Raw genomic sequence first — 55736 nt, 5'->3', positions numbered from 1 at the left:
CCCGGTGGACGCGGTCGGCGTGACCGTCGGCCGCCAGGGCGGCCCGGAAGCCGCCGCCCGCGACGCCCGGTACGCGGCGCTCGACGCCGCGGCCGACCGGCGCGGCGCGGCGGCGGTCCTGCTCGGCCACACCCGCGATGACCAGGCAGAAACGGTGCTGCTCGGGCTCGCCCGCGGCTCCGGGATCCGCTCGCTCTCCGGCATGGCCGCGGTCTCGGGGGCGGGTGGCCGCTACCGGCGGCCCTTCCTGCTGCTCGACCGCGACACGGTCCGGCAGGGCTGCCTCGCCCAGGGCATCACGGTCTGGGAGGACCCGCACAACCACGACCCCGCCTACACCCGGTCCCGGGTCAGACACGAGGCGCTCCCGGTGCTGGAGAAATCCCTCGGCAAGGGTGTCGTCGAGGCGCTGGCCCGTACCGCCCAGCTGTCGAGGGACGACGCCGACGCGCTCGACCAGTGGGCGGCGGACGCCCAGGCCGACGCGGCGGGCGACGACGGCAGCCTCGACGTACGCCGGCTGGCCGCGCTGCCCGCGGCGGTGCGCCGCAGGGTCATGCGCAGGACGGCCATCGCCGCGGGCTCGCCGCCAGGGTTCCTTTTCGCCCGGCACATCGAGGAGGTGGACCGCCTGGTCACCGGCTGGCACGGGCAGAAGGCGCTCAACCTGCCGGGCGGCGTCGCCGTGCTGAGGGCCAATGGCAGACTGGTGTTCTCGCCGTCGTAGACGCGCCGACGTGGACCCGAGCAGCTGAGGGACGTACCAGGCAGTGAACGAGACCGACATGGGCACCGACCTGGAGAAAGTGCTCATCTCCAAGGCAGAGATCGACGCGAAGCTCGTGGAGCTCGCCGCGGAGATCGACCGGGACTACGCGGGCAGGGACCTGCTCATCGTGGGCGTGCTCAAGGGCGCCGTCATGGTGATGGCGGACCTGGCCCGCGCCCTGTCGAGCGAGGTCACGATGGACTGGATGGCGGTGTCCTCCTACGGAGCCGGAACCAAGTCGTCCGGGGTGGTGCGCATCCTCAAGGACCTGGACACCGACATCGCCGGCCGGGACGTGCTGATCGTCGAGGACATCATCGACTCCGGGCTGACACTGTCCTGGCTGATCAGCAATCTCGGCTCGCGCGGCCCGGCCTCCCTGGAGGTCTGCACCCTGCTGCGCAAGCCCGAGGCGGCCAAGGTCGAGCTCGACGTGAAGTACACCGGGTTCGACATTCCCAACGAATTCGTCGTCGGATACGGCCTGGACTATGCCGAGAAGTACCGGAATCTGCCCTTCGTCGGCACCCTGGCCCCGCACGTCTACGGCGGCTGAACGGCCCCCCGGCCCTGCCGGGGAACCGATGCCGGGGTCGCGGCGTTGGAGCAGGGGAAAGCGGGTTGGTTAACAGTCGGCGGCGCCCTCGGGTGACAATGCTGGGGTACCGTCCGAAGGTCGGGTCATTACAACACCGGATGCACGCGCCCTCCACGGGCGTAGGTGCCTCACTGTGGCAGGAGGGACGGGGCGGTTTCGCCCCGCATGGATGGACGTGAAGCGCTATTTCCGTGGGCCAGTGATGTGGATCGTGCTGGCTGTCCTCGCCGTGGTCGTGTTGATGCAGGTCGTCGGCTCCGGCGGCGGCTACAAGACGGTGGACACCGGCGCGGTCTTGCAAGCGATCGATACCAACAAGGCCAAATCAGCCGAGCTGACGACCGGAGACGACAACTCCATCAAGGTCCAGCTCAGGGACGGCACCAAGATCGAGGGCAGCTCCAAGGTCCGGGCCAGCTACATCGGCGACCAGGGCGCCGCGATCGCGGCCGACCTGCAGCGGATCGTGGACGGCAAGGTCCCGGGAGTCCAGCTCCCGGACAAGTACACGGTCTCGCAGTCGAAGCAGAACGCCTTCCTCGGCATCCTGCTGTCGCTGCTGCCCTTCGTCCTGATCGTGGTGGTCTTCCTCTTCCTGATGAATCAGATGCAAGGCGGCGGCTCTCGCGTCATGCAGTTCGGGAAGTCCAAGGCCAAGCTGATCACCAAGGACACCCCCAAGACGACGTTCTCCGACGTCGCGGGCTGCGACGAGGCGGTGGAAGAGCTCCAGGAGATCAAGGAGTTCCTCCAGGAGCCCGCCAAGTTCCAGGCCGTCGGCGCCAAGATCCCCAAGGGCGTGCTGCTCTACGGCCGTCCTGGCACCGGCAAGACCCTGCTGGCACGGGCCGTCGCCGGTGAGGCGGGCGTCCCGTTCTACTCGATCTCGGGTTCCGACTTCGTCGAGATGTTCGTCGGTGTCGGCGCCAGCCGGGTGCGCGACCTGTTCGAGCAGGCCAAGGCCAACGCGCCGGCGATCGTCTTCGTCGACGAGATCGACGCCGTCGGCCGGCACCGCGGTGCGGGCCTCGGCGGTGGCCACGACGAGCGCGAGCAGACCCTGAACCAGCTGCTGGTCGAGATGGACGGCTTCGACGTGAAGGGCGGCGTGATCCTGATCGCCGCCACGAACCGGCCCGACATCCTCGACCCGGCACTGCTGCGCCCGGGCCGTTTCGACCGGCAGATCGCGGTCGACCCGCCGGACCTCCAGGGCCGCCTGGAGATCCTCACGGTCCACCAGAAGGGCAAGCCGATCGCGCCGGACGTCGACCTCATGGCCGTCGCCCGCCGCACCCCCGGCTTCACCGGTGCGGACCTGAGCAACGTGCTGAACGAGGCGGCGCTGCTCACCGCACGCAGTGACAAGAAGCTCATCGACAACGGCACCCTCGACGAGGCCATCGACCGCGTCGTGGCCGGGCCGCAGAAGCGCACCCGCATCATGTCGGACAAGGAGAAGAAGATCACCGCGTACCACGAGGGCGGACACGCCCTGGTCGCGGCGGCTTCGCCGAACTCCGACCCGGTGCACAAGGTGACGATCCTGTCCCGCGGCCGCGCCCTGGGCTACACGATGGTGCTTCCCGACGAGGACAAGTACTCGACCACGCGCAACGAGATGCTCGACCAGCTCGCCTACATGATGGGCGGCCGGGCGGCGGAGGAACTGGTCTTCCACGACCCGACCACCGGCGCGTCCAACGACATCGAGAAGGCCACCACCACGGCACGCGCGATGGTCACCCAGTACGGCATGACCGAGCGCCTCGGCGCGATCAAGTTCGGCTCAAGCGACTCCGAGCCCTTCCTCGGCCGTGAGATGGGCCACCAGCGCGACTACTCGGAAGAGGTCGCCGGGCTGGTGGACGAGGAGGTCAAGAAGCTGATCGAGACGGCGCACAACGAGGCCTGGGAGATCCTGGTCGAGAACCGCGACGTCCTCGACAACCTCGTGCTGGCCCTGCTGGAGCGGGAGACGCTGAACAAGGAGGAGATCGCCGAGATCTTCGCCCCGATCGTGAAGCGCCCGGCCCGTCCGGCCTGGACCGGCTCCGCCCGTCGTACGCCGTCCACCCGGCCCCCGGTGCTCTCGCCGAAGGAGCTGGCGCTGACCAACGGCGTCCAGCCCGCCAACGGCAACGGCCCGGCGGCCATCTCCACGGCCAAGCCGGCGGTGGAGCCCGTCGACCTGCCGGAGGACGGCAGGTCCGACAGCTGACAGGCTGCAGGTCCGGGTTCGTCCCGGAATGAAGGCCGCGACCCCGGGGTTTTACCCTGGGGTCGCGGCCTTTTCGTCGTCGCGGCACCGGCCGACCCCACCAGCAGCAGGAACGAGGCACCATGACGGACCCCGTGACACTCGACGGCGAGAGCCAGATCAACCGATTCGACGAGAAGCGGGCCGCTGCCGCCGTACGCGAACTGCTGCTGGCCGTCGGCGAGGACCCCGACCGCGAGGGCCTGCGGGAGACCCCGGAACGGGTCGCGCGCGCCTACCGGGAGATCTTCTCCGGCCTGTGGCAGGAGCCGGAGGATGTGCTGACCACCACGTTCGACCTCGGGCATGACGAGATGGTGCTGGTCAAGGACATCGAGGTGATGTCCTCCTGCGAGCACCACCTGGTGCCCTTCGTCGGCGTCGCACACGTCGGCTACATCCCCGCCTCCAGCGGCAAGATCACCGGCCTGTCGAAGCTGGCCCGGCTGGTCGACGTCTACGCCCGCCGCCCGCAGGTGCAGGAACGCCTCACCACGCAGATCGCCGACGCGCTGATGCGGATACTCGAACCGCGGGGCGTGATCGTGGTCGTGGAGTGCGAGCACATGTGCATGACCATGCGGGGCGTACGGAAGCCCGGCGCCAAGACGATCACCTCCGCGGTGCGCGGCCAGCTGCGCGACCCGGCCACCCGCTCCGAGGCGATGAGCCTGATCATCGGCCGCGGCTGAGACGGCCGCTGAGACGGCCGCTGAGGAAGCGGCGGCTGAGGCAGCGGGCGGGAACCGCTGCGTAGGCGCCGACACCCCCTCCCCCCGGGCCCTCACGCCGAGAGGTGGGCGCTCAGCCACGCCAGGGCGGCAGGGATCTCCCGCGACCAGGTGGTGAAGTTGTGGCCGCCGCTCGGGAGGATGATCGACGACACCCGGGTCGGCCCGCCGGCCAGCGCGATGAAGCGCAGGGTCGCCCGGTAGTCGTGCTCGCCGTGCCGGCTGCTGGTTACCAGCAGGTTCACCGCCGGGTGCGGGAGGTGGCCCAGCCGCCACATCAGGTCGTTCCCGCGGCGCCGGTCCGCGTCGCCGCCGTAGAGGTCCCCGGTCGTCGCGTCCTTCGGGGCGCCGTAGTCCGCGGACAGTCCCACCGCCGACCCGTAGCAGCCGGGGTCGCGCAGCGCGAGCTTGAGCGCGCAGTAGCCGCCCGTGGAGTCGCCGATGACTCCCCAGCCCGCCGCGTCCGTGCCGACCCGGTAGCGGGTCGCCAGCGACCTCCGCAGGTCGGTGGCGAAGAACGTCTCGGTCCGCGGGCCGCCCGGCACGTCCGTGCACTCCGTGTCGCGCGGCGGCGCGACGGTGGGCCGCATCATGACCAGCACCATCGGGCGGGCCGTCCCCCGCCGTACCTCGGCGGCCGCGACCGCCGGATACCTCAGCTTCCCGTACAGCGCCTCCGCGGTGCCCGGGTAGCCGGTGAGGACCAGGGCCGCGGGGAAGCGCCGCCGCGGCTGCCTGAAGTACTCGGGCGGCAGGTAGACGTACGCGGTCGTCGTGATGCCGGACACGCCGCCGGTGATCGCGACCCGCTGGATCCGGCCGCCGATCCGCGGCACCGTGCCGCCCGGGCCGCCGGTGTGGACGGTGCCCAGTACCTGAACCGCACCGTCGGCCGGCGGCCCGCCCGCGCGGTCGAGCACCACGCCGGGGGCGGTGTCCCGGCCCAGGAGGTCGGCCCACGAGGCGTAGAAGCCGAAGGAGTCGTTCGCCACCAGGGCCAGCGCCGCGATCAGCGACAGCTGGGTCGCCAGCAGCACGCCGACCCTGCCGAGCACCGGCAGCGGGCCGCGCCGCGCCAGCCGCGGCCACAGCCACACGGTGGCGGCGAACAGCGCTGTGGCGAGCAGCGCGGCGGCCAGCAGCACCTTCTCACTCGTGAGACCCATGTCGGCAGGTGTACTTTCTGCGTCGGCATCCAGTCGCGCCGACCGGGAAGGAACCCGGACGGCAGAGTTCGCGTCCTAGAGGACGCAAATTCTTCGTTCTGGAGCAGATTGCGGGATATACCCGTGATTTTCGGTGATGCTGTGGTTTGGGGACCCATGTCCGTACTGGTAGAGGGCGAAAGCCCGGTCCGGGTTCCGCCGGCGGTGGACGATGTCCGCTGAGCGGCAGCCCGCCCCACGCCGCCACCGCTGGCCGGTGCGGTCCTCGGCCGTGCCCAAGATCATCGGGTCCGCCACGGCGGTGATCGGCCTGCTCGACGTCGTGTCGGCGGTCTTCCCCGCCTTCCGCAACGGCCGCATGCACCACATGGCCGCGGTCTTCCCCGGCACCGTCAGCTCGCTCGCCGCCGCCACCTCCGTGGTCACCGGCATCCTGCTGCTGATGCTGGCGCACGCACTCAAACGCGGGAAGCAGCGGGCCTGGTGGGCCGCCGTCGCCCTGCTGCCGGTCGGCGCCGCCACCCAGCTCATCTACCGGCACTCCCTCTTCGGCGTCGGCGTGTCCCTCGCGCTGATGGGCGTACTGCTGCGGAACCGGCGGGAATTCACCGCGCTGTCCGACCCCCGCACCCGCTGGCGCGCGCTGCTCAACTTCGTCGGCCTGAGCACGGTCGCCTTCTCCCTCGGCCTGGTCATCACCAGCGCCCACCCCGCCTCGGAGCGCGGCAACCCCGGCCTGCTCGACCGCTGCGAGCACGTACTGCTCGGCCTCTTCGGCGTCGAGGGACCCGTCGCCTACACCAGCGACCGGGTCAACGACCTGGTCGGCTACTCACTGGGCGGCCTCGGCCTGCTCATCGCGATCTCCACCGTCTACCTCGCGCTGCGCCCGGCCCGCCCGGTCGCCGAGCTGAGCGAGGCCGACGAGGACCGGCTGCGCGCCCTGCTGGCCCGGCACGGCGCCCGCGACTCGCTCGGCCACTTCGCGCTGCGCCGCGACAAGTCCGTGGTCTTCTCCACCAGCGGCAAGGCCGCGGTCTGCTACCGGGTGGTCTCGGGCGTGGCCCTGGCAGGCGGCGACCCGATCGGCGACGTCGAGGCCTGGCCGGGCGCCATCGAGCGGTTCGTGGAACTGGCCCGCGCTCACGCCTGGCTGCCCGCCGTCGTCGGATGCAGCGAGACCGGCGGCGAGGTGTGGACGAGGGAGACCGGCCTCGACGCGCTGGAACTCGGCGACGAGGCCATCGTCAACGCGGCGGACTTCACCCTCGAAGGCCGCGCCATGCGCAATGTGCGGCAGATGGTCAAGCGCATCGAGCGCTCCGGCTACGTCTGCCGGGTGCGCCGGGTGCGGGAGCTGACCGAGGGCGAGAAGCAGAAGGTCAGGCTCGCCGCCGACGCCTGGCGCGGCACCGACACCGAGCGCGGCTTCTCCATGGCGCTCGGCCGCTTCGGCGAGGACCTGGACGGCGACTGCGTCGTCGTCACGGCCCACAAGGACCGCGAGTCCGGCGCCCCGCACCCCGAGCTGGGCGACCTGCGGGCCGTCCTGCACTTCGTGCCCTGGGGCACGGACGGCATGTCGCTCGAACTGATGCGGCGCGACCGCAGCGCCGACCCCGGCCTGAACGAGCTGCTGATCGTCGCCGCGCTCCAGCAGGCGCCGGCGCTCGGCGTGGTCCGGGTGTCGCTGAACTTCGCGATGTTCCGCTCCGCCCTGGCCCGCGGCGAGCGGATCGGCGCGGGGCCCGTGCTGCGCGGCTGGCGCGGCCTGCTGGTCTTCCTCTCCCGCTGGTTCCAGATCGAGTCGCTGTACAAGTTCAACGCCAAATTCCAGCCCGACTGGGTGCCGCGCTTCCTGGTCTTCCCCAACTCCCGCGACCTGCCGAGGATCGGCTTCGCGATCATGCAGGCCGAGGGCTTCGTCACCCTGTCGCTGCCGCTGCCCGCCCTCGTCCAGCGCTTCCTGCCGGGGCGCGCCGCCCGGCCCCCGCACCGGCACCGCACGGGGTACGCGGCCGAGCCCGGCGCCGGCACCCGCTTGTCGGGGGACTCGGGCAAGCGGAGTGCGGTCGCCTGACCCCTACCGCCTACGCTGGGCGCATGAGTACCCACCTGGGTCCCACCGGACCCGTCGGACTGCCGGAGTGGGACCGCTGCGCGGTCATGGGCGTGGTGAACGTCACGCCCGACTCGTTCTCCGACGGCGGGCGGTGGTTCGACCCGGACGTCGCGGTCAAGCACGGGCTCGACCTGGTCGCCGAGGGCGCCGACATGGTCGACGTCGGCGGCGAGTCCACCCGCCCGGGGGCCGCCAGGGTCGACGAGGCGGAGGAGCTGCGGCGGGTGATCCCCGTGGTCCGCGAACTGGCCGCCTCCGGGGTGCTGGTCAGCGTCGACACGATGCGGGCCGGCGTCGCCGAGCAGGCGGTCGCCGCCGGGGCCGTACTGGTCAACGACGTCAGCGGCGGGCAGGCCGACCCGGCGATGATCCCGGTGGTGGCCGCGGCGGGCGTGCCCTTCGTGGTCATGCACTGGCGCGGCCAGAGCATCGACATGAACAACCGCGCCGTCTACGCCGACGTACTCGCCGAGGTCGTCGCCGAGCTGCGCGGCAGCCTCGACCGAGCGGTGGCCGGCGGCGTCGCCCCGGAGCGCATCGTCCTCGACCCCGGCCTCGGCTTCGCCAAGGAGGCCGGCCACGACCTCACCCTGCTCGCCCACCTCGGCGCGCTGCGCGCACTCGGCCGGCCGCTGCTGGTCGCCGCCTCGCGCAAACGCTTCCTCGGCCGGGTCCTGGCCGACGGCGCCGGCGATCCACCGCCCGCAAGGGAACGCGACGCGGCCACCGCCGCCGTCACCGCCATCGCCGCCCGCGAGGGCGCCTGGGCGGTCCGGGTGCACGAGGTGCAGGCCAGCGCCGACGCCGTACGCGTCGCGCGGGCCATCGAGGCCGCCGCGGGGGCCGGCGTATGACGCCGCGCACCGCGGAGGCGCGCGCGGTCGAGCGGGCCAACCAGGCGTTCTACGACGCCGTCGAGAACTCCGACCTCGACGCGCTGGAGGCGGTGGTGCTCGACGGCCCGCTCGCCGAGTCCGTCGCCGTCGTCCACCCCGGCTGGCCCGTGCTGCGCGGGCGCCGCGAGGTGATGCGGTCCTTCGCGCTCATCATGGCCAACACCGACTACATCCAGTTCTTCCTCACCGACGTGGAGGTCGGCGTGGACGGTGACGCCGCCGTCGTCACCTGCACCGAGAACATCCTCACCGGCGGCCCCGCCGAGGACGACGGCTCGGCCGGCTCCCTCGTCGGCGGCCTGGTGGTGGCCACCAACGTCTTCCGCCGCACCGCGGAGGGCTGGCGGCTGTGGGTGCACCACGGCTCGCCGGTGCTCGCCGAGGACGAGGACGAGACCGAAGAAGCGGAACACGAGGAGTGACGGTGGACCGAGTCGCGCTGCACGGCCTGAAGGTGCACGGAAACCACGGGGTCTTCCAGCATGAGCGGGAGAACGGCCAGGTCTTCGTGATCGACCTGGTGATGGGCCTCGACACCTCGCCGGCGGCGGCCGGTGACGACCTCGGGAGAACCGTGCACTACGGTGTGGTCGCCGAGGAGGTCGCAGCCGTCGTGTCCGGCGAGCCCGTCGACCTCATCGAGACCCTTGCCCAGCGCATCGCCGACACCTGCCTGGGGCACGAGGCGGTGCAGGAGGTCGAGGTCACCGTGCACAAACCCGACGCCCCCATCACCGTGCCCTTCGACGACGTGACCGTGACCATCACCCGGAGGCGCCCGTGACCGCCGAATGGCCGGAGCAGTCCGCAGACCCCACCGTGCAGCCCGTACCCGCCTCCGTCGTCGCCGCGGTCGACGCGGCGGACAGCACCCTGCATAACCCGAGGACGGCCGTCATCGCCCTCGGCGGCAACCTCGGCAACCGCCTGGAGACGCTCCAAGGCGCCGTGGACGCCCTCGAGGACACCCCGGGCGTCCGGGTCAAGGCCGTCTCCCCGGTCTACGAGACCGAGCCGTGGGGCGTCGACCCCGGCTCCCAGCCCGGCTACTTCAACGCCGTCGTCCTCATCCGCACCACGCTCCCGCCGGTCGCGCTGCTGGAGCGCGCCCACGCCATCGAGGAGGCCTTCCTGCGGGTGCGGACCGAGCGCTGGGGCCCGCGCACCATCGACGTCGACATCATCGCCTACCAGGGTGTCGTCTCCGACGACCCGGTGCTCACCCTGCCCCACCCCCGCGCCCATGAGCGCGCCTTCGTCCTCGTACCGTGGTACGACGTCGACCCGTCCGCTGTCGTCCCCGGCCGCGGCCCGGTCGCGGAACTGCTCGCGGCCGTCGGCCGGCAGGGCGTCCAGCGGCGCGACGACGTGGAACTCCGGCTGCCCGAGTAATCGTTGCGACCGGTAGACAACAACGACGTGGAAGCGGGCACTCGGTGAGGACACTGCGGATCAGGATGCTGGCCGGGCTCTTCGCGATCGCGCTGGTGATCGCGTGGTCCGTCGCCCGGCTGTGGGACACCGTCGGCACGCTCCCCGGTGTTCCCGTGGCCGCGCCCATCGTCCTGGCGGTCATCGCCGCGGCCCTCTTCGCGACGGCCCTCTCGCTGCGCTCCCGGCTGCGCGCACAGCGCGAGCGGCGCCCCGGCGCCAAGGGCGTCGACCCGCTGGCCGCCGCCCGGGCCGTGGTCTTCGCGCAGGCCAGCGCCCTGGTCGCCTCGCTCGTCGCCGGCATGTACGGCGGGGCCTGCGTCTACCTCATCATGTACAAGCTGGACATGGACCCGCGCCGGCAGCAGGCCGTCTACTCCGGCCTCGCCTTCCTCGCCGGCATCGCCGTCGTGGCGGCCGCCATATTCCTCGAACGCGTCTGCAAACTCCCCGACGACGAAGACGCCCCCCCACCGGCCCACGCCCACCACCACCGGTAGCCCCCCACCGGGGCCGCGGGTCGTCTCCGTCCCGGAGCGGCTGTTGCTGTCGCCCCCGGCCCACCACCCACCGTCGTGTGGCGACGACCGCCACCACCCCAGGGGCGCGGGGAACTGCGCGACAAGCCCCCACCGGGGTGCGGGTCGTCTCCGGCCCGGAGGGGCTGTTGCTGTCGCCCCCGGACCACCGGCCGGTGGCCGGTTGCGCGCGCCGTTCCCCGCGCCCCTGGGTGGTTGCCGCCTTCCGCAAGGGCGCCCCTCAGCGGCGCGTGGGGGCACCCCCAGGTGAAGCCCTGGGGGAGAACGGCGCGGCCAGCCGCGTACGGCCGTCGTGTGGCGACGAACCGCACCACCCCAGGGGCGCGGGGAACTGCGCGACAAGCCCCCACCGGGGGTGCGGGTCGTCTCCGGCCCGGAGGGGCTGTTGCTGTCGCAGACGGACCACCGGCCACTGGGTGGTTGCGCGCGCAGTTCCGCCCCCAGAGCTTCGCCTGGGGGTACCCCCAGCGCCCCTGGGTGGTTGCCGCCTTCGGCAAGGGGCGCCCCCGGGGTGCGGGGGCCGGGTGGGCCGGGGTGTGAGGGAATGCACGTTCCCGGGTGGGCGCGGGTGAGTTGACCCGCGCGGGTGCGCCATGGTTCGCTCGGAGCGTGAACGTGTTCGCGCTCCGACTGCACCGGAGGGTCCACCTGGACCTCCTCCGGTACGCCGGCTGCGTGTGTACGGCCGCGCGCTGACGCGCGCCTCCGGCCCGCCGTTCACCCCGCCGCGTGATGCAGCCGCGGCACATACCCCCAGGGTGGTAACCCTTGCTCTCGAAGCCTTCGCTCACCTCGAAGACGGCGCCCAGCGCCTCCGAGCTGCTCGACTTCGCCAAGCGCGTCGCCGCGGACACCGCACTGGTCCGCGATCTTCCCCTCGACCCGGAGGGCCGCACCTGGGTGCGGCTGGCCGGCCCTGCCGGGGCCGAGGCGTGGCTGATCGGCTGGCCGCCCGGCGCCGAGACCGGCTGGCACGACCACGGCGGCTCGTACGGCGTGTTCGTGACGGCGGCGGGGGAGCTGACCGAGCAGTCCCTCGCGGTGCCGCTGCCCGCCGAGGGCTGGAGTTCGCTCGAACTGGCCGACGGCCTCGACCGCAGCCGGGTGCTGCCGGAAGGCGAGGGTCGGGCGTTCGGGCGGCACCATGTGCACCAGGTGGAGAACCGCTCGCCCGGCACGCACGCGGTGTCGGTGCACGCGTACTACCCGCCGCTGCCGTTGATCCGCCGCTACAGCCGCAAGGGCAGCACCTTCCGGCTGGAACTGGTCGAGCGCCCCGAGGAGTGGTGATGGCGGTGTCCTTGGACGAGCGGCTGGCCGCGCTCCGGGCGACCTACCACCGTCTGGACCCGGCGGAGGCGGCCGCGGCGGCCCGCGAGGGGGCGTTGCTTGTGGACATCCGCTACGGGGCGCTGCGGGACCGGGACGGCACGATTCCCGGCGCGGTGATCGTGGAGCGCAACGAGCTGGAGTGGCGGCTCGATCCGGCCGGCACGCACCGCCTGCCGCAGGCGGTGTCGTACGACCTGCCGGTGGTGGTGGTCTGCAATGAGGGCTACGCCTCGACCCTGGCGGCGGCCTCCCTGCACGCTCTCGGCCTGCCTCGCGCCACGGATCTGGCCGGCGGCTTCCAGGCCTGGCGTGCGGCCGGCCTCCCGGTGGCCCCGCCGGACGGCATCCCGACGCGCGCGGCACCGTCGATAGCGGCGGACGGCGCCCACGGCGTCGGCTGACGGGGGCGGCGCGGGTTTCCGGCCGACGGCCCGGTCGCGGTCGGGGTGCGAACCCGCCCAGGGGAAGGCCGGGATCGACGCCGTGACCCGAATACGCCGCGGCGCTCGCCGAGTTCCCGAACACCAGGCCGCATCGACCGGAGTCACCGGCCGGTGCGGCCTCCACGCGGCGCCTGCCGGCAAGACCGACGACCGTAATGCCTTTGCCATCGATCATGAGTTCGTACGGCAGCGCCACTTCGCCACGTCATTCGTTTTTCGATCTTGGTGCACCCTCGCTCAAGATCGAAAACCTCCTTCCGGTTGTCTTTGCCGCACCGCCCGCGGGACATGGGCGTTCCGGGGGCTGCCCCCGCCCCCGCCGGGCTTCCCGCGGCGCCCGGCACCGCCCCCGCCGAGCAGGCCGGGAGCGCCGACGTGCAGCGGCGGAAGGCCGCGGGGCCCGCGGCGGACCGCCGCAACTCCGGTGCCGTGTGACCGATCTGACGCGGTTACGGCCGGGCATTCGCGATGCCGCAAACGGGACACAACGTGCCACGGCGAATGCCCTCCGTATTCGCCGGACTTTGGATGCCGGAATCGGGCAGAAAAAGTGTGACCCGCCGCCCCACTGGCCCTCCGCGCACGCTAAATTTCTGGCCATGCCCCGTGGACGTCACCGCCATTCCCAGCCACTGCACCGGATGCTTCCGCCGCTGACCGTCGCCGGTTGCGCGGTGGTTCTCGCCGCCGCCTCGCTGGCGGCCTCGGATACCGGCGTGATACGGGTCATCACCGCGGCGACCGCCCTCACCGCGATAGCCGGCGCCGCGCTCGCCCGCGCCTGGGACCGGTCCGCCGGTCGCGAGGTCGCGGAACTCGAGGCCGCCCGGGTGCGCGAGGAGTGGCGCACCGACGAGCGGGTCGCCGAGCTGGAGACCGACCTCGACGAGTCCCGCGAGATCCGCGGCCGCCTGGAGAAGAAGCTCCGCGCCAAGCGGTCGGAGATGGCCAGGCTGCGCACCGAGCACGCAGACCTGCTGCGGCGGTACGCCACCGCGGAGGCCGAGCGGGCCCGCGCGTTGGAGAAGAACCGGCAGCTGCGGGTCGGCGAGGCGCCCCGTCAACTGGCCCTCACCGCGGGGACGTCCGCGCTCGGCCCCGCCGCCTTCCTCAAGGCGGAGCAGGCGCTGCGTGACCTGTCCCGCAACGCCGCGAAGCAGCAGGCGCAGGCCACCGTCGAGGCGGCCAGGCGCCGCGAGGCGGCGGCGCCCGTGGAGGAGGAGCCGCAGGGGCGGCACACCGCCGAGTCCCACGCCCGCACCTCCCGCGCGGGGCTGCCGGTGCGCGAGCACCGCCTCGTCCCCGCGGTGGCCGCGGCCGTCCTGCCCTACGCCCAGCCGTCGACCCCGCAGGGCGGCGCCGGGCACCGCGCGATCGGCGGCTTCGACTTCTTCGGTACCCAGAAGGAGCTGCCGCCGGCCTCTCCCGCGGCTCAGGCCGTCGCCGAGCCCGCGCCGCAGTCCGTTCCGGAGCCCGCCCCGCAGTCCGTGCCGGCGCCGGTGGCGCAGTCCGTGTCCGAGCCGTCCGCCGAGCACACCAAGGCCGGGGAGCCGGCCGAGGTCATCGACCTGACGGCCCACGACGACACGGAGCAGCTGGACATGTCAGGCCTGCGCGCCCAGGCCTGACCGGCCGCAGGCCCTCAGGAGAGCGGTTCCAGCGTCAGCGCGGCGATGGCCGAGGGCGAGGTCAGTACCTCGATGACGCGCACCTTGCCCGAGACGATCGTGAAGGTCAGCACGCGGCACTCCGGCGTACCGGGGAAGGCGACGACGCCCACGGCGCCGTCGACGAGCGCCAGGTGGGCGCCGCGGGCGATCGCGGCGAAGGTGATCGCGTTCCGTGCGACCGTCACGGCACCGCGGGACGACGGCACTGCCGGGGCGTCGGAGCGCGTGACCACGTCCGGATCGAGTACGGCGACCAGCGCCTCGAAGTCGCCCTCCCGCGAGGCGGCGAGGAAGGCGGCCACCACCTGCCGCTGGAGCGCGAGGTCCGGCTCGGGTGTGACCGGCGCGCCCTGTACCCGGCGCCTGGCGCGGCTGGCCAGCTGGCGCGCGGCGGCGGGCGTACGGTCCACGATCGGCGCGATGTCGTCGAAGGGCACGGCGAACATGTCGTGCAGCACGAAGGCCAGCCGCTCCGCCGGGTCCAGGGTCTCCAGCACCACCAGCAGCGCCACCCCGACCGAGTCGGCGAGTATCGCCTCCTGCTCGGGGTCCGCGGCCTCGGTCTCGGGCACCGCCGAGAGCGGTTCCTCGCGGCGGGTCCTGCGCGACCGCAGTATGTCCAGGCAGACCCGGCCGACGACGGTGGTCAGCCACCCGGCCAGGTTCGCGACCTCGCCGGTGTCGGCGCGGCTGAGCCGCAGCCACGCCTCCTGGACGGCGTCGTCCGCCTCGGTGACCGATCCCAGCATGCGGTAGGCCACCGCCCGCAGATGGCCGCGGTTGGCCTCGAACCGTTCGGCGAGCAGCTCGTCGTTCATCGGTCACATTCCTCCGTCGCGTTCCGTCATCCCTTTGACGCGCGGAACAGCCGCGATGTGACCGGCGACGCTACTTGTCGACGTCGCCGACCACGAAGAACATCGAGCCGAGGATGGCCACCATGTCGGCCACCAGGGTGCCCGGCAGCAGGACGGTCAGCGCCTGGATGTTGTTGTACGACGCCGAGCGCAGCTTGAGCCGGTGGGGCGTCTTCTCGCCCTTCGACACCAGGTAGTAGCCGTTGAGGCCCAGTGGGTTCTCCGTCCAGGCGTACGTGTGGCCCTCGGGCGCCTTGACCACCTTCGGCAGCCGCTGGTTGATCGGCCCGGGCGGCAGCTCCGCCAGCCGGTCGAGGCACGCGTCGGCCAGGTCGAGCGCCACATGGGTCTGTTCGAGCAGCACCTCGAAGCGGGCCAGGCAGTCCCCCTCGGTCCTGGTCACCACCCGCAGCGTGTCGGCCAGCTCGCCGTACGCCAGGTACGGCTCGTCCCTGCGCAGGTCGAAGTCCACGCCGGAGGCCCGGGCGATGGGCCCGCTCACCCCGAAGCCGTGCACGTCCCGCTGCGACAGCACTCCGACCCCGCGGGTCCTGCCGCGGAAGATCTCGTTGCCGAGCACCAGGTCGTCGAGCCGGCCCATCCGGGACCGCACCGCCGCGACGGTGGCCCGCGCCCGCCCCGTCCAGCCGTTCGGCAGGTCCTCCTTGAGGCCGCCGACCCGGTTGAACATGTAGTGCATCCGCCCGCCGGAGACCTCCTCCATGACGTGCTGCAACTCCTCGCGCTCGGTGAACGCGTAGAAGATCGGCGTGATCCCGCCGAGTTCCAGCGGGTAGGAGCCGAGGAACATCAGGTGGTTCAGCACCCGGTTCAGCTCGGCCAGCAGCGTGCGGGTCCACACGGCACGCTCCGGCACCTCCATGCCGAGCATCCGCTCGACGGCGAGGACCACGCCGAGCTCGTTGGCGAACGCGGAGAGCCAGTCGTGGCGGTTGGCCAGCATGACGATCTGCCGGTAGTCCCGCGCCTCGAAAAGCTTCTCCGCGCCGCGGTGCATGTAGCCGACGATCGGCTCCGCGGACTGGATCCGCTCGCCGTCCAGCACCAGCCGCAGCCGCAGCACCCCGTGCGTGGAGGGGTGCTGGGGGCCGATGTTCAACACCATGTCGGTGCCGCTGGCTGCGCCGCCGATGCCGATCGTGGTCTCCGTCATCCCCCCATCCTCTCAGCCCCGCGAGGCCGAATCCCCACGGCAGGGGGCACCCCCTGAGGGCCGCGGGGACCTGCGCGCCCAGCCACAGCGCACCGTGACGCCGAAGCCCCACCGCAAGAGGCACCCTCTCAGGGCCGTGAGGCCCGCGGCGCCCCACGCCGGGGGGCACCCCCTGAGGGCCGCGAGCCCCGCGGCGCCCCACGCCAAGGGGCACCCCCTGAGGGCCGTGAGCCCCGCGGCGCCCCACGCCGGGGGGCACCCCCTGGGGGGCGCGGGGAACTGCGCGCCCGGCCACAGCGCACCGCACCGTCGAAAGCCCACGCCAAGGGGCACCCCCTGAGGGGCGCGGGGAACTGCGCGCCCAGCCACAGCGCACCGCACCGTCGAAAGCCCACGCCAAGGGGCACCCCCTGGGGGCGCGGGGAACTGCGCGCCCGGCCACGACGTACCGTGACGCCGAAAGCCCCACGCCAGGGGGCACCCCCTGAGGGCCGCGAGGCCCGCGGCGCCCCCACGGCAAGGGGCACCCCCTAGGGGCGCGGGGAACTGCGCGCCCAGCCACAGCGCACCGTGACGCCGAAGCCCCACCGCGAGAGGCACCCTCTCAGGGCCGTGAGGCCCGCGGCGCCCCCCACCGCAAGGGGCACCCTCTCAGGGCCGTGAGGCCCGCGGCGCCCCCACCGCAAGGGGCACCCTCTCAGGGCCGTGAGGCCCGCGGCGCCCCCCACCGCAAGGGGTGCGAGCGAGGCCCGGCTCGCACCCCCACCCTCCCAGGAGGGAACCGGCTTCGCTCAGAGCGTGCCCCCCACCCCCCCGCACCCTGCAGGGAAAGTGCATCGTGGAGGGATGAGACTCCTACTCCTGGGTGGAACAGGCTTCGTCGGCCGGGCGGTGGCCACCGCCGCGGTGCAACGCGACTGGAAGGTGACCGTCTTCCACCGGGGCCGGGGCCGGCTCCCCGAGGGCGTCACCGACGTCCTCCTCGGTGACCGCGAGAGCGACCTGGCGGCCCTGGCCACGGGTGAGTGGGACGCGGTCGTCGACACCTGGTCCGCCGCCCCCCGGGCGGTCACGGCGTCGGCCCGCGCCCTGTCGGGCCGCGTGGCCCGCTACGCCTACGTGTCCAGCCGCAGCGTCTACGCCTACCCGGCCCCCGCGGGAGCCGACGAGACCGCCCCCCTGGTCGCCGGCGGCGAGGGCGACGCCACCGACTACGCCCAGGCCAAGCGCGGCGGCGAACTCGCCGCGATCGAGGCGTTCGGCGATGCCGCCCTGCTGCTGCGTGCGGGCCTGATCCTCGGCCCGCACGAGGACGTCGGCCGCCTTCCGTGGTGGCTGAACCGTGTCGCCCGAGGCGGCCGCGTTCTCGCACCGGGTCCGCGGGACCTCCCGCTCCAGTACATCGACGCCCGCGACCTCGCGGAATGGACCCTGGACGCGTTGACCGCGGGCCTCGGCGGTGCGTACAACCTCGTCAGCCCGCCGGGCCAGGCGACGATGGGCTCCCTGCTGGACGCCTGCGCCCGGGCGACCGGCGCGGATGCGGAGTTCGTCTGGGCGGATCCCGAGACCGTCACCGCGGCCGGTGTCGAGCCGTGGACGGACCTGCCCGTGTGGCTGCCGCCGGGCACCATGCACGACGCCATGCACCGCTCGGACGTCGGCAAGGCGGTGCGTGCCGGGCTGACCTGCCGCGATGTAGAGCAGACGGTCGCCGACACCTGGGCCTGGCTCAGGTCGCTTCCGGGCCCGCCGCCGCAGCGCCCCGACCGGCCGGTTCTGGGTCTCGACCCGGAGGTCGAGCAGCGGGTGCTGGCGGGTCTCGGCTGAACCCGGCCCGGATCCGGCCGGGCTGTTAGCGTCCGCCCATGGGTTTGAGGGCGAACTACGTCGTGGTGCAGGGCGGCACTTGGACCCTGCACACCTCGCACTGGGGCGGGCACCGTGTGGCGACCGACCTCGCCCACGGCCCCGCGTCGGCGCTCCGCTGCTTCCGGGCGAATCCGGAGATCGGCGCGGATCTGCGGACCACGCCGGGCGGCTGGCTCGACGACGTGTGGTGCGAGGGCGCCGCCCTGGTGGACACCGACCGGCGGGTGGTGCTGTGGTTCAGCGGCGAGGCGGACCACTGGGCGCAGCAGGCGGCGCGCCGGGCCGTGCTCGAACGGGCCTGGGCCGGCTGGGAGGTGCGCTGGGCCTTCGACGGCATCGGCGACCTGCACGCGTACCTCGGCCTCGGCCGCGGCTTCGTCCGCGGGCCCGGTTTCCGTGAGACGCGGCCGCCGTACTGGTGGGGCCAAGGCGGCGAGGTCGGCACGGTGCTGACGGTGTGCGGCCCGGACGGCGCGGTCAGGGTCTGGGGCTCGGGCTACGAGGTGGACGAGGAGCTGTCCGGCGGCCCGGGGCTGCTCGACCTGCTGCCGTACGGCACCCCGCCGCCGGAGTTGGCCGCCATGCCGAACGGCGGCCTGCACTTCGACCCCGCCACCCGCACCCTCGGCGTCTGGACGGTGCGGACCGCGCCGGGGATCCGCGACTGGCCGCTGCCGGGCTGGGAGGGCTGGCGGCTGGACTTCTGGGGGGCGGACCACCTGCGGCACGTCGCCCTCGCGGGCGGCGGCCTCCGCTTCCCCGACGTCGATCTGCGGCCCGAGCTCGACCGGTGGCGGCGCCACATGGGCGATCCGCCGCTCGACCCGGTGGCGCTGCTTGAGCTGGCGCACCGGCCGCCGCATCCCACGGACGACGCCACGGTCGTGATCAACCCCCTTGCGTACGTCCGCCACGCGGGCGCGGAGCCCACGGACGCGGAGCGCGCCGCCCTGGCCGCGGTGTTCGCGGCCCTGCTCGCGTGACCTGCGACCCCGGCGGGATGCGGTGCGCTCGGCTCGGCTCGGCTCAGCCCAGCTCCGCGACGATCCCTGCGCAGGCGTCCGTCACCGGGGTCAGCGACCAGGTGAAGTCGCCCAGGCTGCCGCGGGCGGTCAGTGCGGCGGCCTCGCCCGCGGTGGCCAGCCCGCGTACATATGCGGCCGGATCGGTCGTGGCGAGGGCGAGCGGCGGGCGGGCGGCGGTCAGGCCGAGGGCGTGCAGGGCGGCCCGCTGCGGGACGTGCCGGGCAGCCGGCAGGGAGTCCGCGGCGACGTGCGCGGTGAGGTCGCAACTCCCGTCGGGCACCGGCGGGATCTGGCGGCCCTCCCGGTAGCCGGTGAGGGTGCCGTACGGGGGCCGCTCCGCCAGCACGTGGGAGTAGTCCACGGCCACCGCGAGCCCCGCGGCCAGCGAGCCTGCCGCGGCGGCCCACGCCTCGTCCCTCGGCAGCCCGATCTCGGCCCTCGTCCCGGCTTCCGGCGGCCACCAGCGGCCCAGCCACTGCGCGTCGGCGCCGCCGACCTCGGCGCCGAGGCGCTCGGCCCCGTCGGCGGCGCGCACCTCGACGTAACGGACGGTGCCGTCCTCGTCCGCCTCCGCCAGGGACAGCGGCACATTGTCGAGCCATTCGTTGGCGAAGAGCAGCCCGCGTGCGTCGCGCGGCGGCGTGGCGGCCCAGGTGACGCGGGGGTCGAGCCCGGCCGGGCGCGGGGCGAGGTCGACCGCGTACGGCGAGACACGCGCGGCGACCCCGGCCGGGAGCGCGTCGAGTACGCCGGCGCACAGTTCACCGCCCCCCGCCGCCATGTCGGTGAAGACCAGTTCTGCGGGGTGCCCGAGCGCCGCGTCCACCCGGCACAGCAGCTCCGCCACGGCCCCGGCGTAGAGCTGGGAGACATGCACCGACGTGCGGAAATGCCCGGCGGGCCGCTCGCGCACGAAGAATCCGCCGGGACCGTAGAGCGCCCGCTCCATCGCGGACCGCCAGGGGAGCCACTGCGGGGTGGGGCTGGTCACACGGGAACCTTCCTGACCTGGTCATGCGTCGTAGGGCTGGGCGGTACGCCGCCCGGGGCCGGTAGGGTTCCGGAATACCACAGTGCCGTGGGCGCCGATGCAGGTGGCGGCGGATGTGCGGTAAGGCAGTACGAGGGAGTGGACAGCGGATGACGGCCGGACACGACGGCACGCCGGAGAACGACGACCCGTTCGGGTACCTCTACCGGGCCGAGGACGGCAGCGAGCAGCCGGAGGCGCCACGCACCTCTTACAACCAGGTGCAGCGGGTCGGCGAGCGGCGCAGCCCGCAGCAGCAGCCCCAGCAGGGCGGCTACGGCTACCCGCAGCCGCAGCAGCAGCAGCCCCAGGGCGGTTACGGCTACCCGCCGGCCCAGCAGCAAGGTTACGGCTACGACCAGGGGCAGGGCGGCCAGACCCAGCAGGGCGGTCAGGCGCAGTACACCCGGCAGCAGCCGCAGTACGCCCCCGGGCAGCCAGGGGACGGCGGCCGCCGCGGTGCGGGACCCGGTGGCCCCGGCGGTCACGGCGGCGGCCCTGAGGCGCGCAACCGCAAGGGCCTGCTCATCGGGGCCGTCGCGGTGGTGGCCGCGGTGGCGATCGGCATCGCCTTCGCCATGAGCCAGAGCTCGGGCAAGGACAAGCAGGCCGACGACAAGCCCACCACGGCGCCGACCACCGCAAGCGCCGCGCCCAGCACGGAGCCGACGCCGTCCGCGACGCCCTCGCAGTTCGCCTCCGACAAGGTCGACGCGGCCACGCTCGCCCTCGCGGGCGGCGCCGCGCAGGCCTCGGATGTGCCGGGCGCGAACGCCGCGAACGGCACCTACGTCACCAACATCACCCAGGTCGGCGCCAGCGCGACCTGGAACGTGACGGTGCCGGAGGACGGCGACTACACCTTCTTCATCAACTTCGGCAACGCCGGACCCGACGCGACGCTGTCGCTCGCCGTCGACGGCAAGATGCGCACCACGCCGGTGAAGCTGAAGAACTACGGCCACTACACCGACTGGTCGAAGGGCTGGGACAACACGACCTACGCCTACGTCAGCCTCGACAAGGGCGCCAACACCCTCCAGCTGTCCTTCCAGCAGGGCGACACCGGCTCGGTCAACCTGGACCAGATCTGGCTCAAGCAGGGGCAGGTCAAGAAGTAGCGGGCACGACCTCGACGCGGGGCAGCAGCTCCTCGTACGCGGCCGGGTCGAACTCGCCCGCCGCCGGCGCCAGTACGGTTGCCGCCGACAGGGCGACCGCCCGCGCCAGCCGGGCGGGCCACGGCAGGCCCTCCGCGGCGCCGGACAGCAGGCCGGCCACCGCCGAGTCGCCCGCGCCCGTCGGGTTTCCCGCCAGCTTGACCGGCGGGGCGGCCCGCCAGCCGCCGTCCTCGGCCAGGACCAGCATCCCGTCGGCGCCCAGCGATGCCGCCACCGCCCGCGCCCCGCGCCTGCGGGCGTCCCGGGCGGCCTTGGCCGGCTCGGCGAAACCGGTCAGGCCGGCCAGCTCCTCCGCGTTCGGCTTGATCAGGTCGGGCCTTGCGGCCAGCCCGCGCCGCAGCGCGGGGCCGCTCGCGTCCAGCAGCACGTGGGCGCCGGCCGCGCGGGCCTCGCGTATCAGGGTGGCGTACGCGCCGACCGGCACACCCGGCGGCAGGCTGCCGCACAGCGCCACCGCGTCGGCTGACGCCAGCAGTTCGCGGTAGACGCCGAGCAGAGTCGTCCACTCGCGTGGGGCGACGGTGGGGCCGGGCTCGTTGAACATCGTGGTGTCGCCACTGGCTGCGTCCACGACGCCGACGGTGCGGCGGGTCTGGCCGTCGATCGGCACCAGGGCGTCGGTGAGGAGTGCCGCGTGCGGTTCCGCGGCGAGGCGCCGCCTGACCTCGTCGCCCGCGGGGCCGCCCGCGAAGCCGGTGACGGTGACGGGGTGGCCGAGTGCCGCCAGCACGCGGGCGACGTTGAGCCCCTTGCCGCCGGGGCGCTCCACCGCGTCCAGCACCCGGTGCGAGGCATGCGGTATCAGGGCCGGGACCCGGTAGGTCACGTCCAGCGCGACGTTCAGCGTGACGGTGATGATCACTGGTCGATCATGCCAAACCCACCCACCGAGGCCCACCCCCACGCCCCTGGACGGTTGCCGCCTTCCGCAGGGGAGCCGCACTGCCCCGGCGCCCGGGGAAGGCCTCGACCCCCAGGGGCGCGTGGGGGCACCCCCAGGCGAAGCTCTGGGGGAGAACGGAGCGACTAGCCCCCACCGGGGTGCGGGTCGTCTCCGTCCCGAGGGGGCTGTTGCTGTCGCCCCCCGGACCAACGCCCGGTGGCTGGTTGCGCGCGCAGTTCCCCGCGCCCCTGAGGGTTGCCCTTTTGCCGTAGGGGAGCCGCACTGCCCCGGCGCCCGGGGAAGGCCTGGACCCCCAGGGGCGCGGGGAACTGCGCGGCCAGCCGCGTACGGCCGTCGTGTGGACGACACCGCCACCACCCCAGGGGCGCGGGGAACTGCGCGGCCAGCCCCCACCGGGGTGCGGGTCGTCTCCGGCCCGAGGGGGCTGTTGCTGTCGCCCCCGGACCACCCGCCCGGTGGCCGGTTGCGCGCGCAGTTCCGCCCCCAGAGCTTCGCCTGGGGGTACCCCCAGCGCCCCTGATGGTTGCCCTTTTGCCGAAGGGGAGCCGCCCCCCGGGCGAGGGGAGGTCAGGAGGAGGGGGGGATGATCCAGTCGCCGTGGCGCATGACGGCGACGACGTCGTAGGCCTCGTCGAGAACGACAAGGTCGGCATATTTGCCCGGCTCCAAGGAGCCGACCTGATCCCCCAGCCCGATCAAGCGGGCTGGATTCGTCGAAACCGCCCGCACGGTGTCGACCAGCGAGATCCCGTCCAGCGTCACCGCCCGCTTGAAGGCGGTGTCCATCGTGAGCGTGGAGCCGGCGATGGAGCCGCCTTCGACGAGCCGCGCGACCCCTTCGAGGACCTCGACCTTGAGCGGCCCGAGGTCGTAGAGCCCGTCCCCGAAGCCGGCGGCGTCCATGGCGTCGGTGATGAAGGCGACGCGCCCTGCGCCGGCCGTGCCGAAGGCGAGTTCCAGCACGGACGGGTGCAGGTGGGTGCCGTCGTTGATGAGCTCGACGGTGACCCGCTCGTCTTCGAGCAGTGCGGCGATCGGCCCGGGTGCCCGGTGGCCGAGCGGCGGCATGGCGTTGAAGAGGTGGGTGGCGACGGTCGCCCCGGCCTCGATGGCTTCGACGGTCTGCTCGTAGGTGGCGTCGGTGTGGCCGATGGCGGCGATCACCCCGAGGTCGGCGAGCATGCGTACGGAGTCGATGCCGCCGGGGAGTTCCGCCGCGAGGGTGACCATCTTGGCGGTGCCGCGCGCGGCTTCGACGAGTTTGCGCACGTCGGCGGGGTCGGGGTGCCGGAGCAGGCCTTCGTCGTGGGCGCCTTTGCGGCAGGGGGAGATGAAGGGGCCTTCGTAGTGGATGCCGGCGAGGTCGCCCTGTTCGACGATCTCGGACAGCAGCCCGGCCTGCCGGACGAGCGCGTCCATCGTCTCGGTGACGGTCGAGGCGACGAGGGTGGTGGTGCCGTGTTCGCGGTGGGTGCGCGCGCCGGTGAGTACCTCCTCGGCCGTGCCCGAGGTGAAGGACGCGCCGCCGCCGCCGTGGTTGTGGATGTCCACGAAGCCGGGGACGACGGTGTGTCCTGCGGCCAGGCCGACCACGACGTCGTCCGGCAGCGGCCCGGTGTCGGCGGTGATCCGCGAGCCCTCGACCGCGATCCGGCCGCCTTCCACCACGCCCGTGGGCAGGACCACACGGGCACCCGCCAGCACGGTGCGCTGCGTTGTCGTTACGGGGGCCATCAGGCGGATACCTCCACGGAGAGTAGATCCCAGGCGAGCAGGCCGGCGCCCAGGCATCCTGCGGTGTCCCCGAGGGCGGCGGGGACGATGAGGGGGAGCTTCTGGAAGGTGATGCGTGCCTCGACCGCCGCCCGCAGCGGGCCGAAGAGGGTGTCGCCTGCTTCGGCGAGGCCGCCGCCGATGATCAGTACCCGGGGGTCGAGCAGGGTGAATCCGGTGACGAGGCCGGCGGCCAGCGCGTCGATGGCGTCGCGCCAGACGTCGAGGGCGCGCGGGTCGCCGGTTTCGACGGCGCGGGCGCAGTCGGCCGCGTCGGCGTCGGGGTCGCCGCTGGCGGCGGCCCAGGTGCGGGAGACGGCGGCGGCGGAGGCGAGCACTTCCATGCATCCGTGCTGGCCGCAGCTGCATTCGGGTCCGCCGGGCCGGACGACGACGTGGCCGAGTTCGCCCGCGAAGCCGTGGGCGCCTGCCTCGATCCGCCCGTCGATGCCGATGGCGCCGGCGATGCCGGTGCCCAGGGCGAGGAAGAGGAAGCGGTCGGTGCCGCGGCCTGCGCCTATCCGGCCTTCGGCGAGGCCGCCGGTGCGTACGTCGTGGCCGAGCGCGACGGGGACGCCGCCGAGCCGCTGCGACAGCAGGGCCCGCAGGGGCACGTCCTTCCAGCCGAGGTTGGCGGCGTAGGCGGCGATGCCGTTGACGTCGTCGACGATGCCGGGCACGGCGACGCCCGCGGCGGCGGCGGGTTCGCCGTATTCGCGTCTCCCGTGGGCGCTGAGGTCGGCGGCGAAGTCGAGGATCGCGGTCACGACGGCGTCGGGGCCGCGCTCCCTGCCGGTGGGCCTGCGGTCCTCGTGCAGCAGGGTCCCGTCGGCCGCGACCAGGGCGGCTTTCATCCCGGTGCCGCCCACATCGAGGGCGATGACATGTCTCACGGGGGACAGTCTCGCGGGTAACCCCATAAAAGGTCTAGTCCACTCGGCGAGGAAGATCCGAGGTGCCGCGACGCCACCCGTACGCCGCGCGCAGGGGTACTCTCACGGCCGGACCTCCCGCCGGCAGGCAACGGGGCGGTACCACCCGCTGAATGACGGATTCCGCTCGTGGTGTAGACCTTGGGTGAACCTGTGGGGAAGACTCTGCGCTTCCGCGGACAATCCATCCTCGAAGGCGGTATTTCGGTATGAATGTGCAGCGACGAAGACTTGTCGCCCTGATGGCGGCAGGACTCGGGTCCGTGCTCGCCGCGACGGCCCTCACCGGGTGCAGCGGGAAGTCGCCGCTCAGCAAGGACGTCACGCTGCACATGGTGGCCGCGGACTACGGCGACCCGAAGACGCACAACAGCTCGACGGAGTACTGGAACGGCATCGTCCAGGCCTTCGAGCGGAAGAACCCGCACACCAAGGTCGACGTGCAGGTGGTCGACTGGGACCACGTGGACGACCAGGTCACCGCCATGGTCAAGGCGGGCAAGGCCCCGGACATCGCCCAGATCGGCTCCTACGCCGACTACGCGGCCAAGGGCATGCTCTACAGCGCGGACGACATCTTCCCGATCAGCATGCAGGCCGACTTCATCCCGTCACTGGCCTCGGCCGGTTCGGTCAGCCGGGTGCAGTACGGCATCCCGTGGGCGTCCAGCTCGCGGCTCTTCTTCTACAACAAGGGCCTGTTCAAGGACGCCGGCATCAAGCACGCGCCCAAGACCTGGGCCGACATCGCCCACGACGCGGCCAAACTCAAGGCGCACGGCGTCAAGGTGCCCTACGGCCTGCCGCTGGGCACGGAGGAGGCGCAGGCCGAGTCGCTGATGTGGATGCTCGGCGCGTCCGGCGGCTACACCGACAGCGTCGGCGGCTACACCCTGGACTCGCTGGCGAACGTCAGCGCCTTCCGCTGGCTCAAGGACAATCTCGTCGCCAAGGGCCTCACCGGGCCGGGCGACCCGGCGAAGACCAACCGCCGTACCGTCTTCGCCGACTTCCTGGCGGGCGACGCCGGCATGATCAACGGTCACCCCACGCTGCTGGCCCAGGCCAAGGCGGCGCACATCGACGTCGGCGTCACCGCGCTGCCGGGACAGGCGGGCCCCGCGCCCGACACCCTCGGCGTCGCCGACTGGATGATGGCCTTCAAGCAGAAGGACGACCACCTCGCGGCGGACCGGGCCTTCCTGCGCTTCGTCTACAGTCCTGAGAACTCGCTGAAGTTCCTCGACGAGTACGGTCTGCTGCCGGTGACCAGCAGCGCCTCGCAGGCGATGGAGAAGAACCCCGCGGACAAGGACATGCTGCAGTTCCTCGACCGGCTGCCGGACGCGGTCTTCTACCCCGTCGGCAAGACGTCCTGGGGCCCGGTCAGCGACCGGGTGAAGAAGACGATCGGCACCGCGGTCGACGGCGATCCGCAGCAGGTGCTGGGCACGTTGCAGCGGTTCGCGGCGGCCCAGGGCGGGAAATAGGTCTGTCGTGAGCGAGGAGGAGCTGTCCCCGCGGGACCTGGCCGTGCTGGACTTCGCGTCCAAGGCGTGGGCCGGCACGGGGGCACGCGACCGGGCGATACGCGAGCGGCTGGGGATGTCGCCGACCGCGTATCTCCAGCTGCTCAACGCCCTCCTGGACGACCCGCGCGCCCTCGCCCACGCCCCGGTCACCGTCAACCGTCTGCGCAGCGCCCGCGAGTCCCGCCGCCGGCTGCGCTGACGGCTGCCGGGGGGATGCCCCGAGCCGAATCCGTGCGCCGGGTATGCGCCCGGGAGCACGGCGGTAGGGTCGGAGCCATGGCCTACGCCGAGATTCCGACGCCCATCACCCCCGAGGGCAAAGAAGGCCTCGCCGCGCTGCTGGCGGAGCCGCGCCGTGCGGTCGTCGCGCTCGACTTCGACGGCACGCTCGCGCCGATCGTCCCCGATCCCGAGCAGGCCCGCGCCCACCCGGGCGCGGTCCCCGCGCTGGCGCGGCTGGCCCCGCACCTGGCGGCGGTGGCCGTGGTCACCGGCCGCCCGGCCGGTGTCGCGGTGCGCTACGGCGGCTTCGCCGGTGTCGCCGCCCTCGACCACCTCGTCGTGCTCGGCCACTACGGCGCGGAGCGCTGGGACGCGCACACCGCGGAGATGCACAATGCGGGCGCCCACCCCGGCGTCACCGCGGTCCGTGCGGAACTCCCCGGCTTCCTCGACCGCAACGGCGCCTGGCAGGGCACCTGGGTCGAGGACAAGGGTGGCCGGGCGGTCGCCGTCCACACCCGGCGGACCGAGGACCCTGACGCCGCGTTCGAGGCGCTGCGCGCCCCGCTGTCGGACCTCGCCGCCCACCACGGCCTGATGGTCGAGCCGGGCCGCTACGTGCTCGAACTGCGCCCGCCCGGCGTGGACAAGGGCGTGGCCCTGGCGGCGTACCTGCGCGAGGTGGGCGCCGGCTGCGTCCTGTACGGCGGTGACGACCTGGGCGACCTGGCCGCCTTCGCCGCGGTGCACGAGTTGCGCGAACAGGGCCTGCCCGGCCTGCTGGTGGCCAGCGCGGCCCCGGAGTCGCCGGAGGAGCTGACCTCGCAGGCCGACCTGATCGTGCCGGGCCCCGCCGGTGTCGTGGCGCTGCTCGACGCGCTGGCCGACGCGGTCACCGCCTGATTCCACCGCACGACCCCACCAGGACCACACGAGGACCGCGCCCGCCGGGCGCGGTCCTCGTCCGTATACCGGATGGTCGTCAAGGCCACTGCTCGCGCTTGTTTCCGCCAGGAAAATCATGTGGCTCTCAAAGTTCACATACGCGGTGGATGTGCCTCTCTGGTGCGCATGTCCCTCCCGTGAACAGGGACGCGGTCTCTCCGGATTCCCGCAATAACCCGCGTCCATGGTGGCAAACAGGTGTCCGCAAGTGTGCGCAATACCGCCTCCGGTGCGAGTGGCGGATTGACGACACCGGAATTCGTTGTCCGGATAGTACGACGTGCATACGGTTGAGCGGTACACATCCACCGAGTACAGGAGGTACTTCATGTCGGAGACCAAGCGGGACCTCGCGCGCAAGGTCGCCCTGGCGGCGGCAGCCGTCGCCGCCACCACGGTGGTCGCGGCCGGCACGGCCGGAACCGCCTCCGCCGCGGAGCCGGCGGCCTCGGGTGCCAAGGCGACGGCGGCGTCCCACAGCGCGCTGGGCGCGGCCCTGGTGCGCAGCACGACCCCGCACACCGTGAGCCCGAACATGAACCACAACAAGTAGCCGCCTGCGCGGACAGGTGACGCGGGTGCCGCGGTCGGCACCGGGGCGCCCGCGTCACGCACCGCCCGGGAGCCGGGCAGCGGACCGCCGGTCGCGGGCCGGGGGACGGACATACGGATCGGAGGGTGGCTGGTGATCGAGATACCGATGGCGGACACGGCGGCGGGACAGGGGGCCGTACAGGAGTGGCCGACCGCGGCGCTCGTCGACGCGGTGCGGGCGGACCGCACCTGGGCGCCGATGCCCTTCTCCGAGTTCATCGTCAAGACGCACGGCCGCTGCAACATCGCCTGCGACTACTGCTACATGTACGAGATGGCCGACCAGAGCTGGCGGTCCAAGCCGATGGCGCTCACCCGCGCCACCGTCGACCGGGTCGCAGGCCGGCTCGCCGACCACCTGCACGCGCACGCGGCGGAACTCCCCGAGGTCATCGTCAAACTGCACGGCGGCGAGGCACTGCTCGTCGGCGCGCAGGAGATCGACTACGCGGCCGCCGCCTTCCGCGCTGCCGCCCCCGAGGGCACCGCGATGCGGCTGTCGCTCACCACCAACGCCATCCTGCTGGACGACGAGAACATGCTGGAGACGCTGCTGGAGCACGACGTGAAGGTCACCGTCAGCCTCGACGGCGGCAAGGAGGCGCACGACCGGCACCGCAAGTACGCCAACGGCAAGGGCAGCCACGACAAGGTCATGCAGGGGATACGGCAGCTGCTGCGGCCGCGCTACTCCCACCTGCTCCAGCTGATCCTGTGCTACATCGACGTCGACAACGACCCGCTGGACGTCTACGAGGAACTGGCCGCGGTCGGCGCACCGGCCGTCGACTTCTCCCTGCCGCTGGGCAACTGGACCGAGCCCCCGCCCGGTTGGGTCGCGGACGGCACCGCCTTCGCCGACTGGCTGATCCCGGTCTTCGACCGCTGGTACGGCACGACGCCCGTGCCCACCACCGTCCGGCTCTTCGACGACATCATGGCCATGGTGCTCGGCGGCTCCAGCACCACCGAGGGCATCGGCATCGGCACCTTCCGCACCCTGACCGTCGACACCGACGGCTCACTGGAACTGGTCGACACCCTGCGCTCGACCTTCGAAGGGGCGCCGAGCACCGGCCTCGACGTCTTCCACGACTCCTTCGACGCCGCCAGGGACCACCCCGGCGTGGTCGCCCGCCAGATCGGCGTCCGCGGGCTTTCCGAGACCTGCAAGAGCTGCGCCCTCATGGACATCTGCGGCGGCGGCCAGTACGCCCACCGCTACCGCCAGGGCACCGGATTCCTCAACCCCTCGGTCTTCTGCGCCGACCTGACCAAGCTCATCGTCCACATCCGCGACCGGGTCATCGCCGACGTCGAGGCACTGGCCGCGACACAGGAGGCCTGATCACGGCGCGAGCGCGGCCAGCTGGTCGGTGAACCACCGCGTCGGCGGCAGCGCGGTGGCCGCCGCCGCGAGCCGCTTGGTGCGGTCGGCACGGTCGGCGTCTGGCAGGGTCAGCGCCGTGTTCAGCGCCTCGGCCGTGGCGCGGATGTCGTAGGGATTGACCACGATCGCGTCGTCGCCCATCTCCTCGAAGGCGCCCGCCTCACGGGACAGCACCAGGGCGACGCCGTTGTCCGACACCACCGGCATCTCCTTGGCGACCAGATTCATCCCGTCCCTGATCGGGTTGACCAGCGCCACATCCGCCAGGCGGTACGCCGCCAGCGAGCGCGCGAAGTCGTCGTCGACCTTGAGCAGCACCGGCTGCCACTCGGCGGTGCCGAACTCCGCGTTGATCTCGTCGGCGACCCGGCCGACCTCCTCGGTGTACTCGCGGTAGACCGTCAGGTCCTGCCGGGACGGATAGGCGAACGCCACATGGACCACCCGGCTGCGCCAGCCCGGACGATCGGCCAGCAGCCTGCGGTAGGCGTACAGGCCGCGCACGATGTTCTTCGACAGCTCCGTGCGGTCCACCCGCACGATCAGCTTGCGCCCGGGGCCCGCCTCGGCCCGCAGGGTCTCCATCCGCTCCACCACGTCGTCCCGGTGCGCGCGCTCCCGCAGGAAATCCGCGTCCGCGCCCAGGCCGTGCACGCCGAGCCTGGTCGTACGCCCCCGGTGCGTCACCTCACGGCGGTCCTGCGACACCTTCGCGCCCAGCACGTCGGCGCAGCACGCGGCGAAGGCGTCGGCCCAGCGGCGGGTCAGGAAAGCCGCGCGGTCCGCGCCGAGGATGCCTTCAAGCAAGGCCGTCGCGATGTCGTCGGGCAGCAGCCTGAAGTAGTCCGGCGGCGCCCACGGGGTGTGCGAGAAGTGGCCGATCCGCAGGTCGGGGCGGCGCTCCCGGAGCATCGCGGGCACCAGGGCCAGGTGGTAGTCCTGCACCAGGACGGCGGCTCCGTCCGCCGCCTCCTCGGCCAGGGCGTCGGCGAAGGCCGCGTTGTACGTCTCGTAGGCCGCCCACTGGGTGCGGAATTCCTCGTCGAAGACGGGTTCGAGGGGGGTCTGGTACAGCATGTGGTGCACGAACCACAGCACCGAGTTCGCGATGTCGTTGTAGGCCGCGTGGAAGACGTCCGGCTCGACGGCGATCATCCGTGAGCCGGGCTCGCCGACGCCGCGGCGCACCGCCTCGCGGTCGCCCTCGGTGAGGGCCGCGCACACCCACAGCGAGGCGCTGTCCGACTCGATCGCGCTCAGCCCGGACACGACGCCGCCGCCCCCGCGTCTGCTGCGCAGCTCCCCGTCCTCGGTGACGGTGTACGCCACCGGGCCGCGGTTGGACGCGACCAGAATTCGGGCAGCACGCGGTGATCCGTCCATGCCGCGAGCCTTGCCACCCAGCCCCTCCCTCAAACCTCCCCCCACCGGGGCCGCGGGTCGTCACCGCCCCAAGGGGGCAATTGCTGTCGCCCCCGGACCACCGCCCGGTGGCCGGTTGCCCGCGCAGTTCCGCCCCCAGAGCTTCGCCTGGGGGTACCCCCAGCGCCCCTGATGGTTGCCCTTTTGCCGTAGGGGAGCCGCACTGCCCCGGCGCCCGGGGAAGGCCTCGACCCTCAGGGGCGCGGGGAACTGCGCGGCCAGCCGCGTACGGCCGTCGTGTGGCGACGAACCGCACCACCCCAGGGGCGCGGGGAACTGCGCGACAAGCCCCCCACCGGGGTGCGGGTCGTCTCCGGCCCAAGGGGGCTGTTGCTGTCGCCTCCGGACCACCGCCGGTGGGTGGTTGCTCGCGCAGTTCCCCGCGCCCCTGATGGTTGCCCTCGTCCGCAAGGGCGCCCCCGGCACCCCTGGGGGTTGCGGCCTTCCGCAAGGGCGCCCGAAAGGGGCGCGGGGAACTGCGCGGCCAGCCGCGTACGGCCGTCGTGTGGCGACGAACCGCACCACCCCAGGGGCGCGGGGAACTGCGCGACCAGCCCCCACCGGGGCGCGGGTCGTCTCCGTCCCGAGGGGGCTGTTGCTGTCGCCCCCGGACCACCGGCCGGTGGCCGGTTGCTCGCGCCGTTCCCCGCGCCCCTGATGGTTGCCCTCGTCCGCAAGGGCGCCCCCGGCACCCCTGGGGGTTGCGGCCTTCCGCAAGGGCGCCCCCCCGCGGGCAGGGGGGACGGGGCGGGGTCAGGCCGCGGGGCGGTGGAGGTATTCGGGGACGTCCAGCATCGGTGGACGTTCCACGGTGTCGACCGCATGTGTCGACGGCACGAACCCGGACGACGCGCGGCCGTACTGGGTGAGGCGGGGCCGGACGAGCGGGTCGCGGCCCAGCCGCAGGTGCGCCGTGCGGTAGATCGCGGCGGCCATCCGCCCGAGGGCCTGTTCGTCCTGGTGCCGGTGGTGCCGCACTCCGACGTCCACCTGCCCGAGGGCGTCGAGCCCGACGAGGGCGAGCGAGTCGACGAGCATGCCCAGCTCGACCCCGTAGCCGACGGGGAAGGGCAGTTTTTCCAGCAGCGACCGCCTGGCGGCATATTCGCCGCCGAGCGGCTGGACGAAACCGGCCAGCCGCGGCCAGTGGAGGTTGAGCAGCGGGCGGGCGACGAGTTCGGTGACCCGGCCGCCGCCTGCGGGGACGATGGAGCCGCCGGCTTCGAGCGGCCGGTCGTACATGGCCTTGACGAGTTGCACGTCGGGCTCGGTGAGCAGCGGCCCGACGATCCCTGACACGAAGCGGGAGTCGAACTCCCGCAGGTCGGCGTCGACGAAGCACACGATCTCCCCGCTGGTGACCAGCAGGGACCGCCAGAGCACTTCGCCTTTGCCGGCCACGGCGGGCAGCCGGGGCAGGATGGCGTCGCGCCGCACCACGGTGGCCCCGGCGTCGGCGGCGACTTCGGCGGTGGCGTCCCGGGAGCCGGAGTCGACGACGACGACCTCGTCGACGAGCGGGACGTCGGGTGTCATGAGGTCGCGGCGGATCACGGCGACGATGTCGCCGACGGTGGCTTCCTCGTCGAGTGCGGGCAGGACCACACTGATGGTCCCGGCCGGCCCTGCCGCCTTTTTGGCGTCGAGCAGCACGTCGAGCGGACGGTCGCCGGCCGACCAGGACCGGGCGGCCAGCCAGCGTTCCACCTCTTCCAGCACCTTGCGCGTCTCCTGTGTGATCCATCTCGCGGTTCGGACGACTGTCTCCACCGTCACCCTTGTCGGTTACAGTCTTGAACAACGCCTGTGCGCCCCGCATGCCGGGGTGGCGCGGCAGGACAAACGCCCGGACCCCGTAGTCCGGTGCCATACCGCTCATCCAGAGGGGCAGAGGGAACGGCCCGTTGAAGCCCCGGCAACCCTCCCGCCGACCGCGAGGTCATGGTGGGGAAGGTGCCAATTCCGTCTTGTGGCGATGTCCGCCGCGAGGAAGATGAGGAGAAAGGGCCTCGCCACCATGGCTGTGCAGACTGTCGCCGGCACCACTTCCGCCGCTGCGGAAAACCCCCACCAGGACGCCTTCGGGCCAGCTGCCGCGCTGTCCTGCCGGGAGTGCGGCACCCGCTTCCCGCTGAGCCCGATCTTCGCCTGCCAGGAGTGTTTCGGGCCGCTCGAGGTGGCGTACGACCTGCCGCTCGGCGACCCCGAGGGCCTGCGCCGGCGGATCGAGGCCGGCCCCGCGAACATCTGGCGCTACGCACCGCTGCTGCCGGTGCCGGCCGATGTGACCGAGAAGCAGAATCTCAACCCGGGCTGGACCAAGCTCGTCAAGGCCGACAATCTGGCGCGCGAGCTGGGCATCACCGGCGGCCTGTACGTGAAGGACGACTCCGGCAACCCGACGCATTCCTTCAAGGACCGGGTCGTCGCGATCGCCCTGGAGGCCGCCCGGACCTTCGGCCTGACCACGCTGTCCTGCTCGTCGACGGGCAACCTGGCGGGCGCGGTCGGCGCCGCGGCCGCGAGGGCGGGCTTCCGCTCGTGCGTGTTCATCCCGCACGACCTGGAGCAGGGCAAGGTCGTGATGGCCGCGGTCTACGGCGGCGAGCTGGTCGCGATCGAGGGTTCGTACGACGACGTGAACCGCTTCTGCTCGGAGCTGATCGGCGACCCGATCGGCGAGGGCTGGGGCTTCGTCAACGTCAACCTGCGGCCGTACTACGGCGAGGGTTCCAAGACGCTGGCCTACGAGATCGCGGAGCAGCTCGGCTGGCGGCTGCCGGACAACCTGGTCATCCCGATCGCCTCGGGCTCGCAGCTCACCAAGATCGACAAGGGCCTCCAGGAGCTGATCAAGCTCGGCCTGGTCGAGGACAAGCCGTACAAGATCTACGGCGCGCAGGCCGAGGGCTGCTCGCCGGTGTCCGCGGCCTTCAAGGCCGGGCACGACGTCGTGCGCCCGGTGAAGCCGGACACCATCGCCAAGTCGCTGGCGATCGGCAACCCGGCTGACGGCCCCTACGTGCTGGACATCGCTCGGCGCACCGGCGGCGCGGTCGAGGACGTGAACGACGAGCAGGTCGTGGACGCCATCAAGCTGCTGGCCCGCACCGAGGGCATCTTCGCCGAGACGGCAGGCGGGGTGACCGTCGGGGTGCTCAGGAAGCTGATCGAGACCGGGCAGCTCGACCCGGCTGCCGAGACCGTCGTGCTGAACACCGGCGACGGGCTCAAGACCCTGGACGCGGTGTCCCCGACCACCGGGCCGACCGCGACCATCCGTCCCACCGTTGCCGCTTTCCGAGAGGCTGGCCTCGCATGAGTGCTTCCGTACGCATCCCCACGATCCTTCGCACCTACACCGGCGGCAAGGCCGAGGTCCAGGCCGAGGGTGAGACGCTCGCCGCGGTGATCGAGTCGCTGGAAAAGAATCATGCGGGTATTTCCGCGCGGGTTCTCGACGACGCCGGAAAGCTCCGTCGTTTCGTGAACGTGTATGTCAACGATGATGATGTCCGGTTTTCCGAGGGTCTTGCCACGGCCGTACCCGACGGTGCCAGCGTCTCGATCATTCCGGCGGTCGCGGGCGGCTGAGCCGGCACCGTACCTGATCTGACAGGAATCCGCAGAAGCTCTGACGTTTAACCTGCGCCCCACCCGGGAACTGCTTTCGTCCCGGGTGGGGCGCCCGCCTGTGGGGCGGTAGTTGAATCCCTGTACATTTGCCAGAGGCACGTGGCACTCCCGGATCCCCGATGATCGGCTGGTGCGGCGATTTATCGCCAAAGTCGCTCGCGATAAGCCCGCTAAGCCCTTTATGTCCGGTCCGAGTTGCCCGGCATTATCATTTTTTCCTGGTTTATTTCCGATGGGTCGCGCCCAGAATTCTCGTCCAATTGACCTGTTGCAGACGGCATCCGTGCAGATACATTCAGCCGCGGTCGACGCGTTCCGGCGCACACCCCTGCTGGGGGTGAGGTCTGACCCGGCACCGCGGAGCGCGGGGCCGCGATAGGGCCAGTAATAGGGGAGTTAGGAATGGCTCAGGGCACCGTCAAGTGGTTCAACGCGGAGAAGGGCTACGGCTTCATCGCGGTCGACGGTGGTGCGGATGTCTTCGTCCACTACAGCGCGATACAGATGGACGGATACCGCACCCTCGAAGAAGGCCAGCGAGTCGAGTTCGAGATCTCGCAGGGTCAGAAGGGGCCGCAGGCGGACATGGTCCGGCTGGCCGGCTGAGATCGGCGCGTTCGGCCACCGACGCGACGCCAATGAAGGGCCATCCCGCCAGGGGTGGCCCTTCCCCTGTGTGGCCCTCCGCATCACTGCCGCGTCCCCTCCGCGTCCCTGCCCGGCCCCTGCCGGGCCCCCGGTGTGGCGCGGCGGCGGCCCATCGGTGGGGCCCCGCGACCCCCGCGCAGGCGGGTGCACGCACCCCGAAGCGCTTGCACTCGCAGGGGGTGAGTGCTAATCATTGGCGTTAGCACTCTACGAGTGAGAGTGCCACTTGGACCGGGTCGGTGAGGCCCGCTCGGGCGTCGGGAAGGAACCGGCGCCCGGCTGGCCGTCCGTCGCGGGCGCCACACGGTCCGATCCACCGCCCCCCGCCTCGGTGGGGGAACCCCCAGTCCGCGGAGGACACTTCACATGGCTAAGATCATCGCGTTCGATGAGGAGGCGCGGCGCGGCCTTGAGCGCGGGATGAACCAGCTCGCCGACGCCGTTAAGGTCACCCTCGGTCCCAAGGGCCGGAACGTCGTCCTTGAGAAGAAGTGGGGCGCCCCGACGATCACCAACGATGGTGTTTCCATCGCCAAGGAGATCGAGCTGGAGGACCCGTACGAGAAGATCGGCGCCGAGCTGGTCAAGGAAGTCGCGAAGAAGACCGACGACGTCGCCGGTGACGGCACGACGACCGCGACCGTCCTGGCCCAGGCCCTGGTCAAGGAAGGCCTGCGGAACGTAGCCGCCGGTGCCAACCCGATGGCCCTCAAGCGCGGTATCGAGAAGGCCGTCGAGGCCGTCTCCGCCGCCCTGCTGGAGCAGGCCAAGGACGTGGAGACCAAGGAGCAGATCGCTTCGACCGCCTCCATCTCCGCCGCCGACACCCAGATCGGCGAGCTGATCGCCGAGGCCATGGACAAGGTCGGCAAGGAAGGCGTCATCACCGTCGAGGAGTCGCAGACCTTCGGTCTCGAGCTCGAGCTCACCGAGGGCATGCGCTTCGACAAGGGCTTCATCTCGGCGTACTTCGCCACCGACCTGGAGCGGATGGAGGCGTCGCTCGACGACCCGTACATCCTGATCGTCAACTCCAAGGTCTCCGCGGTGAAGGACCTCCTCCCGCTGCTGGAGAAGGTCATGCAGTCCGGCAAGCCGCTGCTGATCATCGCCGAGGACGTCGAGGGCGAGGCGCTGTCGACTCTGGTCGTCAACAAGATCCGCGGCACCTTCAAGTCCGTCGCCGTCAAGGCCCCGGGCTTCGGTGACCGCCGCAAGGCCATGCTCGGCGACATCGCCATCCTCACCGGTGGCACCGTCATCTCCGAGGAGGTCGGCCTCAAGCTGGAGAACGCCGGGCTGGACCTGCTCGGCCGCGCCCGCAAGGTCGTCATCACCAAGGACGAGACGACCATCGTGGACGGCTCGGGCGACACCGACCAGGTCGCGGGCCGGGTCAACCAGATCCGCGCCGAGATCGAGAACAGCGACTCGGACTACGACCGCGAGAAGCTCCAGGAGCGCCTGGCGAAGCTCGCGGGCGGCGTGGCCGTCATCAAGGCCGGCGCCGCGACCGAGGTCGAGCTCAAGGAGCGCAAGCACCGCATCGAGGACGCGGTGCGCAACGCCAAGGCCGCCGTCGAGGAGGGCATCGTCGCCGGTGGTGGCGTGGCCCTGCTGCAGGCTTCCGCGGTGTTCGAGAAGCTGGAGCTCGAAGGCGACGAGGCGACCGGTGCCAACGCGGTGAAGATCGCGCTGGAGGCCCCGCTCAAGCAGATCGCCGTCAACGGTGGTCTCGAGGGTGGCGTCATCGTCGAGAAGGTGCGCAACCTGCCCATCGGTCACGGCCTGAACGCCGCGACGGGTGAGTACGTCGACATGATCGCCGAGGGCATCATCGACCCGGCGAAGGTCACCCGTTCCGCGCTGCAGAACGCCGCGTCCATCGCCGCGCTCTTCCTCACCACCGAGGCCGTCATCGCGGACAAGCCCGAGAAGGCGGCCGCGGCCGCCCCGGGTGGCATGCCCGGCGGTGACATGGACTTCTGATCCCCCCTGGGATCGCAGTCCTGCACGCGAGGCGGCGCCCCCTTCCCGTAGCCACGGGAAGGGGGCGCCGCCTTGTCGTACGGCGCTACTTCGACGGCATGGCCAGCGGCCCCGGCACATGGTCGGGGTCGATGACGCCGATGGTGTCGTCCTCGGTGATCACCGCAAGGGACGGGTCCACCCCGGCGACCCGGTAGACGCTGATGTAATCCCGCGGCTCGGGCCCGCCGCCGTCCTGGCAGCCGTCGAAGTAGCCCTGCCCCAGCGGGCTGCCCTGGTGCGGGACCACCTTGGCCGACTCCTGGCCCGGCGCCGGGAAATACAGCGCCCCGCCGTAGTGCAGCTGCCATGCGCAGTCCGCCCCGGCGCCCCCGCCGTTCGCGGAGCAGCCGCCGAGAGCCGGCAGCGCGACCGCCAGCAGCGCGGCGGGTATGAGCAGCGCCCGTCGTGTGTTCACTGAGCCCCCCTTGTCCGGTGTGCGGGTTGGACGCACGGCCGGCCAAGGGGGTTCCCGCAGACGGGAGGGGGGTCGGGTCAGCGGCCCGCGGACTCCAGGGCCTCGCGCAGGTGGCCGCCGGCGTCGGTGAGCAGCCGGGCCGCGGTCGGGGCGTCGACCCTGGCGAGCAGGGTGAGGATGGCCGGTTTGACCTCGCCGTCGGTGGCGGTCAGCGCCTGCTCGATCGCCTGGTCGTCCGCGCCCGTGGCGAGCGAGACGATCCGCCGCGAGCGGGCCCGCAGCTTCTCGTTGGACGCGCGCACGTCCACCATCAGGTTCCCGTAGGTCTTGCCGAGCCGGATCATGGTGATGGTCGAGAGCATGTTGAGCACCAGCTTCTGCGCGGTGCCGGACTTCAGCCGGGTGGATCCGACGACCAGCTCGGGGCCGACGACGACCTCGATGCCGTGGTCGGCGGCGGCGGCCAGCGGCGAGTCCGCGTTGCAGGACAGCCCCACGGTCAGCGCCCCCAGCGCGCGGGCGTGCTCGACGGCGCCCACCGCGTAGGGGGTGCGCCCTGAGGCGGAGACGCCGACAACGGTGTCGGCGTCGGTCAGCCCGAGGGCGTCCAGGTCCTCCGCGGCCAGCTCCCTGCTGTCCTCGGCGCCTTCGATCGAGGTGACCATCGCGGTGGGTCCGCCCGCGATCAGGCCGACGACCTCCTGCCCCGGCGTGGTGTTGAAGGTCGGCGGGCACTCGCTGGCGTCCAGCACGCCGAGCCGGCCCGCCGTGCCCGCGCCGGCGTAGACGAGCCGCCCGCCGCGTGCCATCCGGTCGGCGATGCCGTCGATCGCGGCGGCGATGCTGGGCAGTTGGGCGGCGACTGCGGCTGGGACGGTGGCGTCCTCGCCGTTCATCGTGCGCGCGATCTCCAGGGTGGGCATCCGGTCGATCTCGGCGAGCTCAGGCCGGAACGCCTCGGTGGTCAGCGTGTCCAACTCGCGGCGCAGCTCGGTGTACTGGGGCATATGCGGCTCGTTCATCCTTCTCGCAGTGGTCAGGTGCGGGCGTGGGGGGATGGGCCGGCCAGGCGTCCTCGTGGCCGGCGGAGCGGTGGGCTCGGCGGGGGAGTGGTGGGCACGACGGGGGGCGACGTGAGGAAAATGGTTTCAGAGCATTATCTCAGTGCAGGGGTCAGCCACGCGTGCCACGCGGCCGGTGGCGGTGCGCGAGTGCTTCGTACGAGGCGGCGAGCGCCGGTGCCGTGGACTCGTACGTCCGCTGTGCGATCCCCACGAACAGGCAGTCCACCACCAGGAGCTGGCTGGTCCTGCTGGACATCGCGGCCGGCCGCAGCTCGCTCTCCCGTGAGCTGGAGGTGGTCAGCACGATGTCGGCCCATTGGGTGACCGGCCCGTCCGGGCGCCCGGTGACCGCGATGGTCGTCGCCCCCCGGTCGAAGGCGGCCCGCAGCGGCTCGATCACGTCGTGCGTGTTGCCCGAGTGGGTGATCGCGACCGCGACATCGCCGGGGCGCAGCTGCACGGCGTTGGTCACCGCCAGATGCGGGTCGGCGTGCGCGTGCGCGATCATCCCGATCCGCAGCAGCTTCTGCGCCAGGTCCTGGCCGACGAGCCCGGAAGCGGCGATCCCGTACACGTCCGTGCGCCGGGCGGCCGCCAACGCGCCCACCGCCGCCTCCAGTTGTGCCATGTCCAGCTGTGCGGCGGTGTCGGCGAGTGTCTGCTGCTCCTCCATGGCCAGCTTGGCGACGACGTCGGCGAGCGGGTCGTCCACCGCGATGTCCGCGGTCACCGCGGGCGGCGCCCCAGCGGCCTGCTGGGCGGCGAGCGCGGCCAGGGCGAGCCGCAGGTCGCGGTAGCCGGGATAGCCGAGCAGCCGGGCTGTGCGTACGACGGTGGCCTCGCTGGTGCCGGTGCGGATCGCGAGCGCCGTGACGGTCTGCTGGGCGCAGCCGGCCGGATCGCCCGCGACGGCTTCCGCGACCCGCTGCATCGAGCGGGTCAGGGTCGGCGCGAGCGTACGGACCTTGGCGGCGAGCGCCCCCGGGTCCGGGGGCGTGACGGGTATGACGGGAGCGTCCGCGACGCCGCGGAGGGGGCGGACGCCCGGGGGGAAATTTTCCTTCACGCTGTGGGTCACTCGATGAAAGGTATTTTCACGCCGCGGGAGCGTCAAGAGAGTTTCCCGCACCCTCCGTGCCCGCTCGCCCGGCCCCCGGGGAGCCCGGCACCCGCGGACCGGCGGCTCCCCTGGGACAATGGACCCCATGGAAGAACCCGCAGAGGCGGTACTGCACACCGCCCGCGCCCTCGTACTCGCCGACCTCACCGCCCGCGACATCGCGGGCCCCGCCGTCGTCTCCCTCGTCGAGGACGCGGTCGCGGAACGCCGCTGGTGGCTGGACCAGTGGCCGGACGGCGCCGAATTCGTCCCCGGCCTGGTCGCCCAGGACGTCCAGGACGCCCTGCTGGAGACGTACGGCCGCTGGCCGCTGTGCCCGCACTGCGAGGACGCGCACGCCCTCGCGGTGGAACCCGAGCTCGGCGCCGACCCGCACTGGGTGTGCGAGGCCAGGGGCGAGGCGATCGCACCCGTGGGCGCCCTGGGCCGCTCGGGCGGGCCGGCCGGGGCCTGAGATGACCGTCTACGTCGACCCGCCGACCTGGCCCGGCCACGGCCGCATGTGGTCCCACCTGGTCAGCGACACCTCCTACGCCGAGCTGCACGCATTCGCCGTCCGGCTGGGGGCGCCGCGCCGCGCCTTCGAGCGCGACCACTACGACATCCCGGCCGACCGCTACGCCGAGGCGGTGCGGCTCGGCGCCCTGCCGGTGGGCAGCAAGGAGATCGTCCGCCGGCTCACGGACGCGGGCCTGCGGCGCCGCAAGCACGCGCCGGGGCGGGCCGCAGGCTGAGCCGCCGCTCAGAGGGCGGGGAATTCGCCCCTGGCGGTCGCGTCCACGAAGGCCGTCCACGCGGCGGGCGTGAAGGCCAGGGCCGGGCCCTGGGGGTCCTTGCTGTCCCTGACCGGGATGACGTCGGGGACGTCGGCGGCGAACTCGATGCAGTTGCCGCCGTCGCCGCCGCTGTGAGTGCTCTTGCGCCAGGTGGCGTGCGTCAGGCTGTCGCTGGCCTCGATGCAGTTGCCGCCGGTGCCATCGCTGTAGGTGCTCCTACGCCACGTCACCGCCGTCAGGCCGTACTTCGGGTGCATGCTCGTACTCCTCGGCTACCGCTTCGACAAGGGTCAAGGAGACATCCGGCGACAGAGCCGCCGCTCCGAGGAGATCGTATGTCAGGGTATGGCGCTTGACGGTCGCTGCATCGTCGACCAACGACCCGCTGTCCGCGCCCGATCGGTACGCCATCGGGGCGTCGTCCTCGAAGGTCATCAGCCGCAGGCCACCGTTCATGCCCGGATGGGCACCCTCGCTCAAGGGCAGAATCTGAAGGATGATCCGGTCGCGGTGGATCATCTCGATGATGTGGCGGAGTTGTTCAGCCATGGTCGTCGGGCCGCCGACGGCGCAGCGGAGGGCGGCCTCGTTCACCACCGCCCAATACGTTGGACAGCTCGGGTTGTCGAAGAGTCGGGCACGGTCCAGACGGGCCTTCTGGCGGGCTCTGGCCTCGCTCCCGGCGAGGACCGGGTCGGCGGCACGGATCACCGCCATCGCGTAGGCGGCCGTCTGGAGCAGGCCGGGTACCAGAAGCGGCTCCCACTCCTTGATCGTCAGGGCGGCGGTCTCCAACTCCGCGACGTCCGCGAAGTCTTCGCGGTGGGGTGTCGCCCTGCCAGCCGCCATGTTCCGCACGAAGAAGCCGCCCGCGTCCAGGACGCGGTCGAGCTGTTCCGCCATGTCCGGCTGGATGCGCCGCTCGCCGGACTCCATCTTCGCGATCAGCGAGTGCCCGACGAACAACCGCTCACCCAGGGCGGCCTGGCTGAGCCCGGCCCGTTCGCGCTGGAAGCGCAGTTCGGCGCCGTACATCGCGCGTGGCGACTGCGCGGGGTCGAGCTTCTTCGCTGAGGTGGGTTTGCGGTCGGCCATGGCGTGACTCCCGTGCGGTCAGGGGGCGTGCGGAACCCGCATCCTGACCGACAGTAGCGCGTACTACGCACCGCGTGGGTGCGAACCGGGAATCACGCGTCGAGGAGTTCCAGCTCGGTCGCGAGGTTGCGGCGGGCGGTGCGCTCCCAGTGCTCCTGGCCGTAGGGGGTGCGGAAAAGCTGCGGGAGGGCGAGGAGTTGGCGCAGGACGGCCGCGCGGCCCGAGCGGAAGTCGGCGTCGGGGACGAAGGAGTACTCGTCGCGGACGGCCGCCGCGTAGGCCGCGTAGGAGGCCGGGTCGCCCGCGAGGACCGCGAGGTCGGCGTCGCAGAGGACGTCGCCGTTGGCGTCACCGGGGGCCGGGTCGTGGGTGATGGTGAGGCGGACCAGGCGGATCACCTCGTCCGTCCGGTCGGCGTCGACGCCCGCCTCGGTGAGGGCGCGGCGGGCGAGGTCGGCGCTGCGCTCCTCGTTCTCGCTGCGGTCGGGGCGGTAGACGGCGTCGTGGAACCAGGCGCCGAGCGCGACCGTGTCGGGGTCGTCGGCGTAGGCGGTCAGCTCGGTCGTGCGGGCCAGCACCTCGGCCAGGTGGTCCACCGTGTGGTAGCGCCGCTGCGGCTCGGCCCAGCGCTCCAGCAACTCCCGCCCGTAGGGCTCGGGGTCGGGGGCGTCGGAGTCCGTGCTCTGGCAGCGGCGCAGCAACTCGTTCCACTCGGCGAGCAGCGCGTCGTAGCGGGGGTGGGCAGCGGCCCTGGTGTGCGGCATGCGGGCCATTGTGGCGGAATGGCGCCACTGGGTTCAGTGCGGGGTGCGCGCGGGCCGCGTCATGATAGGAGGGTGCGCTCGAGGCGCCGTAGAGCCACGGTCATGGCCACCGCCCCGAACACCAGCAGATACAGCGCGGCGAAGCCGACCCCGGCGTCCATGACGCCGAGCGACGGCTGCCTGACCAGCTCGATGCTCTGGTAGAGCGGCAGGCACTCCACCGCGATCTGCACCGGGCGGGCGTAGACGCCGAGCGGGTAGAAGGTCGTCGCGAGCAGGAACATCGGCAGCATCACCAGCTGGACCAGCTGGAAGTCCTGCCAGCTGCGGATGTAGGTGACGACCGCGAGGCCGGTCGCGGCGAAGGCGAAGGCGATCAGCAGCGAGCCCGGCAGGATCAGCAGCGCCCACGGCGAGTGCACGAGGCCGAAGGCGGCGACCGCCGCGCCGAAGACCACCGTGACGGCGGTGCCGCGCAGCAGCGCCCAGGCGACCTCGCCGAGTGCGACGTCCCGCACCCGCAGCGGGGTGGCGAGGATCGAGTCGTAGGTGTGCAGCATCTTGAGCTTGCCGAAGATGTTGAAGGTCGTCTCGTTCATGGCGCCGTTCATCGCGGCGGTGGCCAGCAGGGCGGGCGCGACGAAGTCGACGTAGCCGACGGACGGGTCGCCCAGGCCCGGGACGTGGCCGACCAGCGCGCCGATGCCCAGGCCCATCGACAGCAGGTAGAGGACCGGTTCGAAGATCTCGGCCAGCAGCAGGTACCAGGTGTGGCGGTAGATGACGAGATTGCGCTCGACCAGGGCGGCGGGGCCCGCCACGGCCGGGGTCGTCCACAACGCGCGGAGCATGGCGGTCCTTTCAGCGGTTCAGCCGGCGGGTGTAGGTCCGCCGGGCCGCCAGGACTCCGGCGGCGGTGAGGGCCAGCAGGTAGCCGGCGTGGACGGCGACGGCGCCGGGGTGCGCCTCGCCCAGGCAGGTCGCACGGGTCAGCGCGACGCCCTGGTACAGCGGTGTGCAGGTCGCCACCGACCGCAGCCAGTGCGGGAGTTGGCTGATCGGGAAGAAGGTGCCCGAGAACATGTAGAGCGGCATCACGACGAAGCGGTAGAGGCCGTTGAGGCGGCTCTGCCGGTCCACCGACACCGCCCAGGCCATCAGCGGGGTGGCGAAGGCCAGGCCGGTGAGCAGGACGGGTCCCGCGGCCAGCGCGGCCCGTGCCGGGCCGACGACGCCGAAGGCCACCACGACCGCCAGGAAGAGCAGGCCGCTGAGCAGCACCCGGAAGGCCACGAAGAGCAGGTGCCCGGCGAGGATGTCGCCCGGCCGCATCGGAGTGGCCGCGGCGGCGGGGTAGTTGCCGCGGCCGCGGGAGGACTGGAAGACCGGGAAGGCGCCTTCGAGGAAGCCGTTCTGCATGGCGGAGGCGGCGAGCAGCCCGGGGGCGAGGAAGTCGAGGTAGGGGGTGCCCGCGAGGTGGCCGCTGTGGTTGGCGTCCACCAGCTTGCCCAGGCCCGCGCCCATCGCGGCCAGGAAGAGCAGCGGGTTGGCCACGCTCATCACCACGGTGCCGCGCCATATCCGGCGGTAGCGGCGCATCCAGTAGCCGAACTCGCGCAGCGCGGGCACCCGGGCGGTCAGGGTGTCGAGCGGTGCGGCCGGCGTCTTTGCGGCGGTCGTCATCTCAGTCCACCAGCGTCCGGCCGGTGAGGGTGAGGAAGACGTCCTCCAGGCCCGCGCGACGCACCAGGGCGGTCAGCGGCTCGGCTTTCGCGCGGTGCACTGCGGCGAGCGCGTCCTCGCCGTCGTCGGCGTAGACCAGCAGCCGGTCGGGCAGCGCTTCGATGCGGTCGCCGATGCCTTCGATCCTGGCGGCGGCCTCCTGCTGCGCGTCGGGCGGGAAGCGCAACTCCAGCACCTCGCGGGTGCAGTGGCGGGTGATCAGCTCCGGCGGGCTGCCCTCCGCGACGATCCGCCCGTGGTCCATCACCACGATCCGGTCGCACAACTGCTCGGCCTCGTCCATGTAGTGCGTGGTCAGCAACAGCGTCACGCCCTGCTGCTTGAGCCGGAAGAGGCGCTCCCAGAGCAGATGCCTGGCCTGCGGGTCGAGACCGGTCGTCGGCTCGTCGAGCAGCAGGATCTCGGGCTGGTTGACCAGTGAGCGGGCGATGGTCAGCCGCCGCCGCATACCGCCGGACAGCGCCTCCACCTGCTCGTCCGCCTTGTCGGCGAGCCGGGCGAAGTCCAGCAGCTGCGTGGCGCGTTCGCGGATGACCGCACGTGGCAGGCCGAAGTAGCGCCCGTAGACGAGCAGGTTCTCGCGGACGGTCAGCTCGGTGTCGAGGGTGTCGTCCTGCGGCACCGAGCCGAGGCGGGCGCGGATCCCGGGGCCGTCGGTGGCCGGGTCCATGCCCAGCACCCTCAGCTGCCCGCCGGAGACCGGGGAGACGGCGGCGATCATCCGCATCGTCGTGGACTTGCCCGCGCCGTTCGGGCCGAGGAAGCCGAAGGCCTCGCCGCGGCGCACGGTGAAGTCGATGCCGGCGACCGCCTCGGTCGGCGCGCCGTCGCCGCGCGGGGTGTGGACCTTGCGCAGGCCCTTGGCTTCGATCAACGCCGGCGTGACGGTGCCGGGTGGCGTTTGTGTGCGTGGTCCCTCTGCGGTGCCCTGCTCGGCCACTGTCGCCCTCCCCGTGTGCTCCCCGCCCTTCCTTGGACGGCCGGGACATCCCACCAGAGGGGCTGGTGCAATTTCAACAGTTTTTTATGCAAGATGATGACGTGGCTGAGAAATCCTTCCGCAACTACCGCCTCACTGCCCCCGGGTCGGGGGTCGCGGTGGCATGGGGACCGCGCGGGTGACTCCCCGCCGACAGTCGGGTGCGAGCGGGCGGCTTCACCCCGGCGGGTGTTCCCGACCGCGCGCCGGGGGGAGAGGGGTACCCGGGGGTCGCGTGGCGCGATGGCATGTGGCAGGCTTGGCCATATGTCTAGACCAATCTTCGAGGTGATCGCCCTCGGCGCGGACGATGCCGCAGCAGCCCAGGCCGGCGGAGCCGACCGCCTCGAACTGGTCACCGATATGGCCGCGGACGGACTCACCCCGTCCCGGGCGACGTTCGGCGCGATCCGCGCGGCCGTCGACATCCCGCTGCGCGTCATGCTCCGCCTGTCGGACGGCTTCAGCGCGGGCGGCGCCCGCCGCCTGGACGACCTGTGCGAAGCGGCGCAGGGCCTGCGCTCCGAGGGGGCGGAGGAATTCGTCCTCGGCTTCCTCGACCCGCGCGGTGCGGCGGACCTGGACGCCGTACACGCCCTGGTGGACGTGCTCGACGGCTGCCACTGGACCTTCCACCGCGCGATCGACCGGGCCGCCGACCGGGACGCCGTGCGGCTCCAGCTCGCCGGACTCCCCGGCCTCGACACCTATCTGACCGCCGGCTCCGCCGACGGCGTCGGCGCCGGGATGGACGTGCTGTGCGCGGAAGCCGCGCGCGGCGGCGAGCCCGGGTACGAGCCGCGGCTGCTGGTCGGCGGCGGCCTGCTGCTCGACCACGTACCCGAGTTGCGGGCCGCGGGCCTCGACGCCTTCCACGTCGGCGGCGCGGTGAGGGCCGGCGGCTGGGCCGGCCCGGTCGACGTCGACGCCGTCCGCACCTGGCGCGAAGCCCTCGACTCCCCGGTCGCGGTGTCCTGACCCCATCCCGCCGCGGGTGCCCCGCCGGAGCAGCCGCGCTGATCGGCGTGAGAGCTCCGGTCAGCGCGTGATGCAGAAGGGGTGCCCGGCAGGATCGGTGAGGACCCGCGCCCTGTCCCCGTGCGGCTGGTGATCCGGCCTGCCCGCACCCAGCTCCAGCAGCCGGGCCTTGGCCTCGTCCAGGCTCTCCGCGACCTTGAAGCAGATGTGGAGCTGCTGGGGAACGATCTGGCCGGGCCAATCCGGCGCCCGGTAGTCCTCGACCCGCTGGAAGCCGATGAGGAGTCCGTCCCCACGGCCGAGACCGGCGAACCCGGCATCCGACTTCGGGTGCGGTTCGAAGCCGGTCGCCTGCTGATAGAAATCCGCCAGGGCCAGCGGATCAGGGCAGTCGAGGGTTATCGCGACCAATTCCATCTGCACGGGCGTGCGACCTCCGAGCCGATCGGTGGACTTCCGGGCACTCCGCGGAGGCGGCTGCCCACCGCCGAGCGGCACGGGGAGAGCGCGTTCCTTCCGCTCCGCGGCAAGCACACCAGGCCAGGGCCTCACCATGCCAACCTTTTTCCGGGGACCTTTCACCCGCGACCGCCTGTGGAACGCGACGCCGGGGCCGGGCCGCGCGGTCACCGACCGGCCTGCCGGTGGTGGTCGCACCCGCCGTCAGGCCGACAGGGCCGGGGGCAGCGGGGCGGCGTGCAGGACGGTCAGGCCCGAGACCGCCCGGGTGAGGGAGACGTAGAGGCGGCGCAGACCCGTGCGGTGGTCGGGCTCCGCCGCGATGATCTCGGCCGGCTCGTCGAGGACGACGTAGTCGTATTCGAGGCCCTTCGCGAGGGACGCGGGGACCAGGGTGAGCCGGGCGGCGGCGGAGGTCTCGGCACCCGGGGGGAGGTAGGGGAGGCCCGCCTCCTCCAAGGCGGCCCCCAGCGCCGCGACGCGCGGGTCGGCCGCGATCAGGCCGACGGAGCCCTCGTGCCGCAGCGCGTCCCGGCATGCCGCCACCACGGCCGCGTCCAACTCGCCCTCCGCCACCGCCCGTACCCCGAAGTCGCCGCCCGCCTCACGCACCGAGGTGGCCGGCGCCAGGTCGGGTGCGATCTCCGGCAGCAGCCGGGAGGCGTACGCGATGACCTCGCGCGGTACACGGAAGCCACGCGTCAACTCCTCGACCCTGGCGCCCGGTTTGCCGAGATGGCGCAGTGCCTCCGCCCAACTCGCCGTTGCCCACGGCGTGGTGCCCTGCGCGATGTCGCCGAGCACCGTCGCGGAACCGGTCGAGCAGCGCCGCCCGACCGCCCGGTACTGCATCGGCGACAGGTCCTGCGCCTCGTCCAGCACCACATGCCCCAGCGACCCGGTGCGCTGCACCAGGTCCCGCGCCTCGTCGATCAGCACGGCGTCCGCCGCCGACCACTTCGCCGACGCGAGCCCGCGCGCCGGCTTCTCCCACAGGATCGCCTTCTGCTCGTCCGCGTCCAGCAGCCCGTCAGCGGACGCGGCCAGGAACTCCGGGTCCGACAGCAGCCGCATCACCAGCTTCGCCGGATCGACCGGCGGCCAGCACGCCTTGACCGCCGCCTTCACCGCCGCGTTGCGCGCCACCGCGTCCTGCACCCGGTCGTCCGGCGCCTCGCCCGCCCGCTCCATCTGGACCAGCACCGCGTGGGCGATCCGCTGCGGCAGCGCCTCATGCGCGGCGCCGTAGCGGATGTCGCGCTCGGCCAGCTCCCGGACGATCTCCTCCAGCTCGTAGGCCGGCACCCGCCAGCGCCGGGACCCGCGCACCACCATCACCGGCTCCGTGGGCATCCGGATGCCGGACCGCACCGCCCGGCGCAGCACCTCCGCCATCCGCGCGTCGCCCTTCACCCCCGCGGTCACCGCGGGGTCGGTCCCGCGCAGCGGCACATGGGCCACCAGGTCGTCCACCGTGGCCTGCTTGACCTGGAGCTCGCCCAGCGCGGGCAGCACCTGCTCGATGTACTGGAGGAAGGAGGCGTTCGGCCCGATCACCAAGGTGCCGGTACGGGCCAGCCGTTCACGGTGCGCGTACAGCAGGTACGCCACCCGGTGCAGGCCCACCGCCGTCTTCCCGGTGCCCGGCGCCCCCTGCACGCACACCGTGCCGGTGACACCGGCGCGGACGATCTCGTCCTGCTCCGGCTGGATCGTCGCCACGATGTCCCGCATCGGGCCGACGCGGGGCCGCTCGATCTCGGTCTGGAGCAGCCTGCTCGCGGTGTCGGCCTCCGCGGGGTCCGACAGGTGCTCGTCCTCGTACGCGGTCAGCTCGCCGCCGGTGTAGCCGAAGCGGCGGCGCAGCCGCACGTCCATCGGCTCGACGCGCGAGGCGCGGTAGAAGGGCTGCGAGACCGGCGCCCGCCAGTCGATCACCATCGGGTCGCCCTCGGCGTCGTGCACGTGGCGGCGCCCGATGTAGAAGCTCTCGCCCTCGGCCCCCTCGGCCAGCTCGGAGCCGGGCGCGTGATCGTAGTCGAGGCGGCCGAAGAAGAGCGGGGTGTGCGCGAGGTCGGCGAGCGCCTTGATGCGCGCCTCGATCTCGCCGGCCAGGATCTTGGCGTTCACCCAGTTGCCGGTCACATCGGAGATGTCGAGCGCTTCGACGTCCTCCCGCATGGCCCGCAGCGCGGCCCGTGACGACGAGAGGTGGTCGCGCTCCCGCTGGAGCGGATCGGGGGTGTGGTTCTGCATCGGGGCGTGCGAGGGCACGGCTTTGCCTCCGGCTGGTGTACGCGTACGTGAGAAGGCCGACCGGTTTCCGTCCGGCCGGCGGCGCTCCCGTCCGGGAGGCGGCAAGACGCGCGATCTTACGCCTGGTCGCGGGAGGACGCGAACGGATTATCCGCGCCCGGTAAAGCCGCCGGGGGAGTCTCAGGGGTGACCCTGAGGCCGGGGTAGGGGTCGGGGGTCCGACCGGGGGCTGACCCCTGGGGAGGGAATTCAGACCTCAGCCTGACGTCGGCGCGATGCCTGATTTCGTACCGTTGAGACATGGCCTCCACCGTCGTTCCCCCAGGTCCGGCCGTGCACGGTGCCACCGTGCCCGGCGCCAGTCCCGACCACCCGCGCCACCGCCTCGGCAACGCACTGCACGCCATCCGCGTCTTCGCCGTCGCCGCGGTGGAGGTGGTGCTGATCGGAAACGAGGGCAGGCGCTTCTGACCGCTCGTTTCCGACCGCCGGCCATGGGCCGTTCCGGTCCCCGGCCGAAGCGGGTCTGTCTGCCTAGACGTCCTCGCCCGCCCCGGTCAGCAGGTCGTCCGCGTCCACGATCCGGTAGGCGTAGCCCTGCTCCGCCAGGAAGCGCTGGCGGTGCGCCGCGAAATCCTGGTCGATGGTGTCCCGGGCGACGACCGAGTAGAAGCGGGCCTCGTGCCCGTCCGCCTTCGGCCGCAGCACCCGGCCGAGCCGCTGCGCCTCCTCCTGGCGGGAGCCGAAGGTGCCGGAGACCTGGATCGCCACCGTCGCCTCCGGCAGGTCGATCGAGAAGTTCGCGACCTTCGACACCACGAGCACCGACAGCTCGCCCTGCCGGAAGGCCTCGAAGAGCTTCTCGCGCTGCGAGTTCGGCGTCTCACCCTTGATCACCGGGGCGTTCAGGTGCTCGCCCAGCTCGTCCAGCTGGTCGATGTACTGCCCGATGACCAGCGTCTGCTCCCCGGCGTGCTTGGCCACCAGCGCCTCGGTGACCTTGCGCTTGGTCGCCGTCGTCGCGCAGTAGCGGTATTTCTCCTCGGTCTCGGCGGTGGCGTAGGCCAGCCGCTCGGCATCGGTGAGATTGACCCGGACCTCGACGCAGTCGGCGGGCGCGATGTAGCCCTGCGCCTCGATCTCCTTCCAGGGCGCGTCGAACCGCTTCGGGCCGATGAGCGAGAAGACGTCGGACTCGCGGCCGTCCTCGCGCACCAGGGTCGCGGTCAGGCCGAGCCGGCGGCGGGCCTGGAGGTCGGCGGTGAACTTGAACACCGGCGCGGGCAGCAGGTGCACCTCGTCGTAGACGATCAGGCCCCAGTCGCGGGAGTCGAACAGCTCCAGGTGCGGGTAGACACCCTTCCGCCTGGTCGTCAGCACCTGGTAGGTGGCGATGGTGACCGGGCGGATCTCCTTGCGCGTACCGCTGTACTCGCCGATCTCCTCCTCGGTCAGCGACGTCCGCTTGACCAGCTCGTGCTTCCACTGCCGGGCCGAGACCGTGTTCGTCACCAGGATCAGCGTGGTCGCCTTGGCCTCGGCCATCGCGCCCGCGCCGACCAGCGTCTTGCCCGCGCCGCACGGCAGCACGACGACGCCGGAACCGCCGTGCCAGAAGCCCTCCACCGCCTGCTTCTGGTAGGGCCGCAGCGCCCAGCCGTCCTCGGCCAGCTCGATCGGGTGCGCCTCGCCGTCCACGTAACCGGCGAAGTCCTCGGCCGGCCAGCCCAGCTTGAGCAGCACCTGCTTGATCTGGCCGCGCTCCGACGGATGCACGGCGACCGTGTCCTGGTCGATCCGGGCGCCGACCAGCGGCTGCACCCGCTTCGAGCGCAGGATCTCCTCCAGTACCGGCCGGTCGGTGGTGGTCAGCACCAGCCCGTGCGCCGGGTCCTTGCTCAGCCGCAGCCGGCCGTAGCGGTCCATCGTCTCGGCGACGTCCACGAGCAGCGCGTGCGGCACGGGGTAGCGGCTGTACTCGACCAGCGCGTCCACCACCTGCTCGGCGTCGTGCCCGGCGGCCCTGGCGTTCCACAGGCCGAGCGGGGTCAGGCGGTAGGTGTGGATGTGCTCGGGGGCGCGCTCCAGCTCCGCGAAGGGGGCGATGGCGCGGCGGCAGGCGTCGGCCTGCTCGTGGTCGACCTCAAGCAGGAGGGTTTTGTCGCTCTGGACGATCAGGCAGGACACGCGGTTACCTCCGGGCGGGCCGGGTGGGGGCGAACAGACGATTCTACCCGGGCGGCCCGGGGGTGCGGGGTGTCAGCGGTCACGCCGGGTGCGGGAAGGGTGCCGGGCAGGCGGTGGGGGTGCCGGGCAGGGCGGTGGGCGGCGCCATCCGTGCGAATCTGCGGCGTCCTTACTCGTGCCTTACATGGCAATAAGTCCTATTTGATGTTTTCTGCCCCCATGGATCACCAGCAGACGCTTCCCCCCGCAGAGCCGCGCCGGCGAGGGACGTTCCGTGCGGTCGCGGCCTCCTCGGCTGTCGTCGTCGCGGGCGTCATCGCCGCGGCCGGCCTGCTGCTCCCCGCCTCCGCATCCGCCATCGGCGGCGGATCGGCGGGCGACGAGTGGCCGTCGTCCGGCTACGGATACTCCCAGCTCTCCGACCAGTCCTACGGCTACGGGTACTCCCAGCCCTCCGAGGAGACCCACGGCTACGGATACTCCCAGCCCTCCGAGCAGCCGCACGGCTACGGGTACTCCCAGCCCTCCGACGAGCCCACCGGTCCTGACACCTCGTGGCCGGACCAGACGACCAGTTGCCCGCCCACGACCCCGCCGACGTACGGCCACCCCTCGCACCACCCGGGGCACCACCCCCCGCACCACCCCTCGCACCCGCCGACGCACGGCCACCCGTCCCACCACCCCAGCCACCACCCGTCGCACCACCCGAGCCATCACCCCTCGCACCACCCGTCGCACCACCCGAGCCATCACCCCTCGCATCACCCTTCGCACCACCCGAGTCACCACCCCTCGCACCACCCCAGCCACCCGCCGACAGGTCACCCGTCGCACCCGCCCACGCACCACCCGAGCCACCCCCCGACGCACCACCCCTCGCACCCGCCGACGCATCACCCGAGCCACCCGCCCACGCACCACCCGTCGCACCCGCCGACGCACCCGCCGACGCACCCGCCCACCACTCCGCCGACCACGCAGCCGCCGACGACGCCGCCGCCCACCAGCACGCCGCCGACCACGACTCCGTGGCACCCGTCCCACCACCCCTCGCACCCGCCGACGACGCCTCCGGGGCTGCCGCACACCGGTTCTGACGGTGTGGAGTGGATCGCCGCGTCCGCGGTCGCCGTGCTCGGGGCCGGTGGAACCCTGATCTTCATGGCCCGGCGCCGGCGTGGAGGCCACAGCTGACGCTGTCACCGCAGTGACACCCTGATCCCGCCGCGACGACCTCCCACGGTGGGAAGAGGATTCGGCCGTCGTATGCCGCAACCCGGCGTACGACGGCCGGTCCCGGGTATGCGGCGTCATGAAGGTGCCAACTGAGGGGGGTTACGGCCATGGCGATCCGAGTCGCGCGGTTCGACCGGGTGCGCAGACCGAAACCCGAGCCAGAGCCTCTGCCCGAGGCGAAGCCGGCCAGGAAGCCGAGGCCGGTGCTGAAGTCCCGGCCGAAGGCCGAGCCGAAATCCCGGGCGGGCTCCAACCCGAAGCCGGCGCCGAGGTCACGACCCCGACCGCGGCCCCGGGTGCGTAAGACCCCGCCGCCGGTGCTGCAACGACGCACCCTCGGCCCGACGCTCGCGCGGGCCGCGGTCCTGGCCGTCGCCCTCGTCTGCATGGCCGGCTTCGCCGTGGCACTCGCGAAGGTCACACTCGTGCCGTCGCCGTCGTCCGACGCGCTGATCCACACCAACCTGCGGCCGGGCGCGTCCATCCGCGCCTACCTGGACCAGCCCGCGCTGCGCGACTCCGTCAAGCAGATCGGCGGCAACGTCCTGCTCGGCGTCCCCTTCGGCATCCTGCTCCCGATGCTCTTCCCGCGTGCCCGCGGACTGCTGCGGGTCGCCGTCGTCACCGCCCTGGTGATGGTGCTGATCGAGGCCACGCAGGGAGCCCTCGTGGAGGGGCGGGCGTTCGACATCGACGACGTCATCCTCAACACGCTGGGCGCGCTCCTCGGCTACCTCCTGCTGGGCCGCCGCCTGGGCTCCGCCCTCCACCCCCACCGCACCCACTGGTACGACCGCTTCCGCGCCAACCCAAGGCGCCCGAAGGACTCCTGAAACGCGTCACCGCGAGGATCAGGCCGGGTCGTCGGCCAATTCCGCGACGCCCGTGATGCGATGGATCGCGAAGGTGCGGACCTCGTCCGCGGTGTGGTCGTAAGCGGTCACGTAGCCGCCCTCGACCCGCACCGGGGCGATGACCCGCTGCGTCGCGTTGCCCTCCGCGTTGACGTAGCCGATCCAGACCGACTCTCCCGTCAGGACGGCGGACTGCATGGTGGCGAGGGTGTCCGCCGCGGGCGTGCGCGGCACCCCGGGCGGCGGATCCGACGGCGCCCGGTGGACCGCGGTCGCGGCCCGGTCACCGGCCCTGATCGCCTTCACCGCCAGCCCGAGCAGCGCGGCGTCCGGCACCGGCGGCCCGTCGGGCACCGGCACCGGCGCCGTACGCGGCGGGGTGCGGCGGGCGTCCGGCCGGGTGATCACCACGTCGCCCTCGGCGGACTCCGCGGCAGGCGCCAGCCCCATGGCCCGCAACCTTTCGAGCAGCGTCGAAGGATCGGTCTGCGCGGCCAGCACCGTCGGCGCCAGGCGGCGCAGGCCAAGCCCGGACGCGCGCCGGTCGGCCAGCAGCTCGGCCAGCACCGTGTCGTCGTCGCAGCGCAGATACGCGGCGGCCGCGCCGACCCGCAGGGTGCCGTGCCGCCTGGCCACGTCGTCGATGAGATAGCTCAACGGCTGCGGCACCGGCGTGCGCGAGTGCTCGGAAAGGAAGGCCTGGAGCTCCGCCGCAGTACGCCCGGCGTCCAGCGCGCGGCGCACCGAGTCGGGCGTGAAGCGGTAGACCGTCGCCCCGCCCTTGGACTCGATGTCCGCGAGCACGCCCAGCGTCTCCGCGAGCGGCGCGATCAGCGGTCCGGGCGCGACCGCGGTCAGGTCCGCCTGGAGCAGGACGTGGTCGAGCGGCTCCGGCAGAAGGGGCGCCAGCAGCGCCGCGGCCCGCTCCGGATCAGGATCCGGGCCGAGCAGCGGGCGGACGTGGGCGGCCAGCGCACCGCGGCCGGTCACGCCGAGCGTCTCCGCGTCCTGAAGGGCCCACCCCAGCAGATCCTCGCGCAGCGCGTCCGCGCTCGCCCGCAGCGGGCGGTCCCACCGCAGCCGGGCCAGCAGGTCCTCCCGCCTCGCCGCCGAGCCGACCGGCAGGCCCGCCAGCAGCCGCAGCGCCCCGCGGCGCACCTGCGGGGCGAGCGAACGGTCCAGGTCGGGCCCCAGCGCCGCCAGCGCCCTGCCCTTCGGGTCGCGGGTGCCGACCAGCCCCGGCGTGCGGGTCGCGGCCAGCCAGGCGGCGGCCAGCGCCGCCCACTGCCTCTCCGCGGGCAGCAGCAGCCACTCGTCGGCGGCGGGCGTGGGCGCGTAGACCTCGTCGAGCTCGCCGTCGGAGGCGATGAGCCCGGCCGCGTAGGCGACCTCCAGCCAGAAGGCGGTCTGCGGCTCCGTGAGGTCGAGCGAACTCGCCGTCCGCCGCAGGTCGCGGACGCTGATGCCGCCCGCGCGCAGCACCGCGGGGCCGCCCGCCTGCCACTCCTTGACCACATCGGTGACCGTGCGCACCGCGGTGAAGGCCTGCCCGGCAGCGGTCGCGTCCACCGTCTTCACGGTGCGCGGCACCGGGTCGAGCGGCGGCGGCAGCGGCTGCGGGACGCGGTGGGCCCGGCCGCCGCGCAGCGCGAGCGCCGCCTCCCTGGGCAGCACGACATTGTGCCGCCCGGCAGGCAGCAGCAGGCCGCGGGCCAGCAGCCACTGCACGGGAGTGTCGGCGCCCGCCGCCCGAACCGCCGCGGTGGCGTCCCTGACCTCGCCGTACGGCGGCCCCCACACCAGCCGGTCGAGCACCGCCCGCGCGCCCTCCGGCGCCTGCACGAGCAGCGCCGCGAAACGCACCGGGTCGGCGAACAGCTCCACCAGCGCCGTGATCGCGGTGCTCGGGTCGTGCGTCGGCGCGAGGCCCGCGTCCGCCAGCACCTCCTGGAGCCTGGCAGGGGACATCCCGGCCGTCGCCTCGGCCACGGAGGGGCCCAGCCCGGTCGCCGACGGCGTCGACGCGGACGGCGTGAGCAGGTCGCGCGCGGTCCGCACCAGCCGCAGCCGGTCGTCCTCGCCCCAGACGAGGCCGCGCTCCCGCAGCGCCGCCACGGCACCCGGCAGCGCGTCCGCCACCGCGGCGGCGACCTCCGGGTCGAGCGGCTCGCCGGCCTGCGTACCGTCGCCGCGGCCCGTCATCAGGCCGAGCAGGGTCTCGTACGGGCACCCGTCGGCGGTCAGCGCCAGCGCCTCGGCCGCCTGCTGCGTGAACGCGTCGACATGGTCGAGCGCCCGCAGCACCGACGTCCTGGTCGCGGCCCTGGTCGCCAGCTGCGTGAGGTCCGTGGGCACCGGCGCCAGCAGGTCCGGCCGGGCGCGCAGCAGTACCGCCAGCGCGCCGTCGTCGCGGGCGCGCAGGTCCTCCGCGAGGGTGCGCGGGGCACCGCTGTGGCCTCCGGTCGTCATCCGTCCCACATTAGGCCCTGCCAGGGGGGTCGTGCGGAGTGCGGACCCGCCTATCCGCCCCGCTCCCGGCCTGCGGCCGCCCCGCTCCCGGCCTGTGGCCGCCCCGCTCCCGGCCTGTGGCCGCCCCGCTCCCGGCCTGTGGCCGCCCCGCTCCCGGCCTGTGGCCGCCCCGCTCCCGGCCTGTGGCCGCCCCGCTCCCGGCCTGTGGCCGCC

At 72.7% G+C, this 55736-nt stretch carries 53 protein-coding genes and 1 riboswitch (1 of these 54 running past the window's edge); of the genes, 31 read left to right on the top strand and 22 right to left on the bottom strand.

Going from position 1 to position 55736, the window contains the following annotated elements; translation table 11 throughout:
- The 4 genes from tilS to folE all read left to right on the top strand — a co-directional run.
- A protein-coding gene (gene tilS / locus ACGFMP_RS26360; protein ID WP_393675470.1) for a tRNA lysidine(34) synthetase TilS crosses the window boundary here: on the top strand, positions 1-727 show its 3' portion. The gene continues 269 nt to the left of window position 1, outside the view; only the last 727 of its 996 coding nucleotides appear in the window; its start codon lies beyond the left edge, outside the window; it ends in the stop codon at positions 725-727.
- A 43-nt stretch (positions 728-770) separates the two neighbouring features.
- Positions 771-1325, top strand: coding sequence for a hypoxanthine phosphoribosyltransferase (gene hpt, locus ACGFMP_RS26355; protein WP_393675469.1), 555 nt, complete (start codon positions 771-773; stop codon positions 1323-1325).
- A gap of 211 nt (positions 1326-1536) precedes the next feature.
- Positions 1537-3588: an ATP-dependent zinc metalloprotease FtsH gene (gene ftsH, locus ACGFMP_RS26350; protein ID WP_393675468.1), complete on the top strand. Its 2052-nt coding sequence runs from the start codon at positions 1537-1539 to the stop codon at positions 3586-3588.
- Positions 3589-3710: 122 nt separating this feature from the next.
- Positions 3711-4319 (top strand): GTP cyclohydrolase I FolE, encoded by a 609-nt coding sequence (gene folE / locus ACGFMP_RS26345; protein ID WP_393675467.1) that lies wholly within the window; start codon positions 3711-3713, stop codon positions 4317-4319.
- A gap of 92 nt (positions 4320-4411) precedes the next feature.
- On the opposite strand, the gene ACGFMP_RS26340 is transcribed toward folE, so the two are convergent.
- Complete coding sequence (locus tag ACGFMP_RS26340; protein WP_393675466.1) at positions 4412-5524, bottom strand: alpha/beta hydrolase; 1113 nt, start codon at positions 5522-5524, stop codon at positions 4412-4414.
- A gap of 211 nt (positions 5525-5735) precedes the next feature.
- Here ACGFMP_RS26340 and ACGFMP_RS26335 point away from each other — a divergent pair, with 211 nt between their 5' ends.
- The 9 genes from ACGFMP_RS26335 to ACGFMP_RS26295 all read left to right on the top strand — a co-directional run bounded on the left by ACGFMP_RS26335 (position 5736) and on the right by ACGFMP_RS26295 (position 13915).
- On the top strand, positions 5736-7604 hold the full coding sequence (locus ACGFMP_RS26335) for a phosphatidylglycerol lysyltransferase domain-containing protein (protein WP_393675465.1): 1869 nt from the start codon (positions 5736-5738) through the stop codon (positions 7602-7604).
- A gap of 23 nt (positions 7605-7627) precedes the next feature.
- Positions 7628-8500 (top strand): dihydropteroate synthase, encoded by an 873-nt coding sequence (gene folP, locus ACGFMP_RS26330; RefSeq protein ID WP_393675464.1) that lies wholly within the window; start codon positions 7628-7630, stop codon positions 8498-8500.
- Positions 8497-8964 (top strand): nuclear transport factor 2 family protein, encoded by a 468-nt coding sequence (locus tag ACGFMP_RS26325; protein WP_393675463.1) that lies wholly within the window; start codon positions 8497-8499, stop codon positions 8962-8964. The genes folP and ACGFMP_RS26325 overlap by 4 nt, the downstream gene beginning before the upstream one ends.
- 2 nt (positions 8965-8966) lie before the next feature.
- The gene (gene folB / locus ACGFMP_RS26320; RefSeq protein WP_393675462.1) at positions 8967-9326 is read left to right on the top strand and encodes a dihydroneopterin aldolase; all 360 of its coding nucleotides are present in this window, start codon (positions 8967-8969) and stop codon (positions 9324-9326) included.
- Positions 9323-9934, top strand: coding sequence for a 2-amino-4-hydroxy-6-hydroxymethyldihydropteridine diphosphokinase (gene folK / locus ACGFMP_RS26315; RefSeq protein ID WP_393675461.1), 612 nt, complete (start codon positions 9323-9325; stop codon positions 9932-9934). Before folB ends, folK begins: the two co-directional genes overlap by 4 nt.
- Positions 9935-9978: 44 nt before the next feature.
- Positions 9979-10473, top strand: coding sequence for a DUF3180 domain-containing protein (locus ACGFMP_RS26310; protein ID WP_393675460.1), 495 nt, complete (start codon positions 9979-9981; stop codon positions 10471-10473).
- Between the two features lie 807 nt (positions 10474-11280).
- Positions 11281-11802 (top strand): cysteine dioxygenase, encoded by a 522-nt coding sequence (locus tag ACGFMP_RS26305; protein ID WP_393675459.1) that lies wholly within the window; start codon positions 11281-11283, stop codon positions 11800-11802.
- Positions 11802-12245 carry a rhodanese-like domain-containing protein gene (locus tag ACGFMP_RS26300; protein WP_393675458.1) on the top strand — a complete coding sequence of 148 codons (444 nt, stop codon included), beginning with the start codon at positions 11802-11804 and terminating at the stop codon, positions 12243-12245. Before ACGFMP_RS26305 ends, ACGFMP_RS26300 begins: the two co-directional genes overlap by 1 nt.
- 641 nt (positions 12246-12886) lie before the next feature.
- Positions 12887-13915 (top strand): hypothetical protein, encoded by a 1029-nt coding sequence (locus ACGFMP_RS26295; RefSeq protein WP_393675457.1) that lies wholly within the window; start codon positions 12887-12889, stop codon positions 13913-13915.
- A 14-nt stretch (positions 13916-13929) separates the two neighbouring features.
- On the opposite strand, the gene ACGFMP_RS26290 is transcribed toward ACGFMP_RS26295, so the two are convergent.
- Positions 13930-14775: a sigma-70 family RNA polymerase sigma factor gene (locus ACGFMP_RS26290; RefSeq protein WP_393675456.1), complete on the bottom strand. Its 846-nt coding sequence runs from the start codon at positions 14773-14775 to the stop codon at positions 13930-13932.
- A 70-nt stretch (positions 14776-14845) separates the two neighbouring features.
- Complete coding sequence (locus ACGFMP_RS26285; protein WP_393675455.1) at positions 14846-15988, bottom strand: NADH-quinone oxidoreductase subunit D; 1143 nt, start codon at positions 15986-15988, stop codon at positions 14846-14848.
- Between the two features lie 846 nt (positions 15989-16834).
- Between ACGFMP_RS26285 and ACGFMP_RS26280 the strand changes: the two genes are divergently transcribed.
- Positions 16835-17818: an NAD-dependent epimerase/dehydratase family protein gene (locus ACGFMP_RS26280; RefSeq protein WP_393675454.1), complete on the top strand. Its 984-nt coding sequence runs from the start codon at positions 16835-16837 to the stop codon at positions 17816-17818.
- A gap of 38 nt (positions 17819-17856) precedes the next feature.
- Positions 17857-18843: a hypothetical protein gene (locus ACGFMP_RS26275; RefSeq protein ID WP_393675453.1), complete on the top strand. Its 987-nt coding sequence runs from the start codon at positions 17857-17859 to the stop codon at positions 18841-18843.
- Between the two features lie 43 nt (positions 18844-18886).
- Here ACGFMP_RS26275 and ACGFMP_RS26270 read toward each other — a convergent pair whose 3' ends face one another.
- A complete protein-coding gene (locus ACGFMP_RS26270; protein ID WP_393675596.1) occupies positions 18887-19834 on the bottom strand; it encodes an SAM-dependent methyltransferase in 948 nt (315 codons plus the stop codon).
- A gap of 191 nt (positions 19835-20025) precedes the next feature.
- Here ACGFMP_RS26270 and ACGFMP_RS26265 point away from each other — a divergent pair, with 191 nt between their 5' ends.
- The gene (locus ACGFMP_RS26265) at positions 20026-21036 is read left to right on the top strand and encodes a carbohydrate-binding protein (RefSeq protein ID WP_393675452.1); all 1011 of its coding nucleotides are present in this window, start codon (positions 20026-20028) and stop codon (positions 21034-21036) included.
- Here the strand turns inward: ACGFMP_RS26265 and ACGFMP_RS26260 are convergent.
- The 3 genes from ACGFMP_RS26260 to ACGFMP_RS26250 form a co-directional block, all read right to left on the bottom strand.
- The gene (locus tag ACGFMP_RS26260) at positions 21026-21958 is read right to left on the bottom strand and encodes a 1-phosphofructokinase family hexose kinase (RefSeq protein ID WP_393675451.1); all 933 of its coding nucleotides are present in this window, start codon (positions 21956-21958) and stop codon (positions 21026-21028) included. The genes ACGFMP_RS26265 and ACGFMP_RS26260 overlap by 11 nt on opposite strands.
- Before the next feature lie 609 nt (positions 21959-22567).
- Positions 22568-23734, bottom strand: coding sequence for an N-acetylglucosamine-6-phosphate deacetylase (gene nagA, locus ACGFMP_RS26255; RefSeq protein WP_393675450.1), 1167 nt, complete (start codon positions 23732-23734; stop codon positions 22568-22570).
- Positions 23734-24666 (bottom strand): ROK family protein, encoded by a 933-nt coding sequence (locus ACGFMP_RS26250; protein ID WP_393675449.1) that lies wholly within the window; start codon positions 24664-24666, stop codon positions 23734-23736. Before ACGFMP_RS26250 ends, nagA begins: the two co-directional genes overlap by 1 nt.
- A gap of 248 nt (positions 24667-24914) precedes the next feature.
- On the opposite strand from ACGFMP_RS26250, the gene ACGFMP_RS26245 reads away from it, so the two are divergent.
- The 5 genes from ACGFMP_RS26245 (at position 24915) to ACGFMP_RS26225 (ending at position 29346) form a co-directional block, all read left to right on the top strand.
- A complete protein-coding gene (locus ACGFMP_RS26245; protein WP_393675448.1) occupies positions 24915-26195 on the top strand; it encodes an extracellular solute-binding protein in 1281 nt (426 codons plus the stop codon).
- A gap of 7 nt (positions 26196-26202) precedes the next feature.
- Positions 26203-26436: a DUF3263 domain-containing protein gene (locus ACGFMP_RS26240; RefSeq protein WP_393675447.1), complete on the top strand. Its 234-nt coding sequence runs from the start codon at positions 26203-26205 to the stop codon at positions 26434-26436.
- A gap of 77 nt (positions 26437-26513) precedes the next feature.
- Positions 26514-27362 carry a trehalose-phosphatase gene (gene otsB, locus ACGFMP_RS26235; protein ID WP_393675446.1) on the top strand — a complete coding sequence of 283 codons (849 nt, stop codon included), beginning with the start codon at positions 26514-26516 and terminating at the stop codon, positions 27360-27362.
- 370 nt (positions 27363-27732) lie between these two features.
- Complete coding sequence (locus tag ACGFMP_RS26230) at positions 27733-27957, top strand: hypothetical protein (RefSeq protein ID WP_393675445.1); 225 nt, start codon at positions 27733-27735, stop codon at positions 27955-27957.
- Between the two features lie 132 nt (positions 27958-28089).
- Positions 28090-29346, top strand: coding sequence for an FxsB family cyclophane-forming radical SAM/SPASM peptide maturase (locus ACGFMP_RS26225; protein ID WP_393675444.1), 1257 nt, complete (start codon positions 28090-28092; stop codon positions 29344-29346).
- Here the strand turns inward: ACGFMP_RS26225 and ACGFMP_RS26220 are convergent, their stop codons facing one another.
- Together ACGFMP_RS26220 and ACGFMP_RS26215 are read right to left on the bottom strand one after the other, a co-directional pair.
- Positions 29347-30771, bottom strand: coding sequence for a trehalose-6-phosphate synthase (locus tag ACGFMP_RS26220; RefSeq protein ID WP_393675443.1), 1425 nt, complete (start codon positions 30769-30771; stop codon positions 29347-29349).
- A gap of 792 nt (positions 30772-31563) precedes the next feature.
- Complete coding sequence (locus ACGFMP_RS26215) at positions 31564-32529, bottom strand: glucosyl-3-phosphoglycerate synthase (protein ID WP_393675442.1); 966 nt, start codon at positions 32527-32529, stop codon at positions 31564-31566.
- Between the two features lie 153 nt (positions 32530-32682).
- A riboswitch (SAM riboswitch) is annotated at positions 32683-32810 on the top strand.
- On the opposite strand from ACGFMP_RS26215, the gene thrC reads away from it, so the two are divergent.
- From thrC to groL, 4 genes are all read left to right on the top strand, one after another.
- A complete protein-coding gene (gene thrC / locus ACGFMP_RS26210; protein ID WP_393675441.1) occupies positions 32804-34132 on the top strand; it encodes a threonine synthase in 1329 nt (442 codons plus the stop codon). It overlaps the preceding riboswitch by 7 nt.
- Positions 34129-34404 carry a MoaD/ThiS family protein gene (locus tag ACGFMP_RS26205; RefSeq protein ID WP_393675440.1) on the top strand — a complete coding sequence of 92 codons (276 nt, stop codon included), beginning with the start codon at positions 34129-34131 and terminating at the stop codon, positions 34402-34404. Before thrC ends, ACGFMP_RS26205 begins: the two co-directional genes overlap by 4 nt.
- Positions 34405-34848: 444 nt before the next feature.
- A complete protein-coding gene (locus ACGFMP_RS26200) occupies positions 34849-35052 on the top strand; it encodes a cold-shock protein (protein WP_009339379.1) in 204 nt (67 codons plus the stop codon).
- A gap of 408 nt (positions 35053-35460) precedes the next feature.
- Positions 35461-37083, top strand: a complete 1623-nt coding sequence (gene groL, locus ACGFMP_RS26195; RefSeq protein ID WP_393675439.1) for a chaperonin GroEL — start codon at positions 35461-35463, stop codon at positions 37081-37083.
- 85 nt (positions 37084-37168) lie between these two features.
- Here groL and ACGFMP_RS26190 read toward each other — a convergent pair whose 3' ends face one another.
- From ACGFMP_RS26190 to ACGFMP_RS26180, 3 genes are all read right to left on the bottom strand, one after another.
- A complete protein-coding gene (locus ACGFMP_RS26190) occupies positions 37169-37540 on the bottom strand; it encodes a DUF6281 family protein (RefSeq protein WP_393675438.1) in 372 nt (123 codons plus the stop codon).
- A gap of 77 nt (positions 37541-37617) precedes the next feature.
- Positions 37618-38547, bottom strand: a complete 930-nt coding sequence (murQ, locus tag ACGFMP_RS26185; RefSeq protein ID WP_393675437.1) for an N-acetylmuramic acid 6-phosphate etherase — start codon at positions 38545-38547, stop codon at positions 37618-37620.
- Positions 38548-38713: 166 nt separating this feature from the next.
- The gene (locus tag ACGFMP_RS26180; RefSeq protein ID WP_393675436.1) at positions 38714-39682 is read right to left on the bottom strand and encodes a MurR/RpiR family transcriptional regulator; all 969 of its coding nucleotides are present in this window, start codon (positions 39680-39682) and stop codon (positions 38714-38716) included.
- A gap of 118 nt (positions 39683-39800) precedes the next feature.
- Here ACGFMP_RS26180 and ACGFMP_RS26175 point away from each other — a divergent pair, with 118 nt between their 5' ends.
- On the top strand, positions 39801-40178 hold the full coding sequence (locus ACGFMP_RS26175) for a hypothetical protein (RefSeq protein ID WP_393675435.1): 378 nt from the start codon (positions 39801-39803) through the stop codon (positions 40176-40178).
- A gap of 1 nt (position 40179) precedes the next feature.
- Positions 40180-40458, top strand: coding sequence for a DUF4031 domain-containing protein (locus tag ACGFMP_RS26170; protein ID WP_393675434.1), 279 nt, complete (start codon positions 40180-40182; stop codon positions 40456-40458).
- Positions 40459-40466: 8 nt separating this feature from the next.
- On the opposite strand, the gene ACGFMP_RS26165 is transcribed toward ACGFMP_RS26170, so the two are convergent.
- From ACGFMP_RS26165 to ACGFMP_RS26140, 6 genes are all read right to left on the bottom strand, one after another.
- The gene (locus ACGFMP_RS26165; RefSeq protein ID WP_393675433.1) at positions 40467-40757 is read right to left on the bottom strand and encodes a DUF397 domain-containing protein; all 291 of its coding nucleotides are present in this window, start codon (positions 40755-40757) and stop codon (positions 40467-40469) included.
- On the bottom strand, positions 40717-41595 hold the full coding sequence (locus tag ACGFMP_RS26160; protein WP_393675432.1) for a Scr1 family TA system antitoxin-like transcriptional regulator: 879 nt from the start codon (positions 41593-41595) through the stop codon (positions 40717-40719). The genes ACGFMP_RS26165 and ACGFMP_RS26160 overlap by 41 nt, the downstream gene beginning before the upstream one ends.
- A gap of 92 nt (positions 41596-41687) precedes the next feature.
- Entirely contained in the window at positions 41688-42359 is a 672-nt protein-coding gene (locus ACGFMP_RS26155; RefSeq protein WP_393675431.1) for a hypothetical protein, read from the bottom strand.
- 59 nt (positions 42360-42418) lie between these two features.
- Positions 42419-43210 carry an ABC transporter permease gene (locus tag ACGFMP_RS26150; protein WP_393675430.1) on the bottom strand — a complete coding sequence of 264 codons (792 nt, stop codon included), beginning with the start codon at positions 43208-43210 and terminating at the stop codon, positions 42419-42421.
- Between the two features lie 10 nt (positions 43211-43220).
- Complete coding sequence (locus tag ACGFMP_RS26145) at positions 43221-44042, bottom strand: ABC transporter permease (protein ID WP_393675429.1); 822 nt, start codon at positions 44040-44042, stop codon at positions 43221-43223.
- Between the two features lies 1 nt (position 44043).
- Positions 44044-44976 carry an ABC transporter ATP-binding protein gene (locus ACGFMP_RS26140; protein ID WP_393675428.1) on the bottom strand — a complete coding sequence of 311 codons (933 nt, stop codon included), beginning with the start codon at positions 44974-44976 and terminating at the stop codon, positions 44044-44046.
- 372 nt (positions 44977-45348) lie between these two features.
- Here ACGFMP_RS26140 and ACGFMP_RS26135 point away from each other — a divergent pair, with 372 nt between their 5' ends.
- Positions 45349-46059: a copper homeostasis protein CutC gene (locus tag ACGFMP_RS26135; protein WP_393675427.1), complete on the top strand. Its 711-nt coding sequence runs from the start codon at positions 45349-45351 to the stop codon at positions 46057-46059.
- A gap of 60 nt (positions 46060-46119) precedes the next feature.
- Here ACGFMP_RS26135 and ACGFMP_RS26130 read toward each other — a convergent pair whose 3' ends face one another.
- Both ACGFMP_RS26130 and ACGFMP_RS26125 read right to left on the bottom strand, forming a co-directional pair.
- Positions 46120-46476 carry a VOC family protein gene (locus ACGFMP_RS26130; RefSeq protein ID WP_393675595.1) on the bottom strand — a complete coding sequence of 119 codons (357 nt, stop codon included), beginning with the start codon at positions 46474-46476 and terminating at the stop codon, positions 46120-46122.
- Between the two features lie 246 nt (positions 46477-46722).
- The gene (locus ACGFMP_RS26125; RefSeq protein WP_393675594.1) at positions 46723-48774 is read right to left on the bottom strand and encodes a HelD family protein; all 2052 of its coding nucleotides are present in this window, start codon (positions 48772-48774) and stop codon (positions 46723-46725) included.
- A gap of 300 nt (positions 48775-49074) precedes the next feature.
- Here ACGFMP_RS26125 and ACGFMP_RS26120 point away from each other — a divergent pair, with 300 nt between their 5' ends.
- Positions 49075-49245, top strand: a complete 171-nt coding sequence (locus ACGFMP_RS26120; RefSeq protein WP_393675426.1) for a hypothetical protein — start codon at positions 49075-49077, stop codon at positions 49243-49245.
- Positions 49246-49308: 63 nt separating this feature from the next.
- Here ACGFMP_RS26120 and ACGFMP_RS26115 read toward each other — a convergent pair whose 3' ends face one another.
- Positions 49309-50961, bottom strand: coding sequence for a DNA repair helicase XPB (locus ACGFMP_RS26115; RefSeq protein WP_393675425.1), 1653 nt, complete (start codon positions 50959-50961; stop codon positions 49309-49311).
- A gap of 219 nt (positions 50962-51180) precedes the next feature.
- On the opposite strand from ACGFMP_RS26115, the gene ACGFMP_RS26110 reads away from it, so the two are divergent.
- Both ACGFMP_RS26110 and ACGFMP_RS26105 read left to right on the top strand, forming a co-directional pair.
- Positions 51181-52158: an LPXTG cell wall anchor domain-containing protein gene (locus ACGFMP_RS26110; RefSeq protein ID WP_393675424.1), complete on the top strand. Its 978-nt coding sequence runs from the start codon at positions 51181-51183 to the stop codon at positions 52156-52158.
- A 359-nt stretch (positions 52159-52517) separates the two neighbouring features.
- Complete coding sequence (locus ACGFMP_RS26105) at positions 52518-53033, top strand: VanZ family protein (protein ID WP_393675423.1); 516 nt, start codon at positions 52518-52520, stop codon at positions 53031-53033.
- A gap of 18 nt (positions 53034-53051) precedes the next feature.
- Here ACGFMP_RS26105 and ACGFMP_RS26100 read toward each other — a convergent pair whose 3' ends face one another.
- Entirely contained in the window at positions 53052-55523 is a 2472-nt protein-coding gene (locus tag ACGFMP_RS26100; RefSeq protein WP_393675422.1) for a helicase-associated domain-containing protein, read from the bottom strand.
- Positions 55524-55736 lie beyond the last annotated feature (213 nt).

The organism is Streptomyces sp. NPDC049040, from assembly GCF_043197715.1.
Classification (GTDB): Bacteria; Actinomycetota; Actinomycetes; order Streptomycetales; family Streptomycetaceae; genus Actinacidiphila.
This window is presented reverse-complemented; position numbering and strand designations above follow the sequence as displayed.

What these genes read in the sequence shown, in the direction of transcription:
- ACGFMP_RS26120 (WP_393675426.1), top strand. Translation starts at nt 49,075, where the DNA reads ATGGCCTCCACCGTCGTTCCCCCAGGTCCGGCCGTGCACGGTGCCACC.
- ACGFMP_RS26300 (WP_393675458.1), top strand. Translation starts at nt 11,802, where the DNA reads ATGGCGGTGTCCTTGGACGAGCGGCTGGCCGCGCTCCGGGCGACCTAC.
- ACGFMP_RS26230 (WP_393675445.1), top strand. Translation starts at nt 27,733, where the DNA reads ATGTCGGAGACCAAGCGGGACCTCGCGCGCAAGGTCGCCCTGGCGGCG.
- ACGFMP_RS26280 (WP_393675454.1), top strand. Translation starts at nt 16,835, where the DNA reads ATGAGACTCCTACTCCTGGGTGGAACAGGCTTCGTCGGCCGGGCGGTG.
- ACGFMP_RS26290 (WP_393675456.1), bottom strand. Translation starts at nt 14,775, where the DNA reads ATGAACGACGAGCTGCTCGCCGAACGGTTCGAGGCCAACCGCGGCCAT.
- ACGFMP_RS26205 (WP_393675440.1), top strand. Translation starts at nt 34,129, where the DNA reads ATGAGTGCTTCCGTACGCATCCCCACGATCCTTCGCACCTACACCGGC.
- ACGFMP_RS26135 (WP_393675427.1), top strand. Translation starts at nt 45,349, where the DNA reads ATGTCTAGACCAATCTTCGAGGTGATCGCCCTCGGCGCGGACGATGCC.
- ACGFMP_RS26295 (WP_393675457.1), top strand. Translation starts at nt 12,887, where the DNA reads ATGCCCCGTGGACGTCACCGCCATTCCCAGCCACTGCACCGGATGCTT.
- ACGFMP_RS26150 (WP_393675430.1), bottom strand. Translation starts at nt 43,210, where the DNA reads ATGCTCCGCGCGTTGTGGACGACCCCGGCCGTGGCGGGCCCCGCCGCC.
- nagA (WP_393675450.1), bottom strand. Translation starts at nt 23,734, where the DNA reads ATGGCCCCCGTAACGACAACGCAGCGCACCGTGCTGGCGGGTGCCCGT.
- ACGFMP_RS26145 (WP_393675429.1), bottom strand. Translation starts at nt 44,042, where the DNA reads ATGACGACCGCCGCAAAGACGCCGGCCGCACCGCTCGACACCCTGACC.
- ftsH (WP_393675468.1), top strand. Translation starts at nt 1,537, where the DNA reads ATGGACGTGAAGCGCTATTTCCGTGGGCCAGTGATGTGGATCGTGCTG.
- ACGFMP_RS26245 (WP_393675448.1), top strand. Translation starts at nt 24,915, where the DNA reads ATGAATGTGCAGCGACGAAGACTTGTCGCCCTGATGGCGGCAGGACTC.
- ACGFMP_RS26165 (WP_393675433.1), bottom strand. Translation starts at nt 40,757, where the DNA reads ATGCACCCGAAGTACGGCCTGACGGCGGTGACGTGGCGTAGGAGCACC.
- ACGFMP_RS26130 (WP_393675595.1), bottom strand. Translation starts at nt 46,476, where the DNA reads ATGGAATTGGTCGCGATAACCCTCGACTGCCCTGATCCGCTGGCCCTG.
- groL (WP_393675439.1), top strand. Translation starts at nt 35,461, where the DNA reads ATGGCTAAGATCATCGCGTTCGATGAGGAGGCGCGGCGCGGCCTTGAG.
- murQ (WP_393675437.1), bottom strand. Translation starts at nt 38,547, where the DNA reads ATGCCCCAGTACACCGAGCTGCGCCGCGAGTTGGACACGCTGACCACC.
- ACGFMP_RS26220 (WP_393675443.1), bottom strand. Translation starts at nt 30,771, where the DNA reads ATGGACGGATCACCGCGTGCTGCCCGAATTCTGGTCGCGTCCAACCGC.
- ACGFMP_RS26125 (WP_393675594.1), bottom strand. Translation starts at nt 48,774, where the DNA reads ATGCAGAACCACACCCCCGATCCGCTCCAGCGGGAGCGCGACCACCTC.
- folE (WP_393675467.1), top strand. Translation starts at nt 3,711, where the DNA reads ATGACGGACCCCGTGACACTCGACGGCGAGAGCCAGATCAACCGATTC.
- ACGFMP_RS26275 (WP_393675453.1), top strand. Translation starts at nt 17,857, where the DNA reads ATGGGTTTGAGGGCGAACTACGTCGTGGTGCAGGGCGGCACTTGGACC.
- ACGFMP_RS26100 (WP_393675422.1), bottom strand. Translation starts at nt 55,523, where the DNA reads ATGACGACCGGAGGCCACAGCGGTGCCCCGCGCACCCTCGCGGAGGAC.
- ACGFMP_RS26110 (WP_393675424.1), top strand. Translation starts at nt 51,181, where the DNA reads ATGGATCACCAGCAGACGCTTCCCCCCGCAGAGCCGCGCCGGCGAGGG.
- ACGFMP_RS26270 (WP_393675596.1), bottom strand. Translation starts at nt 19,834, where the DNA reads ATGGAGCGGGCGCTCTACGGTCCCGGCGGATTCTTCGTGCGCGAGCGG.
- ACGFMP_RS26285 (WP_393675455.1), bottom strand. Translation starts at nt 15,988, where the DNA reads ATGACGGAGACCACGATCGGCATCGGCGGCGCAGCCAGCGGCACCGAC.
- ACGFMP_RS26160 (WP_393675432.1), bottom strand. Translation starts at nt 41,595, where the DNA reads ATGGCCGACCGCAAACCCACCTCAGCGAAGAAGCTCGACCCCGCGCAG.
- ACGFMP_RS26335 (WP_393675465.1), top strand. Translation starts at nt 5,736, where the DNA reads ATGTCCGCTGAGCGGCAGCCCGCCCCACGCCGCCACCGCTGGCCGGTG.
- ACGFMP_RS26265 (WP_393675452.1), top strand. Translation starts at nt 20,026, where the DNA reads ATGACGGCCGGACACGACGGCACGCCGGAGAACGACGACCCGTTCGGG.
- ACGFMP_RS26155 (WP_393675431.1), bottom strand. Translation starts at nt 42,359, where the DNA reads ATGCCGCACACCAGGGCCGCTGCCCACCCCCGCTACGACGCGCTGCTC.
- ACGFMP_RS26325 (WP_393675463.1), top strand. Translation starts at nt 8,497, where the DNA reads ATGACGCCGCGCACCGCGGAGGCGCGCGCGGTCGAGCGGGCCAACCAG.
- folP (WP_393675464.1), top strand. Translation starts at nt 7,628, where the DNA reads ATGAGTACCCACCTGGGTCCCACCGGACCCGTCGGACTGCCGGAGTGG.
- thrC (WP_393675441.1), top strand. Translation starts at nt 32,804, where the DNA reads ATGAGGAGAAAGGGCCTCGCCACCATGGCTGTGCAGACTGTCGCCGGC.
- ACGFMP_RS26200 (WP_009339379.1), top strand. Translation starts at nt 34,849, where the DNA reads ATGGCTCAGGGCACCGTCAAGTGGTTCAACGCGGAGAAGGGCTACGGC.
- ACGFMP_RS26340 (WP_393675466.1), bottom strand. Translation starts at nt 5,524, where the DNA reads ATGGGTCTCACGAGTGAGAAGGTGCTGCTGGCCGCCGCGCTGCTCGCC.
- otsB (WP_393675446.1), top strand. Translation starts at nt 26,514, where the DNA reads ATGGCCTACGCCGAGATTCCGACGCCCATCACCCCCGAGGGCAAAGAA.
- ACGFMP_RS26170 (WP_393675434.1), top strand. Translation starts at nt 40,180, where the DNA reads ATGACCGTCTACGTCGACCCGCCGACCTGGCCCGGCCACGGCCGCATG.
- ACGFMP_RS26175 (WP_393675435.1), top strand. Translation starts at nt 39,801, where the DNA reads ATGGACCCCATGGAAGAACCCGCAGAGGCGGTACTGCACACCGCCCGC.